Annotated in this window: 52 protein-coding genes and 1 pseudogene; 24 read left to right on the forward strand and 29 right to left on the reverse strand. The window is 61.5% G+C overall.

Annotated features, from left to right (window positions below; translation table 11 throughout):
* From ACXJKO_RS08580 to ACXJKO_RS08615, 8 genes are all read right to left on the reverse strand, one after another.
* Window positions 1-455, reverse strand: a 455-nt coding sequence (locus ACXJKO_RS08580; RefSeq protein WP_457090667.1) for a nitrilase-related carbon-nitrogen hydrolase, incomplete at its 3' end; no start/stop codon positions are given.
* 134 nt (window positions 456-589) lie between these two features.
* Window positions 590-1,501: a LysR family transcriptional regulator gene (locus tag ACXJKO_RS08585; RefSeq protein ID WP_457090668.1), complete on the reverse strand. Its 912-nt coding sequence runs from the start codon at window positions 1,499-1,501 to the stop codon at window positions 590-592.
* Between the two features lie 486 nt (window positions 1,502-1,987).
* A complete protein-coding gene (locus ACXJKO_RS08590; RefSeq protein ID WP_457090714.1) occupies window positions 1,988-2,959 on the reverse strand; it encodes an NAD(P)-dependent oxidoreductase in 972 nt (323 codons plus the stop codon).
* A 9-nt stretch (window positions 2,960-2,968) separates the two neighbouring features.
* Window positions 2,969-3,823: an ureidoglycolate lyase gene (locus tag ACXJKO_RS08595; protein ID WP_457090669.1), complete on the reverse strand. Its 855-nt coding sequence runs from the start codon at window positions 3,821-3,823 to the stop codon at window positions 2,969-2,971.
* A gap of 76 nt (window positions 3,824-3,899) precedes the next feature.
* A complete protein-coding gene (locus tag ACXJKO_RS08600) occupies window positions 3,900-4,604 on the reverse strand; it encodes a GntR family transcriptional regulator (RefSeq protein ID WP_457090670.1) in 705 nt (234 codons plus the stop codon).
* An 81-nt stretch (window positions 4,605-4,685) separates the two neighbouring features.
* Window positions 4,686-5,549: an ABC transporter permease gene (locus tag ACXJKO_RS08605; RefSeq protein ID WP_457090671.1), complete on the reverse strand. Its 864-nt coding sequence runs from the start codon at window positions 5,547-5,549 to the stop codon at window positions 4,686-4,688.
* The gene (locus ACXJKO_RS08610) at window positions 5,546-6,364 is read right to left on the reverse strand and encodes an ABC transporter ATP-binding protein (RefSeq protein ID WP_457090672.1); all 819 of its coding nucleotides are present in this window, start codon (window positions 6,362-6,364) and stop codon (window positions 5,546-5,548) included. Before ACXJKO_RS08610 ends, ACXJKO_RS08605 begins: the two co-directional genes overlap by 4 nt.
* Window positions 6,364-7,380, reverse strand: a complete 1,017-nt coding sequence (locus ACXJKO_RS08615; protein ID WP_457090673.1) for an ABC transporter substrate-binding protein — start codon at window positions 7,378-7,380, stop codon at window positions 6,364-6,366. Before ACXJKO_RS08615 ends, ACXJKO_RS08610 begins: the two co-directional genes overlap by 1 nt.
* Window positions 7,381-7,736: 356 nt before the next feature.
* On the opposite strand from ACXJKO_RS08615, the gene ACXJKO_RS08620 reads away from it, so the two are divergent.
* Complete coding sequence (locus ACXJKO_RS08620) at window positions 7,737-8,438, forward strand: fumarylacetoacetate hydrolase family protein (protein ID WP_457090674.1); 702 nt, start codon at window positions 7,737-7,739, stop codon at window positions 8,436-8,438.
* A gap of 74 nt (window positions 8,439-8,512) precedes the next feature.
* On the opposite strand, the gene ACXJKO_RS08625 is transcribed toward ACXJKO_RS08620, so the two are convergent.
* The 5 genes from ACXJKO_RS08625 to ACXJKO_RS08645 form a co-directional block, all read right to left on the reverse strand.
* Window positions 8,513-9,835, reverse strand: a complete 1,323-nt coding sequence (locus ACXJKO_RS08625; RefSeq protein WP_457090675.1) for an alpha-hydroxy acid oxidase — start codon at window positions 9,833-9,835, stop codon at window positions 8,513-8,515.
* A 193-nt stretch (window positions 9,836-10,028) separates the two neighbouring features.
* On the reverse strand, window positions 10,029-11,537 hold the full coding sequence (locus ACXJKO_RS08630; protein ID WP_457090676.1) for a tripartite tricarboxylate transporter permease: 1,509 nt from the start codon (window positions 11,535-11,537) through the stop codon (window positions 10,029-10,031).
* Window positions 11,537-12,001: a tripartite tricarboxylate transporter TctB family protein gene (locus tag ACXJKO_RS08635; protein ID WP_457090677.1), complete on the reverse strand. Its 465-nt coding sequence runs from the start codon at window positions 11,999-12,001 to the stop codon at window positions 11,537-11,539. The genes ACXJKO_RS08630 and ACXJKO_RS08635 overlap by 1 nt, the downstream gene beginning before the upstream one ends.
* The gene (locus ACXJKO_RS08640) at window positions 12,001-12,960 is read right to left on the reverse strand and encodes a tripartite tricarboxylate transporter substrate binding protein (RefSeq protein WP_457090678.1); all 960 of its coding nucleotides are present in this window, start codon (window positions 12,958-12,960) and stop codon (window positions 12,001-12,003) included. The genes ACXJKO_RS08635 and ACXJKO_RS08640 overlap by 1 nt, the downstream gene beginning before the upstream one ends.
* Window positions 12,961-13,017: 57 nt before the next feature.
* Window positions 13,018-13,767: an IclR family transcriptional regulator gene (locus tag ACXJKO_RS08645; protein WP_457090679.1), complete on the reverse strand. Its 750-nt coding sequence runs from the start codon at window positions 13,765-13,767 to the stop codon at window positions 13,018-13,020.
* A gap of 186 nt (window positions 13,768-13,953) precedes the next feature.
* Between ACXJKO_RS08645 and ACXJKO_RS08650 the strand changes: the two genes are divergently transcribed.
* Together ACXJKO_RS08650 and ACXJKO_RS08655 are read left to right on the forward strand one after the other, a co-directional pair.
* Complete coding sequence (locus tag ACXJKO_RS08650) at window positions 13,954-14,994, forward strand: hydroxyacid dehydrogenase (protein WP_457090680.1); 1,041 nt, start codon at window positions 13,954-13,956, stop codon at window positions 14,992-14,994.
* 85 nt (window positions 14,995-15,079) lie between these two features.
* Entirely contained in the window at window positions 15,080-15,754 is a 675-nt protein-coding gene (locus ACXJKO_RS08655) for an RraA family protein (protein ID WP_457090681.1), read from the forward strand.
* A 96-nt stretch (window positions 15,755-15,850) separates the two neighbouring features.
* Here ACXJKO_RS08655 and ACXJKO_RS08660 read toward each other — a convergent pair.
* Window positions 15,851-16,119 (reverse strand): annotated as a pseudogene (locus ACXJKO_RS08660) (MFS transporter); the annotation flags it as partial.
* Between the two features lie 110 nt (window positions 16,120-16,229).
* On the opposite strand from ACXJKO_RS08660, the gene ACXJKO_RS08665 reads away from it, so the two are divergent.
* Entirely contained in the window at window positions 16,230-16,496 is a 267-nt protein-coding gene (locus ACXJKO_RS08665) for a metal-sensing transcriptional repressor (protein ID WP_457090682.1), read from the forward strand.
* 7 nt (window positions 16,497-16,503) lie between these two features.
* Window positions 16,504-17,616 carry a HoxN/HupN/NixA family nickel/cobalt transporter gene (locus ACXJKO_RS08670; RefSeq protein ID WP_457090683.1) on the forward strand — a complete coding sequence of 371 codons (1,113 nt, stop codon included), beginning with the start codon at window positions 16,504-16,506 and terminating at the stop codon, window positions 17,614-17,616.
* 4 nt (window positions 17,617-17,620) lie between these two features.
* On the opposite strand, the gene ACXJKO_RS08675 is transcribed toward ACXJKO_RS08670, so the two are convergent.
* From ACXJKO_RS08675 to ACXJKO_RS08690, 4 genes are all read right to left on the reverse strand, one after another.
* On the reverse strand, window positions 17,621-18,820 hold the full coding sequence (locus tag ACXJKO_RS08675) for an MFS transporter (protein ID WP_457090715.1): 1,200 nt from the start codon (window positions 18,818-18,820) through the stop codon (window positions 17,621-17,623).
* A 92-nt stretch (window positions 18,821-18,912) separates the two neighbouring features.
* On the reverse strand, window positions 18,913-19,833 hold the full coding sequence (locus tag ACXJKO_RS08680) for a DUF1259 domain-containing protein (protein WP_457090684.1): 921 nt from the start codon (window positions 19,831-19,833) through the stop codon (window positions 18,913-18,915).
* An 85-nt stretch (window positions 19,834-19,918) separates the two neighbouring features.
* Window positions 19,919-20,374: a hypothetical protein gene (locus ACXJKO_RS08685; RefSeq protein WP_457090685.1), complete on the reverse strand. Its 456-nt coding sequence runs from the start codon at window positions 20,372-20,374 to the stop codon at window positions 19,919-19,921.
* Between the two features lie 81 nt (window positions 20,375-20,455).
* Window positions 20,456-21,550: a histidine kinase gene (locus ACXJKO_RS08690; RefSeq protein WP_457090686.1), complete on the reverse strand. Its 1,095-nt coding sequence runs from the start codon at window positions 21,548-21,550 to the stop codon at window positions 20,456-20,458.
* Between the two features lie 434 nt (window positions 21,551-21,984).
* Between ACXJKO_RS08690 and ACXJKO_RS08695 the strand changes: the two genes are divergently transcribed.
* The 8 genes from ACXJKO_RS08695 (at window position 21,985) to ACXJKO_RS08730 (ending at window position 28,089) form a co-directional block, all read left to right on the forward strand.
* The gene (locus ACXJKO_RS08695) at window positions 21,985-22,737 is read left to right on the forward strand and encodes a FadR/GntR family transcriptional regulator (RefSeq protein WP_457090687.1); all 753 of its coding nucleotides are present in this window, start codon (window positions 21,985-21,987) and stop codon (window positions 22,735-22,737) included.
* The gene (locus ACXJKO_RS08700; RefSeq protein WP_457090688.1) at window positions 22,734-23,666 is read left to right on the forward strand and encodes an NAD(P)-dependent oxidoreductase; all 933 of its coding nucleotides are present in this window, start codon (window positions 22,734-22,736) and stop codon (window positions 23,664-23,666) included. Before ACXJKO_RS08695 ends, ACXJKO_RS08700 begins: the two co-directional genes overlap by 4 nt.
* A gap of 16 nt (window positions 23,667-23,682) precedes the next feature.
* Window positions 23,683-24,366, forward strand: coding sequence for an amino acid ABC transporter permease (locus ACXJKO_RS08705; protein WP_457090689.1), 684 nt, complete (start codon window positions 23,683-23,685; stop codon window positions 24,364-24,366).
* Between the two features lie 10 nt (window positions 24,367-24,376).
* On the forward strand, window positions 24,377-25,045 hold the full coding sequence (locus ACXJKO_RS08710; RefSeq protein ID WP_457090690.1) for an amino acid ABC transporter permease: 669 nt from the start codon (window positions 24,377-24,379) through the stop codon (window positions 25,043-25,045).
* Window position 25,046: 1 nt separating this feature from the next.
* Complete coding sequence (locus tag ACXJKO_RS08715; RefSeq protein WP_457090691.1) at window positions 25,047-25,802, forward strand: amino acid ABC transporter ATP-binding protein; 756 nt, start codon at window positions 25,047-25,049, stop codon at window positions 25,800-25,802.
* Window positions 25,803-25,836: 34 nt separating this feature from the next.
* Window positions 25,837-26,628 carry a transporter substrate-binding domain-containing protein gene (locus ACXJKO_RS08720; RefSeq protein ID WP_457090716.1) on the forward strand — a complete coding sequence of 264 codons (792 nt, stop codon included), beginning with the start codon at window positions 25,837-25,839 and terminating at the stop codon, window positions 26,626-26,628.
* Window positions 26,629-26,697: 69 nt separating this feature from the next.
* Window positions 26,698-27,144 (forward strand): ribose 5-phosphate isomerase B, encoded by a 447-nt coding sequence (gene rpiB, locus ACXJKO_RS08725; protein ID WP_457090692.1) that lies wholly within the window; start codon window positions 26,698-26,700, stop codon window positions 27,142-27,144.
* Window positions 27,145-27,174: 30 nt separating this feature from the next.
* Window positions 27,175-28,089, forward strand: coding sequence for a ribokinase (locus tag ACXJKO_RS08730; RefSeq protein ID WP_457090693.1), 915 nt, complete (start codon window positions 27,175-27,177; stop codon window positions 28,087-28,089).
* Between the two features lie 24 nt (window positions 28,090-28,113).
* Here the strand turns inward: ACXJKO_RS08730 and denD are convergent, their stop codons facing one another.
* The 4 genes from denD to ACXJKO_RS08750 form a co-directional block, all read right to left on the reverse strand.
* Window positions 28,114-29,091 carry a D-erythronate dehydrogenase gene (gene denD, locus ACXJKO_RS08735; RefSeq protein WP_457090694.1) on the reverse strand — a complete coding sequence of 326 codons (978 nt, stop codon included), beginning with the start codon at window positions 29,089-29,091 and terminating at the stop codon, window positions 28,114-28,116.
* A 104-nt stretch (window positions 29,092-29,195) separates the two neighbouring features.
* A complete protein-coding gene (locus ACXJKO_RS08740) occupies window positions 29,196-30,206 on the reverse strand; it encodes a TRAP transporter substrate-binding protein (protein ID WP_457090695.1) in 1,011 nt (336 codons plus the stop codon).
* A 38-nt stretch (window positions 30,207-30,244) separates the two neighbouring features.
* Entirely contained in the window at window positions 30,245-31,528 is a 1,284-nt protein-coding gene (locus ACXJKO_RS08745; RefSeq protein WP_457090696.1) for a TRAP transporter large permease subunit, read from the reverse strand.
* Window positions 31,525-32,067: a TRAP transporter small permease gene (locus tag ACXJKO_RS08750; RefSeq protein ID WP_457090697.1), complete on the reverse strand. Its 543-nt coding sequence runs from the start codon at window positions 32,065-32,067 to the stop codon at window positions 31,525-31,527. The genes ACXJKO_RS08745 and ACXJKO_RS08750 overlap by 4 nt, the downstream gene beginning before the upstream one ends.
* A 160-nt stretch (window positions 32,068-32,227) precedes the next feature.
* Between ACXJKO_RS08750 and ACXJKO_RS08755 the strand changes: the two genes are divergently transcribed.
* Together ACXJKO_RS08755 and ACXJKO_RS08760 are read left to right on the forward strand one after the other, a co-directional pair.
* On the forward strand, window positions 32,228-33,427 hold the full coding sequence (locus tag ACXJKO_RS08755) for a mandelate racemase/muconate lactonizing enzyme family protein (protein WP_457090698.1): 1,200 nt from the start codon (window positions 32,228-32,230) through the stop codon (window positions 33,425-33,427).
* A gap of 57 nt (window positions 33,428-33,484) precedes the next feature.
* Window positions 33,485-34,861: an FAD-binding oxidoreductase gene (locus tag ACXJKO_RS08760; RefSeq protein WP_457090699.1), complete on the forward strand. Its 1,377-nt coding sequence runs from the start codon at window positions 33,485-33,487 to the stop codon at window positions 34,859-34,861.
* Window positions 34,862-35,474: 613 nt separating this feature from the next.
* On the opposite strand, the gene ACXJKO_RS08765 is transcribed toward ACXJKO_RS08760, so the two are convergent.
* Window positions 35,475-36,848 carry an aminotransferase-like domain-containing protein gene (locus ACXJKO_RS08765; RefSeq protein WP_457090717.1) on the reverse strand — a complete coding sequence of 458 codons (1,374 nt, stop codon included), beginning with the start codon at window positions 36,846-36,848 and terminating at the stop codon, window positions 35,475-35,477.
* A 208-nt stretch (window positions 36,849-37,056) separates the two neighbouring features.
* Between ACXJKO_RS08765 and ACXJKO_RS08770 the strand changes: the two genes are divergently transcribed.
* From ACXJKO_RS08770 to mnhG, 8 genes are all read left to right on the forward strand, one after another.
* Window positions 37,057-37,488: a DUF983 domain-containing protein gene (locus tag ACXJKO_RS08770; RefSeq protein ID WP_457090700.1), complete on the forward strand. Its 432-nt coding sequence runs from the start codon at window positions 37,057-37,059 to the stop codon at window positions 37,486-37,488.
* A 113-nt stretch (window positions 37,489-37,601) separates the two neighbouring features.
* Complete coding sequence (tehA, locus tag ACXJKO_RS08775) at window positions 37,602-38,582, forward strand: dicarboxylate transporter/tellurite-resistance protein TehA (RefSeq protein WP_457090701.1); 981 nt, start codon at window positions 37,602-37,604, stop codon at window positions 38,580-38,582.
* A gap of 243 nt (window positions 38,583-38,825) precedes the next feature.
* On the forward strand, window positions 38,826-41,762 hold the full coding sequence (locus ACXJKO_RS08780) for a monovalent cation/H+ antiporter subunit A (RefSeq protein WP_457090702.1): 2,937 nt from the start codon (window positions 38,826-38,828) through the stop codon (window positions 41,760-41,762).
* Entirely contained in the window at window positions 41,762-42,106 is a 345-nt protein-coding gene (locus ACXJKO_RS08785; protein ID WP_457090718.1) for a Na+/H+ antiporter subunit C, read from the forward strand. The genes ACXJKO_RS08780 and ACXJKO_RS08785 overlap by 1 nt, the downstream gene beginning before the upstream one ends.
* Window positions 42,103-43,734 carry a monovalent cation/H+ antiporter subunit D gene (locus tag ACXJKO_RS08790; protein WP_457090703.1) on the forward strand — a complete coding sequence of 544 codons (1,632 nt, stop codon included), beginning with the start codon at window positions 42,103-42,105 and terminating at the stop codon, window positions 43,732-43,734. The genes ACXJKO_RS08785 and ACXJKO_RS08790 overlap by 4 nt, the downstream gene beginning before the upstream one ends.
* Window positions 43,731-44,219: a Na+/H+ antiporter subunit E gene (locus tag ACXJKO_RS08795; RefSeq protein WP_457090704.1), complete on the forward strand. Its 489-nt coding sequence runs from the start codon at window positions 43,731-43,733 to the stop codon at window positions 44,217-44,219. The genes ACXJKO_RS08790 and ACXJKO_RS08795 overlap by 4 nt, the downstream gene beginning before the upstream one ends.
* The gene (locus ACXJKO_RS08800) at window positions 44,216-44,497 is read left to right on the forward strand and encodes a K+/H+ antiporter subunit F (RefSeq protein WP_457090705.1); all 282 of its coding nucleotides are present in this window, start codon (window positions 44,216-44,218) and stop codon (window positions 44,495-44,497) included. The genes ACXJKO_RS08795 and ACXJKO_RS08800 overlap by 4 nt, the downstream gene beginning before the upstream one ends.
* Window positions 44,494-44,865 carry a monovalent cation/H(+) antiporter subunit G gene (gene mnhG, locus ACXJKO_RS08805; RefSeq protein ID WP_457090706.1) on the forward strand — a complete coding sequence of 124 codons (372 nt, stop codon included), beginning with the start codon at window positions 44,494-44,496 and terminating at the stop codon, window positions 44,863-44,865. The genes ACXJKO_RS08800 and mnhG overlap by 4 nt, the downstream gene beginning before the upstream one ends.
* 75 nt (window positions 44,866-44,940) lie before the next feature.
* Here the strand turns inward: mnhG and ACXJKO_RS08810 are convergent, their stop codons facing one another.
* From ACXJKO_RS08810 to ACXJKO_RS08835, 6 genes are all read right to left on the reverse strand, one after another.
* On the reverse strand, window positions 44,941-45,795 hold the full coding sequence (locus ACXJKO_RS08810; protein ID WP_457090707.1) for a universal stress protein: 855 nt from the start codon (window positions 45,793-45,795) through the stop codon (window positions 44,941-44,943).
* A 77-nt stretch (window positions 45,796-45,872) separates the two neighbouring features.
* Complete coding sequence (locus ACXJKO_RS08815; RefSeq protein ID WP_457090708.1) at window positions 45,873-46,025, reverse strand: hypothetical protein; 153 nt, start codon at window positions 46,023-46,025, stop codon at window positions 45,873-45,875.
* 167 nt (window positions 46,026-46,192) lie between these two features.
* Window positions 46,193-46,750 (reverse strand): GreA/GreB family elongation factor, encoded by a 558-nt coding sequence (locus tag ACXJKO_RS08820; protein WP_457090709.1) that lies wholly within the window; start codon window positions 46,748-46,750, stop codon window positions 46,193-46,195.
* A 503-nt stretch (window positions 46,751-47,253) separates the two neighbouring features.
* Window positions 47,254-48,705 carry a homospermidine synthase gene (locus ACXJKO_RS08825; protein ID WP_457090710.1) on the reverse strand — a complete coding sequence of 484 codons (1,452 nt, stop codon included), beginning with the start codon at window positions 48,703-48,705 and terminating at the stop codon, window positions 47,254-47,256.
* A 466-nt stretch (window positions 48,706-49,171) separates the two neighbouring features.
* The gene (locus ACXJKO_RS08830) at window positions 49,172-49,975 is read right to left on the reverse strand and encodes a pseudouridine synthase (protein ID WP_457090711.1); all 804 of its coding nucleotides are present in this window, start codon (window positions 49,973-49,975) and stop codon (window positions 49,172-49,174) included.
* A 19-nt stretch (window positions 49,976-49,994) separates the two neighbouring features.
* A complete protein-coding gene (locus ACXJKO_RS08835) occupies window positions 49,995-51,257 on the reverse strand; it encodes a Glu/Leu/Phe/Val family dehydrogenase (protein WP_457090712.1) in 1,263 nt (420 codons plus the stop codon).
* Between the two features lie 44 nt (window positions 51,258-51,301).
* Between ACXJKO_RS08835 and ACXJKO_RS08840 the strand changes: the two genes are divergently transcribed.
* Window positions 51,302-51,544 carry a hypothetical protein gene (locus ACXJKO_RS08840; protein ID WP_457090713.1) on the forward strand — a complete coding sequence of 81 codons (243 nt, stop codon included), beginning with the start codon at window positions 51,302-51,304 and terminating at the stop codon, window positions 51,542-51,544.
* Window positions 51,545-51,844: the final 300 nt, after the last annotated feature.

A 51,844-nucleotide genomic window follows, 5' to 3' on the forward strand; every position in this document is an offset into this window, starting at 1 on the left:
ATGGCACAACCGACGGTGACATCTCCGACCTTGTAGGTCACCACATCCTGGCCGCGGCTGATCGTGTCGGACTCGCGGTAGCTCGTGCCGCCCGGAACATCGACGTCAAACAGGTGAATCTTGCGGTACCGAGCGATCTCATCGCCGTTGGGGCCGAACACAACGGTCGTGTTGTAATGGTTGTTGCCCTCACGCTCGACGACGCTGCCTGCGTGGATGGTCACTCGATGCTTGGCAGCAAGGCCCGACATGAGCTTGTAGGCGTCGCCGTCCGGGAAGAACTCGCCATTGCTATGGATGTTGTCACGCCCCTCGCCAAGATAGGCGTAATATTCGGGAAGAACGATGAGATCGGGCGCCTCTTCGGCTACTGTCTTCTCAATCATCGCGGCGGCAGTTTTTAGGTTCTCCGCCTTGTTGTTCTGGGTATTCATCTGAATTAGACTGACTTTCACGTCACGGCCTCCTTTGAACCTGTGGTCAAATGTGAACGTGTCGTGCGAGCTTGCACAAACGCGAAATACTTTCTCTTCAGCCCAAGTTTTCCTTGTTCGGCATTGCACAATCCGCCTGCCGCATGGCTCGGGACCTACCAGGACGCTCCATCCAACTGGGCGCGCGAGAAGCTATGAGCGACCTCCTGAGCCATCTGCGCCACTACAGCCGAGATTAGATTGTCCGGATGATCGCAATAAACGGCGTGAAAGCTGAGCGGGGGGAAGGCGGGTGTCACGTCGAGCGCCACGAGCGTACCGGCTGCGAGTTGCTCGCGCACGATCACGGTTGGCATAGGTGTCACGCCGATTCCGTCCTGCGCCAGTCGAATGATGGTGGCCAGCGAATTCGAATTGTACGTCGTCGGATCCTCGATGCCGGCGTCCGCAAGCTGCCTCAGGAGCCTGTGTTGAGGCATGCTGTCCTTAGAATAGGCGAGGATCGGGTGGTCGGCGAGTTCCGCGAGGGTCAGCGGCCTGTCAGGCAGCCCTAGCTTCGGGCTTGCGAGCCAAGTGCAGGCGAAGGTGCACAGGTCGAGGTTGATAAGGTCCGGTGCGATCACTGGGCCCATAATCAGCGCGAGGTCGAGACGCCTCTCGGCCACCTCTCGAGCCATGTTGAGGCTCGTGTCGGTGTTGAGGTCCATGGCGATGCCGGGATATCGTGTCCAGATCCGCTCGATGAACTGCGGGAGCCAGGCGTGTGCAATCGAATCGATCGTGCCGATCTTGATCGATCCACGCAGGCTGCTCGGGTCGCTCACGGCTTCCCGGAACTCGTTGGCAACCCGTACCAGTTCCTCAGCCTTCGGAACCGCCTGCTTTCCCAAGCTGGTAAGCCTTATGCAGCGGACATCTCGCTCGAATAATTGAATTCCAAGATCACGTTCCAGAGTTGCAATACGGTTCGAGATCGCCGCTTGTGTCGTGTGAAGTCTCTCGGCTGCTGCGCTGAAGCTTCCCAGCCTAGCGACCCAAAGAAAGGTCTCCACGAAACGCAGGTTCATCCCTAGTATCCTCGCACTGAGCTTTCGATCGAGCTTAAGGTCTCCTTCCTTTGATTACGATGCAAGGCGTCGACGGATTGCCCAAGCCAATCCTCTGACAGAACATAATAACCATTCGATAGGATCTGTACCGCACTGTCAGATTCGGTATGTCCAAATACCTGATAGGGAAAGGTCGCTACGGGCCTACATTGGAGAAAAGTATTCAGCAGTGCTGCTCCTCATATAGTAACGTTGCTCTATATCGCTCTTGCTAGCTTCGATCAGAGTATCAAAGATTTTCGAGCACGGATGCGGGAATGCTTGCACGCAGTCAGAATCTAAATTCCCTTCCCTTCGGGACGTCCGCTATTCCCAACTCAACTCGACATTCGGCTGACATCCGAGAAGTGCCAACTGCTGACGTTTAGACAATGAAGCGAGAGCTAAGGCAGATGGTCATCCAAAGGAGAAGTCAGTAGTTAATCCCTCCCCCGAGGCTCTGTCTTAGGTCCGGCTTGACCAATATCCGGCCAGACTGGTCCCATCGCGAGAGCCCCAACCCTGCTGGCTCGCCTCGTCGTAGACGGAGAGAGTACGTTCGACGACTGGAAGCGAAAGACCGAGCTCACCTCCTTCCGCGATCATGGTTCGCAGATCCTTCCGGAAAGAGTCGACATCGAAGGTTACGGGCTGCGGATCGTCTCCGCGCATGCCCTTCGCGATCATCGCCCCACGTGCCTTGAGAATATTAGCGCCGCCGGACGTATCCGAGAACAGGTCGATAATCTGTTCCGGTTCGATGCCAAGATGGCGGCAGAGCGAATAAGCCTCACCAAGGGCTTGGTAATAGACGACCAGAGGCAGGTTCACGGCAAGCTTCAGGCTCGCCCCAGAGCCGACGGGGCCAGCATGTTCAATGCGACGGCTGAACTGCTCGATGATCGGGCGTGCACGGGCGACATCCTCGGGCGTCCCTCCGACGAGACTGATCAATCGCCCTTCACGGGCCGGACCGGTGGAGCCGCTCACCGGGCACTCCACATACGCTCCACCTTTTGCTCCGACCTGCTCAGCAAGAGCACGCTGCACCTTGGGCTGAACAGTACTCGTGTCAATGAAGAGCTTGCCGTTCAGATCCGTGGTAAGAATCCCCTGATCACCATTGAACACGTTCTCCAAAGCATCCGAATCCAAAACGCAGGTGATGATTGCCTCGGTCTGTTCGACAACGGCGGCTGGAGATTCGCCAAGCACGGCACCAGCCTCGACAAAGCTCTTGGCCTTATCGGGCGTGCGATTCCAGACCACGAGCTCATGCCCGCAACCCTGAAGCCGGGTTGCGAGGGCACCGCCCATACGGCCAAGTCCAATGATCCCAATCTCCATCGACGTCTCCCGATATTCGCGTGCTCTAGTTGACGATCTCTCTTCGGAGAGGCGGCATATCGGAATGTTACCGCCTCCCCTTCCGATGATTAGGAAAGCCTAGCCCTGTCCGTTCCAGCTCTTGGCGAGTTGATCCTGCTCGCCAAGGCCTTCGATCCCTAAGCGGACGCGGTTGCCAGGGCGCAGATAGACCGGCGGTTTCATTCCCATGCCGACGCCGGGTGGCGTGCCGGTCGCGATGACGTCGCCCGGCTGAAGGCTCATGAATTGGCTCAGGTAGCTCACCAGGAACGCAGCCCCATAGACCATCGTCTCCGTGCTGCCGTTCTGATAGCGATTGCCATCCACTTCCAGCCACATGTGGAGGTTTTGGGGATTGGGGATTTCATCCCGTGTGACGAGCCAGGGGCCGATGGGGCCAAAGGTGTCGGCGCTCTTTCCCTTCGTCCACTGGCCCGAGCGTTCGATTTGGAAAGAGCGTTCCGAGACATCGTTGACGACGCAGTAGCCTGCCACATGCTCAAGCGCCTGGGCCTCATCCACGTATTTCGCGGCCTTGCCGATCACGATGCCGAGTTCGACCTCCCAATCGGTCTTTTCGGATCCACGCGGGATCTCGATATCGTCGGTTGGGCCGCAGATAGAGCTGGTCGCTTTCATGAAGACGATGGGTTCGGGCGGTACGGCCATACCGGACTCAGCCGCGTGATCGGAATAGTTGAGACCGATGCAGATGAACTTGCCAACCTGCCCGACGCATGGACCGATGCGCGGATTACCCTCGACGAGCGGCAGCGTAGATGGATCGATGCTGCGCAGTCGCTCAAGCCCCGCAGATGAGAGGGCCTCACCGGCGATATCCGGAACGATGCCGGAGAGATCGCGGATATTGCCATTCTGATCGAGTAGGCCTGGTTTTTCCTGCCCAAGCGGGCCGTAGCGTAGCAGCTTCATGGGATCTCCTTGTTCCTTTGAGCTCGTGAGATTGAGGTGAACTGTCGATCAAACACGGTCGCCTTGAACGCTTTCGTCAGCCGAGTGGCGATTGGTCGAGCTTGACCTTGAGCGAGGGATGAATCTGATCTTCGATATGCCTGAGCGTCGTCTGGTAATGTTCGATGAGCCGCTCGACGGCCAAATCCGTCTTGCGATCGAGCGCGGCTTCCATGAGGCCGCGATGCTCTTCCAGGGTGTTCCGGTAGCGCTTCGATGACGCCACGGAAATGAAGCGGTATCTCTGTGCCTGGTCCATCAGGTCCTTGCAGATCGCGATCAGGATCGAGGAGCCGCAGGATGCGATGAGAGCGAGATGGAAAGCCCGGTGGCGCTCCTCCCAGGCAGGGTTAGTGCTCGTATCCTCCTCAGAGAGTTTCCATGGCGTGCGTGAGAGATGATGGAAGCATACGACGATGCGCTCCTCCCAGGCCTGGTCGCCATTCTTGATCGACTCTTCGAGCGCCTTTCCTTCCAGCCAGCACCGGGTCTTCACTAGCTCGCGCCAGCCCTCGATGCTGACAGGCGGTACGAAGAAGCCACGCTGATCCTTTCGCTCGACCAGTCCTTCGGAAGAGAGACGGTTGAGGGCCTCTCTGACCGGGTTGAGGCCGGCCCCGTACCGTTCAGATATGAAATCGATCAGGAGCTTCTGTCCTGGCCGCAATTCACCATTCAGAATGTCCTGGCGAAGTCTCTCATAGACCGAGGTTGCCGCAGTTATCTTTTCGATTTTGTTCATGACGCAGCCCGCGCGAGGTTTGGTTCGGAGCGGAATGTCCCGGCGGAGGATGAAGGTCAACCGCCGGGACATCGAGCTCACCTATTGCGCAAGAGTCTCCTCTGTAACGCTCTCCTTGTGCCAGAAGACGAACCGACGCTGGGCCCAGGCCACAATCCAGAATGTCGCCAGCCCGAGCAGGCTCAGGTAGATGATCAGCGAGAATACGCGCGGGGTGTTGAGCTGGGCAGCCGCTACGCGGATCAACTCGCCGAAGCCCTTGCCGCCGCCCAGGAACTCGCCCACCACAGCGCCGACGACGACCAGCACCGCAGCGTTCTTCAGGCCCGAGAAGAAGTGAGGCATGCCAATGGGAAGCTTCAGCTGCACCAAGGTCTGCCAGCGACTTGCCCCCATTGTCTTGAACAGCATGCGGGCATTGTGGTCGGCTGCGTGAAGGCCCGCCGCCGTTCCGACGATGACCGGAAAGAAGGCGATGAAGGCTGCAAGCGCCACCTTGGATCCGATGCCGAAGCCCAGCCACGATACGAAAAGAGGCGCAAATGCCACCTTCGGCATCGTGTTGATGGCCACGAGGTACGGCATGACTGCCTTCTCGCCGAAAGCGGTCTCGCCCACAAGGACACCGAGTCCGAAGCCGAGTACGACAGCAATCACAAAGCCGAGGAGAACCTCCTGTGTCGTGATCCAAAGGGCCATAAGCATGTAGTCGCCCGTCAGCAGATTCTTGCCGACCACGAAGAGATCTTCGATGGTCTCGATCGGTGACGGAAGAATGATGGGCGAGATCAGTTCAATCAGATAGACGAACTGCCACACGATCAGGAAGCCGATCAGCAGAGCGACCATCGATACCCAGCGAGGAATCCGGTCTATCCAGGAGACGCGCTCTGCCCATACGGTCTGTTCGGGAATTGGGGCAGTAAAGGCTTGTGCGTGGGTCATTGAAACGCTCCATTGTCGAGATGACTGCGGATGCGGTGAACAAGCGCCCCAAAGCGCGGATCGGTCATCATGTCCAGGGTTCTCGGTCTGGGCAGGTCGACCGTAATGGTTTCGACGAAGCGTCCTGGTCGCGATGACATCACGTACACCACGTCGGAAAGGATCACAGCTTCAGGAATAGAGTGAGTCACGAGGAAGGATGTCGCGTTGCGCTCCAGGCAGATCCTCTGCAGCTCCATGTTCATGAAGTCACGGCTCAGTTCGTCGAGCGCACTGAACGGCTCATCTAGCAGCAGGACCGCAGGCTCCGTGATCAGCATTCGGCAGATCGCCGCGCGCTGCGCCATGCCGCCGGAAAGCTCGCTCGGGTACACGTTCTCAAAACCTTTCAGACCGACGAGATCGAGGAGTTGGTGCGCCTGATCGTGCTTGGCCCGAGCCGCCGCCTTGCCGTCGCGAATCTCGATCGGGAGCACGATGTTCTCGATGGTGGTCCGCCAGGGAAACAGGGTAGCTTGCTGGAACATCATACCGATGTCCCGGCGCGGCCCCATGACCGGCTTGCCTTGAAGAACGACGCTGCCTGACGACGGAGGCTGCAAACCTGCCATGATCTTGAGCAGGGTGGATTTCCCGCACCCGCTCGGTCCGATGATCGATGAGAAGGTGCCCTCCCGCAGCACCAGATCCACCTTGTCGAGAGCCTGCACATTGCGCTTGGCGAAAGTCTTGCTGACGCCTCGCAGTTCATACACCGGTCGGCCCATGAGGCCGACCGGAGCAACAGCTTGTCCAGCCATCGAAACAAGCGTCATTACTTCCCGCCCTTGTTCCAGGAATCCACGAACTGGTTTGTGTAGGCGGCCTTCAGATCCGGAAGTGGGGTCTTCAGAACTCCCGACGCTACGGCACTCTTGTGCCAGAGCTCCCAGTGTTCCGGCGGCTGGTAACCCCAGCCCTTCGACTTGTCGAACGGCGTGATCCGCTCCTTCACCTGCTCGAACAAGGCAGCCGACAGCTTGGTGTCCTCACCCTCCTGCGGGTTTCCGGCCTTCGTGTGCTGCAGAACTTTTTGCTTATTCTCCGGCTTGAGTCCGAACTCCGTTGCCTGAACGAGAATGCGGCCGAACTTCTCGACAGCCTGAGGATTCTGGTCGATGAAGGACTTCATCGCTGCATAGCCGTTGCCGAAGTAGCTCAGGTACTGTTCCGGCGTGATCTCCCGCAGGTCGATCCCTCGCGTTTCCATGATGGCTGCATCGCTGACAGCTGCCGCATAGGCTTTGATGTCGCCGCGCAGGAAAGCCGCTGCTGCAAGGCCGCCATCACCAACCGGTAGAAACGTGAAGTCCTTGCCTTCGCTCATCTTCAGATCCGTGAGGATCGCGCGGGTGAAGCCGACTTCTGCGCCATCGGCTGTGCCGACGCCAATAACAGCCCCTTTCAGCTCAGCCGGAGACTTGATTGCCGACTTCTCGGGAACGACAACGCCGAAAACCGATTTCGCAAAGTGATTGTAGATGAAGACGACATCAACGCCGCGTGCACGTGCGGCAAGAACCGGAGCGGGGCCGGGCTGCCCGATCTGTGCCTGGCCAGCGGACATGGCCTGAAGGACCTGCGAAGAGCCGTCTACGGCTTCAACCTTCACATCGAGACCTTCTTTCTCGAACATCTTCTCGCCGATCGCCACATAGAGCGGGAAGTTGTTTACGGCCGATGGATTCGGAAGAACCACGGTTATCTTCGTGGGCGCAGTCTGAGCGCCAGCGACGCTCATCGCCCAAGGGGCCAAGGCAAGCGTTATAGCCAATCCAAGAGTCTTACTCATCTTCATCGACGTTTCCTCTCCTGCATTCTGCGCTCATTGGCGCTGCCGCTTTTTCGACGCGGCAACCAATGATGTATGCAGCAACCAGAGATGTCAAAAAATGTATGATCTTTTATTCGAGAAGATGGCCATCTATATTCTTGAGTTATTCTGCAAAGCACAATTTATCTTAAAAATACCAATAAAATTATTGTGCACTGCAGTAATAATGCCTAATAATACAAGTTACTAGGTGACATTACTATACGAAAGAACAACTCGCTTCTGACCCAAAAAATACATTTTATGCTGTCCAGCTGAAAAATCGGTGACGCATCCGGCGCTCGGATGCGGGTGCATTTTTTAGGAGAACAGCGATGGACGGAAGTTCTTATGTGATAGCGMCCCCTGCTCGCGCTTTTCTGCCAGTAGCCGGAACCAGCCAGACGTTCCCGGTTCGGCGGATCTACTGCGTCGGCAGGAACTACGTCGCCCACGTCCGCGAGATGGGTGGCGACGAGTCCCGGGATCCACCTATCTTTTTCCAGAAGCCAGCCGACAGTATCGTCCAGGACGGAAGCTCAATCCCCTATCCACCCATGACGAGCAATTACCACTACGAACTCGAATTGGTCGTCGCGATCAAAGAAGGTGGGCGAGATATTCCGGTCGCAGACGCGCTCGAACATATCTACGGCTATGGCATCGGCCTCGATATGACCCGTCGCGATCTTCAGATGGATCTCGGCAAGAGCGGCCTGCCCTGGGAGGCCGGCAAGGCTTTCGATCAGTCATGCCCCTGCGGGCCTATTCATCCGGTCGAGCAGGTTGGGCACATTTCGGAAGGCTCCATCCGCCTCACCGTCGATGGTGAAGTGAAGCAGGACTCGGACCTGGGACTGATGATCTGGAAGGTGCCGGAAATTATCGCGAACCTGTCCAAGTACTTTACGCTGCAGCCTGGCGACATCATCCTGACCGGAACCCCTGCGGGCGTCGGAGCGGTGTTGCCGAGAAACGAACTCGTCGGCACGATCGACAAGCTTGGAGCCCTCAAAGTGCAGATCAGCGGCTCATAGAGCTTTTCAGCGAAAACAGCATGTAAGAGTTGGACGCACGGACTTCCGGCTTGCCGGCACTCCATACGCAGCCTTCAAGTCCAGCTCCCATTCACGCTATTGAGCTTAAGCAGTCGATCACGGTGCATTTCCCCGAGGGAGTTGATCCCGAGAAGACCCATGTTTCGACTGATCTCAGTTGAAAGGATATTGATGGCGTGGCTGACACCAGCCTCGCCCCCAATGGCCGCCGCATAAATGAATGGACGACCGACGAAGACAAACGTAGCCCCGAGGGCGATTGCCTTCAGCACGTCGGAGCCTCGACGAACGCCGCCGTCCATCATGATAGGCATTGCTGATCCAAGGGCATCTGCGATAGCCGGCAGGACGCGGAGAGGCGAGACTGTTCCATCGAGCTGCCGGCCGCCGTGGTTCGAAACGATAATGCCGTCAACGCCACTATCCCGGGCGATGCAGGCATCCTCCTTGGACATGATGCCCTTGACGATCAAGCGCCCCTTCCACCGTTCCCGGATCATTTCCAGATGCCGCCAGTTCAGGTGATCCTTCGCGCCGAAATCCCGCATCACGCTCTTGGCCAGGATCGGAGCTCCGCGTGTCGCGTAGGAATTCTCGAAATGAGGCATACCGTGTTTCAGCAGCGTTCGGAAAAACGTATTCAACGTCCAATTCGGTCGCATCATCCCATCCCAGGCCAAGCGCAGACTGGGTCGCAGTGGCGTGGAAAAGCCGCTTCGAATGTTGTTCTCGCGATTAGCCAGAACTGCCGTGTCAACGGTGAGCACGAGCGTCTCGAAACCTGCTCTCTCCACTCGCTCCAGCAATCCAAGAATCCGGTCTGGTTCTCCCGGCAGGTAAGCCTGGAACCAAGCCATGGGATTTGCCTTGGCGACTTCTTCGAGCCGTATCAGGGAAGAGCCGCTCATCACCATAGGGATGTTTGCTTGCCCGGCCGCTCGCGCCAGCACCAGATCGCCGCGATAGGCTGACAGTGCACTGATACCCATAGGGGCAATCCCGAACGGTGCCGGGTACGTGCGGCCGAACAGTTCGACCTTCTGCGTTCGCTTGGATACATCAACGAGCACCCGTGGGACGAAGCCCAACTCCTCAAAGGTCGACCGGTTGTCGCGCAACGAGGCATTCGTTTCTGCGGCTCCTGAGACATATCCGAAGATCGGTCGCGGTAAGTGGCGCCGTGCCGCAGTCTCGAAATCATCGAGCGCCAGGATTCGGCGAAGACGTCGCGGGAGAGCGGCGGGGGGTTTTCGCACGATGCCTTGCACAGGTGTGGATTCCAAGTCCGTGGTGGAGCGCTCCATGCCGCGCGGCAAGTCAGAAATACCCATGGCAGTTTCTCTCCGATAACGCTGCACGGACGCCATGCCGTCCATTCTGCATCCCTACACCCACCTCATCCCGGATACCTCAAAGGCTCAGGGCACGCGCGGCGCCATTGCGCGATAGATACAGACCATGCTGCAAGGTTCAGGGAGCTCAAGACTTGTCCCGGCGGGGCTACGGATCCAACCGCAGATCGCCTCGCCGGGACAAGGTCTCGAACCGAACACTTTTCACCTGAGTGTGTCAGACTTCCTCTTCGACGAAAGCTTCCTCACGAGACTTACGGATGGCTGGCACCAGCAGCAGGACGAACAGAGCCGCGGAGGCGATTAGGAGAGCAAGGCTGATCGGACGCTCGATGAAGACGCTCGGGCTTCCCTGCGAGATCAGCATGGCACGCCGCAGGTTCGTCTCCAGCAATGGCCCAAGGACGAATCCTAGCAACAGCGGGCCGGGCTCGCATTTCGCCTTCCGGAAGAGATAACCGAGGAAGCCGAAGCCGACTGCGAGTGCGACATCGAAGGCCCGGTTGCTGACGCTGTAGACGCCGACGCAGCAGAACAGGAGGATCGCCGGGTACAGGAGACGGTACGGCACCGTCAGGAGCTTGACCCACAGGCCGATCAACGGAAGGTTGATGATCAGGAGCATGAGGTTGCCGATCCACATGCTGGCGATCAGCCCCCAGAAAAGATCCGGCTGGTTGTGCATGACGGACGGGCCAGGCGTAATGCCATGGATCGTCATGGCGCCTAGCAGCATGGCCATCACCGCATTCGAGGGAATCCCGAGCGTCAGCAACGGAATGAACGACGACTGGGCACCGGCATTGTTGGCCGCCTCGGGCCCCGCCACTCCTTGGATCGCCCCTTTGCCGAATTGTTGCGGCTGACGCGAAACCTTCTTCTCGAGGGTGTAGGCGCTGAACGCACTCAGCGTCGCACCACCACCGGGAAGAATTCCCAGGAAGGTCCCGAGAGCTGTTCCACGAAGGACCGCAGGCCACGCTTGGCGAAAGTCCTCGCGGGTCGGCCATAGACGAGTGATCTTGGTCGCGATCAGACCCCGTGAATCCGGATTTTCGAGATTGACGATGATCTCGGCGATGCCGAAGAGCCCAACGGCGATGACGACGAACTCGATGCCGTCGAAAAGCTCCACCGCCCCGAAGGTAAGGCGCTCGGACCCGCTATTCACGTCGGTCCCGACCCAGCCAAGAAGAAGGCCGATACCGATCATGCCGATGGCCTTGATCACCGAGCCGCTGGCCAGAACCGTCGCGCACAGCAATCCGAAAATCGTCAGCGAGAAATATTCCGCCGGTCCGAACGAGAGCGCGAAGCCTGCAAGCGTTGGCCCCGCAACGGCCAGCCCGATGGTTGCAACCGTCCCGGCAAAGAACGATCCCAGTGCCGCGATGGCCAGGGCTGCACCTGCCCTGCCCTGCTTGGCCATCTGGTAGCCGTCGAGGGCTGTTACGACCGAGGAGGCCTCGCCAGGTAGGTTCACCAAGATGGCGGTCGTCGATCCTCCGTATTGCGCGCCATAGAAAATGCCGGCGAGCATAATCAGCGCCGCCAGCGGCGGCAGGAAGAATGTGATTGGCAGAAGGATCGCCAGGGTTGCGGTCGGGCCGATGCCCGGGAGCACGCCGATGAGCGTGCCCAGCAGGGCGCCAATGAGACAAAACAGAAGATTGGTCGGGGTGACAGCCGTGCTGAACCCGAGAATGAGCGAGTCAAATAATTCCATCAGAATGGCCCCAACTGCATCTGGACACCAAGCCCAACGATGAAAACGAGGATGCCGAAGATCGTCAGCACCACGATGGAGGCGGCAATCTCGCGGAGACGCGTCTCGGGATCGGCTAGGCTGCCGATACCGATGAGCCATGCGGCCGCGATGATGAAGCCTAAGGATCCCGCTGCGTAGGCAAAGCCCCCTACTGCGATCAGAATGATCAAGAGCGGGCGCAGACGAACGACACCGAGAGGTTCGCTGGAGCGCATAAGACCCATGATTGTCACCGCGAGGCCGATCAGCAGGATCAGGCCTGAGACGATCAGCGGAAGGTAACCAGGACCCATCATGGCGGCATTGCCCATCCTCAGGTCGCGCCCGGCCCAAAGGCCGAGCGCTCCGATGAAGATGAAAATCAAACCAGCAAGAAGATCAGGATGATTACCCTTCCGCCCGAGTTCCGAGCGGTTGGCCATTATTGCACCCAGGGTGTCTTGTTCCAGATGTCCTGGAAGGCTTGCAGGCGCTTCGGCATCTGCTGCTCCCACTCTTCACCCGACAGATAGGCGAGCGGAAGGGCAAGCTGCTTGGCCTGCTTCTGGAACTCAGGATCGTCGACGACCTTCTTCACCGCATCCGAAAACTTGGTGCGAATGTCGGCGGGCACATCCCGACGTGCGRCAAGACCACGCTCCGAGCTCATGAGCACCTCTAAGCCCTGCTCCTTAGCCGTCGGGACGTCCGGCGCCTCGGGAGACCGCTTGTCGCCGAAATGTACGATGGGACGGACGCTGCTAGTGTCGCCGCTTGCGAATTCGCTGACGTTCAGCCCACCGACCGTGATGTGCCCTCCAAGAAGAGCCGTTCTCGTTTCGCCGGCTCCCGGGAATGGAACGTGGGTCAGGGACACGTCCGCTGCGGATTCGAGCAGGATCATCGCAAGATGATCGTCGGTTCCGACGCCGGAGCTGCCGACCGACACGGATTTCGGGTTTGCCTTGGCCTGGGCAACGAGATCCTTGAGCGATTTGACCGGGGAATCGGCTTTCACGACGAAGGCGGTCGGGTCGTCGACGATGCGCGCCACGGCCTGGATGCTCTTCGGATCGTACCGCAGCTTGCGCTGTACCTGCATGGACAGGTAGCCGGGCGTATTGATGAACGAGAAAGTGTAGCCGTCCGGCTTGGCTTGGGAGAGATACGTATAGGCGATCTCGCCGGAAGCGCCGGGCTTATTGACGATTACGATCTTCGCACCGAGCTCCTTCTCCAGGTATGGCTGCATCGCGCGTGCCATGACGTCGGTGCTGCCGCCCGGGGCAAACGCCACGACGATTTCAATGGGACGGTCTTTGGGCCACTCGGCATGAGCGGCACCGGCAGTGGCGCTTACGGCCAACGCACCGATGCAAAGTGTTTTCAGAATCTTCAACACAGTTTCCTCTCCTTTATAAATTACTATTGATCAGGCTTATCCGCCTCAGACTCATGCCTATGTKCGCAGTCTGAGCGTCGAATTCTGGTTCTCGGTCTTTCCACCGAGCTGTCGTGTGAGTTCGTTGGCTAGGGACTTCAGCGGCTCTAGATGGCGTGCAAGAGCGGCTTCGTTGAACCGGTTCGTCGGGCCTGTAACAGCGAGAACCCCAGCGAGCTGTTGGCCAAATCTGAACACCGGGCAGGCGATGCTCCCAACCTGCGGATCGCGTTCGCCAAACGTCGCGTAGAAGAAGTCTCGGCGGATCTGATCGTAGACTTCTCCGGACTCACCACTAAAGGCGAGGAGCACACGCCCCGGCGCGCCGCGGTCGAGGGGCAGCAGATCGCCGGTCCGCGCATGGTGGCCGATGGATTGTGGCGAATCCACGCGGAATAAACAGACGCGCATGTCGCMTTCGCGAACATAGAATGCTGCGCTTTCCCCGGTTTCCTGAGCTAGGCGACGCAGCGCCGGCTGCACATAATCCTCAATTCGGAAACCGGCTTGGTAGAGCATTCCCAGTCGGGCGAGCTTCGGTCCGAGGCGCCAGCTCGCATCGTCGTTGCGTACGAGGTAGCCGGCCCGAGCAAGAGATTTCGTGAAACGGAGAACAGTCGGCTTTGACAGGCCGACCCGCCGCGCCAGCTCCGCCAGACTCAAGGATTGATCATTGGCAGTGAAGGCATCGAGCACGGACAAGGCGCGCTCGACTGCGATCACCCCGCCTTCTTCCCGCGCTTCGATATCTAAAGCCTGTCTTGGCATGACCGTTTCACTCTGCGTAACGCCATTTCTCACTATGAAATACCGTGGAAATGTGCTTCTGTCAAAGCGCGCCGTCAAGCAAGAAAATTTCGTGAAGCGGCATTCTTTAGTCGATCAAGAATTTTGAGGGCATGGATCCCGCGTTGCAGGACGGTCGGGGCACACGCCGCGAAATGGGAGAAGAAAGTGCTGGGAAATCAGCCTGAGGAAGCTGCGCCGTTTGTTCCGGCGCAATCAGTCCAAAGCCGGGCCGTGCTCGTCAYGGGTTCCGCCCTCGCAGGAGAAGCCGTTGCCGCCCTGGAGGCGCATCACCTTCAGCCTTATTACTGCCCGCCATATGCCTCGTCGGACGACATTGCGAAGCTCGCGGCCGATCTTCAGATCGAGGGGCTGATCGTTCGGCAGGGACAGGTGAGCGAGAGCGTCATTGCCGCTTCGCCGCGTCTCAAGGTCATCGCCAAGCACGGCACTGGCGTCGACAACATCGACCTCGAGGCCGCCGCACGGCGTGGCATCCCTGTTCTTCGGGCCCTCGGCGCCAATGCCCGCTCAGTAGCGGAGCATACGATAGCCCTGGTGATTACCATGATGAAGGACATCGTGCCGCTGGACCGCGCGGTCAAAGGCGGCGAATGGCCCAAGGCGAGCTACGTTGGACGTGATCTCGCGGGCGCCAAGGTGGGACTGGTGGGCTTCGGCGCCATTGGGCAGGAGGTCGCAACGCTCGCACGGGGACTGGGGATGTCCGTCACAGTCTTTGATCCATACACGACCGAACTGCCGCAAGAGGTCAGCCGTGAAACCGACCTCGATACACTTCTGGCGACGTCTGACATCGTCAGCCTGCACTGCCCCCTGACGAATGAGACCCGTCATCTCATCAATGCGGAACGCCTCGCACGCATGAAGCCGACATCCTTTGTCGTGAACACGGCACGTGGCGGCATCATCGACGAGGCGGCACTGGTTGAAGCCTTGCGCAATGGCACGATTGCGGGAGCTGGCCTCGACAGCTTCGCCGAGGAGCCGCCGCCGAAGGACAGTCCGCTGTGGTCGCTCCCAAACATCATTGTGACTCCGCACACGGGGGGAGCCGCAAAGGGCGCTATGCGCGCCATGGCGGAAACGGCCGCACGCCACGTCATCAGCGTCCTGGATGGCGATGGGCCCGACCTCAGGAGCGTTGCCAACCCGACTTTTCAGACCGCGGCATCTGCTGCGCGTTAGCCGAGCCGACACGACGTGGTTCGGTCAGACCGATCTTCGCGTCCTGTTCGAAATCACCCATCATCGTGAAAAGGGAACGTTTAGAGTGACCATCGGATTCAGAGTTCTACCCCGCCAGCGGAAGGTCGCCGCGGATGTCATTCAGCAGTTTCGGGAATTGCCTGTCGCCAATGTAAGCGATGTCATGTCACGCCTGACGGCTGCAGGCTCGCGGCTGCGCCCGCTCCATGCCGGCGGTATTCTCGCGGGCCCCGCGTTGACCGTGAAGACCCGCCCAGGCGACAACCTCATGGTCCACAAAGCCCTCCAAATCGCGGAGCCAGGTGACGTCATCGTGGTCGATGCCGGAGGCGACCTGACCAACGCCATCATCGGCGAACTCATGCTCGCCCACGCCGAGAAGATTGGCCTCGCGGGAATTGTGATCAATGGTGCAATACGCGATTACGGCTACATCCGCTCCCACCATTTTCCTGTTTTCGCAGCGGGCGTAACGCACCGCGGCCCCTACAAGGACGGCCCGGGCGAGATCAATGTGCCGATCGCCATCGACGGAATGGTCGTTGAACCCGGCGACCTAATCCTCGGCGACGACGATGGCCTACTCTGCGTGCCCTTTGGTGACACAGCAACAATCTATGCCGACGCCAAGGCAAAGCAGGCGGCCGAGTCCAAGATCATGGCGGCGACACAGGAGGGCAACGTTTCTAAGCCTTGGGTAGACGAGGCCTTGAAGCGGTTGGGCTGTGAAGGAATATAGCCCCCGATTTTCAAGCGGCCGGCTATTTCAAGCCGACCGCTTTTTAGATAGCGAACCCAATCTTCCAAACTCTATTTTCATGACCTTGAGCCGCAGCAGCGCGACGGCCGCCCGGACTAGGTCCATCACCACCAGGAAGGCCCGGCGGGGAAGCTGGTTGGCGAAGGCGCCAACTATGGGCGCCACCCCGACGTAGGTGATCATCTTGATGGCGAGCGCAGTGCCGCGGACCATCTCGGCATCCGCGCCGGCGAACTCAAAGGCTAGCAGGCTAGGTGCGACGGTCAGCAGCCCGTGCCGGCAAGCGCGATCACCTGGGCGGCGAACAGGTAGCGGTAGGTGCGGTTGGCGAGAACGTCGAGTATGGGTGATCCCTGATCGGATTGGAGCGCACGAAGCAGCGCTGGGGATAACCCTCGACGCCAGTCCAGCCACAAGGCTTGCTCTATCCCCTCCAGGGGGACAGGATATCCGGATGATCCATGCAAGCCACCCCGACATCATCGCCCGCCTCAAGCGGGCCCACGGCCACCTCGCATCCGTCATCCAGATGATTGAGACGGGCCGCCCCTGCGTCGACCTCGCCCAGCAGCTCCATGCGGTTGAGAAGGCAATCTCCAACGCCAAGCGCGAGCTGATCCAGGACCACATCGACCACTGCCTGGAGGATGCCACCGGCCAGAATGGCCGTGGGGCCAAGGCGGCGCTCACCGAGTTCAAGACGCTGACCAAGTACCTTTGAGATCCCGATGCCCGACATTGCCCAAATCCTTCAGTCCGGCGGCAAYGGCTGGATCTACCTTCCCTTCGCCGTCCTGCTCGGTGCCCTGCACGGACTGGAACCCGGCCATTCCAAGACCATGATGGCCGCCTACATCGTGGCGATCCGCGGCACCATCGGACAGGCAGTCTTGCTCGGCGTCTGCGCTGCCCTCTCGCACTCGCTGATCGTCTGGATCGTGGCCATGGTCGGCCTGTCGCTCGGCCGCGAGATCCTGACCACCCACTTCGAGGCTTGGCTGCTGATCGCCTCGGGCGTAATCATCCTCGGCATCGCCGGCTGGATGCTCTGGCGCACGGGCCAGAGCCTGGGCTGGTTCCGCCGTCGCCATCATGGGCACCAGGACCACGACGATCACCGTCACCATGATGAGATCCGCACTATCGACACGGGTCATGGGGTCGTTGAGCTCTCGATCTTCGAGGATGGCGTGCCGCCCCGCTGGCGCCTGCGCACGGTCAGCGGAAACGTGTGGAGGGCCGAGGACGTGCTCGTCGCGACCGAACGCGGCGAAGGCTCGGGTGAGCAGTTCCGGTTCGTCGAGCGGGACGGATACATCGAATCCGCAGGTGAGATCCCGGAGCCGCATGAGTTCACTGCCCATGTGCGGCTGTCACACGGGGATCATGCCCACACCTACAAGGTCACCTTCGCGGAGCACGACCATGACCACCTTGACGGGGATGCGCATGAGCGCGAACACGCCGAGCAGATCGCGCGCCATCTCGCGGCCAACGACGGCAATGTCACCACGGGCCAAATCGCTCTCTTCGGCATCACCGGCGGCCTGATCCCTTGTCCAGCCTCGATCACGGTGCTGCTGATCTGCCTCCAACTTGGACAGTTTACGCTCGGCGCCGCGACGGTCGCCGCCTTCAGCCTCGGGCTCGCGATCACCATGGTGTCCATCGGTGTCGCTGCCGCCTGGGGCGTGCATCACGCCTCCAAGCGCATCAACCTTTCCGACCGCCTGCTCAGGCGCCTGCCCTTGGCTTCGTCCGGCCTCGTCGCAGTCCTTGGGGTGATCATGCTGGTGCAGGGCTTTGTCGACCTCACGGCGCCCGCGACGGCCCTGACGTAGGACATCAGCGTTCCTCTGGTGGCTTGATGCTGGAGAACTGTCGCAATAGCGTCAAGTCATACGCCGCCTTTAAGGTGCCCGCGAGGACGAGCGGCCAGCCGAAGGGCGACACGGTCAGCAGCCATCCGGACAGCAGCGGCGCGACGGCCGAGGCCAGGCTCCGCGGCACGGCGGTCATGCTTGCCGCCGCAGGTCGCTCCTCCGGCCGGACCACGGCCATGACATAGGAGGAGCGGGTCGGCACGTCCATCTGGGACAGCAGGCTCCGCAGGATCAGGAGCACAAACGCGATCCAGATGGTCGGGGCGAAGGCGGTCAGGATCAAGAAGACGCTCGACGGCAGGTGCGTGAACACCATGGTGTTGATCAAACCGAACCGCTTTGCGAGTGGCACCGCCGCGAAGTACGAAACGGCGGAACACAGGCTGGTGACAAAGAAGATTGTCCCGATGGTGGCGACGCCGATGCCGAACCGCTCGCCGAGCCAGATGGTGAGCAACGCATTGATGACTAGTCCACCGCCGAAGGCGTCGACCGAGAACAGGGCCGCCAGCCGGTAGACGATCCCGCGCGATGGCCCAAGCGGTGCCGGCGGGTTATCGATCCCCGCCTCAACCTGAGGCGAAAGGTGACGATAGAGCAGGAACGTGAGGAGCCCCAGGAGGCCGTAGAGTCCGAAGAGAACCGCCGACGTCGTCTCAGGCGCGGCAACCGGCGCCAGCCAATCGATCACGCCGACCGAGAGAGCTCCGAGGGCACCGAAGAAGGCGCTGACGAAGCTGTAGCGGGCGAACGCCGCCGTCCGGTCCTGATCGGCAACGACGTGGGAGATGACGGTGTGCTCCAGGGGAAGGAAGACGCTCACGTCGCCGCCGGAAGGGTTGAGCGTGCCGACGAAGGCTACAACCAGCAGCGGCCAGAAGGTTTCGATCCCGGCGAATCCCAATCCGGTTGCCACCATCAGGAGAGCTGCGGCCAGCAGGGCCGGACCCCTCAAGATCCGGTAGGCGACCAGCCCGAGCGCGAGCGTCAGCAGGGCGGAACCCAGCAATGATACGGTCGAGATCAGCCCCACGCCGAAGGCATCGTAGCCCAGCCTGGACAGGTGCACGGGCAGCAGGATCGCCACGTAGCCGTCGCCGAAGGCACGCAGGGACCGCGCCCAGAGAACACGCGTGACGTCGGGCGGCAGGCTCTTGCCCAGGGCAAGTCCAAGCCCCCCTTGAACAGAAGTCTTCTCCCAGCCCGGGATCGCCTCCTGCCGCCCTCCCCTGGCTTCGGCTCTCGATGCGATAGTCAACTCTTGTCCACCTTCACCTTATCGATAGCAGCGCGCAGCCCCTTGGCCAGCCTCTGGGCATCGTCATTGGCCCAGAAGTGCATGAAGAACAGGCGCGGCTCGTCATTGAGCATGTGGTTATGGACTGCTGTGACCTCGATCCCGTTTGATTGGAGGGCCTTGATGACCGGGTTCACCTCATCTGCCGTGAGCACGAAGTCGCCGGTGATCGCCGCCTTGCCGGAGCCGGTCGGCTGGAAGTTGATGGCGATGGCCGACCCCATGGCATCGGGCACCTCCATGCCGCTATCCTTGACCGGTTCCGCCCGGGGCACGCTTACCTGATAGACACCGCCGCTCACCTTACCCTTGCGCCCGAGCACCTGATCGATGGCGTCCATGTCGAGGTCGAGTTTCTGGTCGGTGGACGCGGTCGTCGTCGCCTGTGTCGCGGCCTGAGGTGACACGGCGGCCGTCTCGGCTCCGAACGGCGTCTTGCTCGCGCCGAGGGCCTCTCGCAGCGTCGTGGCGAGCTTTGAGGGCTCCCCATGCCCGTGGACATGCATGTACATCGTGGCGGGCGAGGCGCGCATGAGGTGGTTGTGAAGGGCCGTAATCTCCACCCCGCCTTGCTCCAGACGGGATAGGACTGGATTGATCTCCTCTTGCGTCAGGACAAGGTCGCCCATGACCATGACTTCGTTGCCCATGGGCTTGAAGGCAAGCCACGAGCCGAGGGCCAGGGCCGGCCTGATCGCCACTCCGTCGAGCGTGACCTCCAGATCGGTCCGGGGCAGACCCACGCGATACACGCCTCCCGGCATTTCGGTGCCAGGCCTGCCAAGTCCACTGGCGATCTGCTGCTGCCAGCCGTCGGCGCCTAGGGCGGACGTACCAAGAACAAGACCAAGAACTGCAACGCTGGTCAGGATCCGCATCGTGCTCTCCCTGTATCGCCCCCGTTTGGCCGCTCATGGATTGTCGATGACGTGGCGGGCTCCCATGGCCGTGCCCGCAGCTTGATCAGGCGATCGCTCCCAGAAGGTAGAGAAGGATTCCTGCCGCCGAGTAAGCGGCCAGCGTCGGGATCATGCCGACCTTGAACCGGAACATAGCGATCATCGCCACCGCTGAGAGCAGCAGCGCCCATGGGTCGACACTGGCAAGCGCGGGCGCGTCGAAGGACAGGCCGAAGCTCCGGACGGGCCACGTCTCGCGGAACACGGTGTGGATCGCGAACCAGACGGCGACGCCCTGGCTGAGCTTGAGACCTTTCTGGCAGATGACGATGGTCGAACGACCCGTGAGCTCCTTGGCCCATTCGGGGTCTCTGGACCACGGGCGGCGGATCGATCCAGGGATCAGGCGCGGGTCGGCGGCGAAGTCCTCGTCGGTCTGGACGTCGATGAGGACCGGACACTTGGGCGTGCCGACTGGGCGGGCAAATTTGTCGATGGAGATGGCATTGATTGACGGCATGATGACGCGTCCTCGCTGAAGGTGAGCTGGACGCGATTCTTAGGCATGGCGCCTCGTGAGGGGATCGCAGCCCCCATAGGTTCAATAGATGCCCGCCGAAGGCGCATTGTCAACAGGACCGCCCTGCGTTCCGCGACGTTGGTCAGGGCGGGCTTCTGTGTCCTCGACGCCAAGCGGCAGGGTGGCCACGACCATCGTTCCGCGGGCACCACTCAGGAGTCTCAGGGCACCGCCGAACCGCACCATGCGGGTCCGCATGCCGAGGACTCCGACCCCGAGCAGCGCACCATCGCCGGCCGACTTCCGCACGCCGCGCGACAGGCCGCAGCCATCGTCGAGAACCCTCAGCTTCATGGTGCCTGCCCCGAGGCGCAGATCGATCGTGACGTGAGAGGCGGCGGCGTGCCGATATGCGTTGGCCAGAGCCTCCTGGATGACCCGCAGCAGCGAACGCTGGACATCGAAAGAGAGGCCATCGGCCATCTCCGCCACGTGGACGAATGTCTCCAGACCCGTGCGGCGCGAGAACCCCACCGCGAAGTCCCGCACGGTTCCAACAAAGCCGCCATGCTCCAGGCCCGGTGGGTGCAGCAGGTAGCTGAAGGCGCGGACCTCGCGGGCGGCTTCCTCAGCTGAATGAGCTGCCTCGTCGAGCACCTTCCGCCCTTCCGGGACGACGAACTGCTTGAGCCGCATCAGGTGGAGGCCGACGGCCACGAGATGCTGGGCCGTAGAGTCGTGCAGTTCCTCGGCGATCCGCTGGCGCTCCTCCTCCTGGAGGCTCAGGAGGCGTCTGGCGAGTTCGTCCAGAGCCGCCGTGGCGGCACGACGCTCTGTCACGTCGGTGAAGAACACGCTCAGGCCATCCGGCGAGGGGCAGACGTGGAGATCGAGAAAGTGGCCCATCCGCAGGCCGGACATCACCTCGCGCCTGATGCGCCGACGCTGCTCCATGCCCTCGCGGATGACGCGGCTGCACTCAGCGTCGGGATCGCACAGATCCCAGAGGCACGCGTCGAGAATCCTTTCCGGATCGCTCCCGACCCAACCCACCGCCGCCTCATTGAGATCGGTGATGCGGTATGCCCGATTCAGCGTGACGTAGCAGTCGCTGACACTGGCCAGGACGGATCTGAGCCGCCCATTGGCTTCCTCGACCGCTGCCAACGACGCCATCGGGCGGCTGCGTGAACCACGCCACAGCCCGTCCTCCGATGCGTTCCGAGGCGAGGTCAAGTCTGCGATGGCTCAGCTCCAGAACGTGAGAACAACCGAATGACGGAGACTTGCCGCCCTTCCGTCGATCATGTGTGGCAAGGTGCGGTGCTCGGCATCCGATCACCCCGGCAGTCTATCATGGATTAATGACGCTGGGACGTAACCAACCGCCGCTTGGGTATGGCGGACAGGCTGAGGATGCGAGCCGAGTTGTCGTGCAGAAGCAGCGCGCGAATGAGCTCCAGCGCCTCCGCACTGTGCTCGACATCTCCCAGAAGCGTCTCAAGCCCTGCGGCTTCAAAGAGTCCTCACTGCCACCAAGTTTGATGGAGACGTGCTTCCGCTTGACTGGATAACCGTGGTATGTATTTTGGTCTGACCAAGGTAAAACGATGACCGCTGATCTTGAAATCACGCGGCTTAGGGAGAATGGCGGCAAAGGGTTCGAGAAGGTTTTTGCCTTCTTGCGCGAGCGCTTGCTCGCAGGCTCATTGCGTCCGGGCGACCGGCTTATCCCTGAACGCGATCTCGCTACGCAGCTCGGCGTGAGCCGGCCGATTCTGCGTGAGGCATTACGTGCTCTGACAGTTCTCGGGGTCGTAGAGATACGTGACCGGGTCGGCACGATCGTGCGCCGTCCTGATCTCTCGGTGCTCAATGATTTTTTCACATTTGCCTTCGCGCAACAGTCCGAGATCATCGACGACGTGATGCAGGCACGCATCGCCATCGAGTGCCAAGCCGTCCGACTTGCCGCGGAGCGGGCGACCGTCTCCGATTTTGAGAAACTTCAGCTCGCGCTTACGCGGATTGCCGAAACAATCGACGATGCCGAAGCCGGCAGTGCTGCAGACTTCGAATTCCACCGAGCCGTCGTCACGGCGGGAAAATCCGAGACGCTCATCGTCCTTCACGACTCCATGTCGGGGATCTTGATGCAATCCCATCGGGGACGGCGAGAACTCCTTCAAGTCTTTGATACGATGAAGACATACCTGATCGAGGACCATCGGCGCATCTTCGACGCCGTCGTAGGTCGCGATCCGGATCACGCGGAAAAGGTCATGCGCGATCATTTCGCAATCGGCGACGATTTCCGTCGTCGTGCAGCAATCGGTGAACCCGGATCCCGGAGCGCCCTATGACAACCCCGCAAGAAAGAGACGGCATGATGGAGCGAAGCAGCCATATGGGAACAGTCGGTTTTGCAGGCTTGGGAACGATGGGGCGTGAAATGGCCATCAACCTGCTTAAGGCAGGTTATGCTGTCCGTGCCTACGACGTCCGTAAGGAAGCTGTAGCGGATCTCCTCTCCCATGGTGCTACAGGAGCCGAAAGCCCGGCGGACGCCGCGCTAAACGCGGACATCGTCATTTCCATGCTCCCTGACACGCCGCAGGTCGAAGAGATCGTCTATGGCGAAGGCGGGCTTCTGAGCTCGCCTCCGCGGGGCCGGCTCGTCGTCGACATGAGCACGATCTCGCCCGTCGCCGTCCGGCGCATGCATGCAGATCTTGCAGAAGCAGGCGTGGCGTTCCTCGACGCGCCAGTGTCCGGTGGCCCTGTCGGCGCCAAGAATGCGTCGCTGTCGATCATGGTCGGCGGTGACAAAGATGCCTTCCTGCGCGCCGAACCGTATTTCCGCGCCATGGGCACGACGATCACGCATGTGGGCGAGACCGGGGCCGGGCAGACGGTCAAGCTCTGCAACCAACTCGTCTGCGCCATCAACCTGCAGGCCATCTGCGAAGCGCTTGCACTTGGCCGCGCCTCCGGCGTGGATCTCGATCAACTCCGCAACGTGCTCATGGGCGGTTCGGCCGCATCCTGGATGCTCGACAAGCTGGGTCAGGCGATGATCGTCGGCGATGCTTCCGCCGGCTTCCGCATCGACCTGATGCTCAAGGATCTGCGGCTCGTGCAGGAGCAGGCGCTCTCGCTTTCCGTCCCTCTGCCGGGAACGGCGCTCGTCACCAGCCAGTATGTCGAGGCGCGCGCGCATGGCGAGGGCACGAACGGCAATCAGGCTCTTTTCCGGGTCTATGACCGGATGACCAATCAAACGGCTGCTTAACGAGGAACGGATAGGGATGAACCTCAATCTGGACTTCGTCAGCATACTGGAGCGATGGCCGACCTTCCTTGATGGGGCGGTGCTCACCCTTCAACTTGCCTTTATCGCGACCGTGCTGGGCACGGTCATCGGTGTTCTTGGCGCCATTGGAAGACGCAGCCCCAACCCAATGATTTCGCGGATCTGCGGCATCTATGTCGAGGCGATCCGCAACACACCGCTGCTGGTCCAGATCTTCCTCGTCTATTTCGGCCTTGCCAGCCTGGGGCTGAAATTCTCCGCGTTCGTCGTCGCGGCCGCGGCTCTCACGATCAATGTCGGCGCATACACGACAGAGATCATTCGCGCAGGCTTCGACTCGATTCCGCGCGGGCAGATCGAGGCGGCTGAGGGTTTGGCGCTGTCCCGCGCTCAAATCTATTGGCACGTGGTCATGTGGCCGGCGATCGAGAAGGTCTACCCGGCATTGACCAGCCAGTTCGTGCTGCTGATGCTCGCCTCGTCGGTGACATCCCAGATCTCGGCGGAGGAGCTGACGGCGGTTGCGAACTACGTGCAATCAGACACATACCGCGCCTTCGAGACCTACATCCTGGTCGCCATCGTCTACATCGTCCTGTCGCTGATCATGCGCGCCGGCTTCTGGCTCCTCGGTCTCGTCATCTTCCCGCGTCGCCGACGCCTCGGCACCCCTTTGTGAGGAGTAAAAGATGGGCGGTTCCCTGAATGCCAATCACCTCATGTTCCTGGGCTATGGAGCGCTTTGGACCATCGGTCTATCGCTTATAGGCCTCCTCGGCGGCGGTATCGCGGGCTTCGTCATCGCCCTCTGCCGCATCTCGCCGAACCGAGTCGTGCGGCTTCTCAGCGCCGGCTATGTCCAGCTCATCCAGGGCACGCCGCTTCTGGTCATCATGTTCCTGACCTATTTCGGACTGCCGACGCTCGGCCTGACCGTTTCCCCCCTGACCGCAGCGGGCGCTTCGCTCACGATCTATGTCGGCGCTTATCTCGGCGAGATCTGGCGTGGCAGCATCGAGTCCGTTCCGAAGCAGCAATGGGAAGCAGCGGAAGGGCTTGCTCTCAGCCGCTCTCAGCGAATGATGAAGGTTATCCTGCCGCAGGCGACCCGTATCGCAACGCCTCCGACGGTAGGTTTCATCGTGCAGATCATCAAGAACACCTCGTTGGCGTCGGTGGTCGGCTTCGTGGAGCTCGCGCGATCGGGCCAGATCATCAACAACTCCCTGTTCGAGCCCTTCCTGATCTACAGCATCATCGCCGTGATCTATTTCGCTCTCTGCTATCCGATCTCGCGCATCAGCCGCCGCCTGGAAATGCGCAGCGGCCCTGCCCGCCTCTCACTCGGGACTGCCTGACATGAACAAGACTTCGAACGCAGCAACCCGCTCGCCGGTCGTTTCCCTCAGGAACGTGTACAAGAGCTTCGGAACGCTCAAAGTGCTCGACGGCGTCAGTTTCGAGGTCGATCGGGGTGAGGTTCTCGCCCTCATCGGCCGCAGCGGCTCGGGCAAGAGCACCGCGCTGCGTTGCATCGACCGTTTCGAGACGATCGACAGCGGCGAGATCGTCGTGTGCAATCATCGGGTCAGCGATCCGAAGCTCGATCTGAGAGCTCTGCGTCAGGACGTCGGCATCGTCTTTCAAAGCTACAACCTGTTTCCTCATCTGACCATTGAGGAGAACATCATTCTCGCTCCCTGTTCCGTGAAGGGACTTTCGAAAGCCCAGGCGAAGGAAGAGGCGCGGCGGGTTCTTGCCCAGGTCGGCCTGGAAGACAAACTCCATCAATATCCTGAACAGCTCTCCGGCGGCCAGCAGCAGCGCGCGGCGATTGCCCGCTCGCTCGCCATGCAGCCGAAAGTGATGCTGTTCGATGAAGTGACCTCCGCCCTCGATCCGGAACTGACCGGTGAGGTTCTGAAGGTCATCGAGGCGCTCGCTGCGGACGGCATGACCATGGTGATGGTCACGCACGAGATGGGATTTGCCAGAGGAATCGCCAACCGGGTGGTGTTTATGCATCGCGGTAAAGTCCACGAGACCGGACCTGCCAAGATCCTGACCTCGCCTGCAACTCCGGAGCTGGCCCAGTTCGTTGGTACAGGGCTCTAAACCACAACTAAGACCTAGGGAGACAACAACAATGATGAAGCGCCCTCTTTCTGCTGCCGCATTCGCAATGACCTGCATGGTGGCACTCGGCACCACTGCAGCCCATGCCGACCTTCTCGACGACGTCATGAAAGCGAAGAAGATCCGCATCGCTACCGACATGGCGATTCCGCCGTCCGGCATGATGGATTCGAACCTCAAGCCGACGGGATCGGACGTGGAGACCGCTCAGCTTCTGGCGAAGGACCTGGGGCTCGAGCTCGAATTCGTGCAGACCACAGGTGCGACCCGCATTCCGAACATCCAGACCAACAAGGCGGACATCATCATCTCGACGCTGTCGGTCACGCCGGAGCGCGCCAAGGTGATCGACTTCACCAAGGCTTACGCAGCCTTGCAGTCCGTCGTCGGGTGCCTGAAGACCACTGAAGTGAAGGGCTGGGAGGACCTGAAGGGCAAGACCATTGCCGTCTCCCGCGGCACGACGCAGGACACCGAACTGTCGAACATGAAGGATCGGAACCTCACTCTCGCCCGCTTCGATGACGACGCCACGATGGTGACGGCCGCGGTCTCTGGACAGGCGGACTGCGTTGCGACTTCGGCAACGATTGCGAACCAGATCGGCGTGAAGAACCCGGCCCGCACATTCGAGCCGAAGGTTCTCATTCGCACCTTCGATCTTGCCATCGGTGTCCGCAAGGGCGAGCCGCGCCTGGTCGAGAAGCTGAATGAATGGATTTCGACCAACTTGAAGAACGGCAAGCTGAACGAAATCTACAAGAAGTTCCATGGCAGCGAGCTCCCGCAGGAAATGCGAAGCTGAGCCTGGAAGAATTCGAGTGGTGCCTCCGGCACCACTCGGCCTGCAATCCCAAAGAAAAAGGTTTTTCCAATGCGCGTCGTAATCGGATCGGATCACGCCGGATGGCCCCTCAAGAATGCGGTGGCCGAACACGTACGTTCACTCGGACATGAGGTCGTGGATGTCGGATCCTTCGACGACAAGCCCGTCGATTTCCCGGACATCGCCCGCGCCCTGACCCAGAAGGTCAAGTCCGGCGAGGCGGAGCGCGGCATCATGGTCTGCGGCACTGGCGTCGGCGCGTCGATCGCCGCCAACAAGGTCAAGGGCATTCGTGCCGCCGTCTGTCATGACATCCACTCGGCGCACCAATCGGTCGAGCATGACGACGTCAATGTGATGTGCATCGGCGCCAAGATCGTCGGCTCCTGGCTCGCGCAAGATCTTGTCTCGTCCTACCTGTCGGCTGAATTCTCCACCGATGAGGACTGCCGCCGGCGCGTGGAAATGCTTCACGCCATGGATGCCGAAGGCTGAACTCGACCTGGAAAAGGGAGCGCGCGTGACATGATCCTCGTTTTTGGCTCGATCAACATCGATCTTGTCGCCCGTGTGACCTCGATTCCGCGTCCGGGTGAGACCGTCCTCTCGCCGGGTTACGAGACTTTGTTCGGCGGGAAAGGCGCGAACCAGGCGATTGCCGCAGCACGAACATCGCTGCCGCATCGGGTGGCGATCGCATCCTGCGTCGGAGACGATGCCTTTGGCCGATCTGCGCGCGACAATCTCATTCGCAACGGCGTCATGGCCGATCTCGTCGCCAACAGCACCGAACCGACCGGATGCGCTTTCATCACCGTCGATGAGCGCGGAGAGAATGCGATCACCGTCGCCAGCGGGGCAAACGGCTCGCTGACGGAGGATCCGGCTCTCGGTTTCAAGGTGGACGCCTCAACGGTTGCGGTCTTCCAAATGGAAATTCCCTTCCATGCGTCCCTCCGTGTCGCACACCGCGTGCGGGCGGCGGGCGGTCGCGTTATTTGGAACCTTGCACCGGCTCCGCCGGAGTTTCCGGCAACAGATCTCTCAGATCTCATCGCCGAAACCGACATCTTCGTCGTCAACGAGCACGAAGCCGTTGCCGCAGCGGGAATCCTCGGCCGCGAGACCGACGACTTCAAGGCCGCGGGAGCTTATCTATCGGACCGCGGATGCATTTGCGTCGTCACGGCAGGCGCGCAAGGAGCTTTTGCGTTTCACCCCGACGGACGCAGCGAGAAGGTCGAAGCGAAGCCGATCCGCCCTGTCGACACGACCGGAGCTGGCGACACCTTCGTCGGCATCCTGGCCAACGGACTCGATGAGGCCCTGCCCTTCACGAAGGCTCTCGAACGGGCCTGCCGCGGGGCATCGCTGGCCTGCATGGCCCATGGCGCTCAGGCCGGCATGCCCACCCGCGAGCAAATGGCCCAAGCAAGCTAAAGCATCGAATCGAACTAGGGTTGCCTATGCGACCTTGCCGCCGAGTTCGTCCTCGATATGCTGGCGGATGATTTCGTCGAAGCTCTTTTCCGCCCGGAAGCCAAGGCTCTCAGCTCGGCTGGCATCGAAGCGGCGTGCCCATCCCGACACCATACGCATGATATCCGGATCGGGCTCGCGGCGGATTCTTGAGACCACCTGCTCTCCTGCAATGCGCCTGAGGGCGTCGATCTGCTCCGCCACAGTCACCGATACGCTCGGCATCGTCAGATTGCGCCTGGGACCGATCTTCGCCGTATCGATGGTCGCCGCATGCATGAGAAAGCCGACGGCGGAGCGCGGTGAAGCATGGGCGTGGCGCACATCCTCCGGCACTGGCAGCACGGCCTCTTTCCCGCTCAGCGGCTCGCGGATGATGCTGGAGAAAAAGCCTGAGGCTGCCTTGTTGGGCTTGCCAGGCCGCACACAGATCGTAGGCAGGCGAATGCCGATCCCATCGAAAAAGCCGCGCCTCGTGTAGTCGGCCAGCAGCAGTTCCCCGATCGCCTTCTGTGTACCGTAGCTCGTGAGCGGCGTGAGGAAGAATTCATCGCCGATGGCATCCGGGAACGGCGCGCCGAAGACGGCGATGGACGAGGCAAACACCACGCGTGGACGATAGCCGTCGCCCACATGCCGGATGGCGTCGAAGAGGAACCGGGTTCCGTCGAGATTGATGCGGTAACCTTTCTCCAGATCGGCTTCGGCCTCGCCGGACACGATGGCCGCAAGATGAAAGATCATGTCGGGGCGGCTCGCCACGAGCTTCTCCGCCTCACCGGCTCGAGAAAAATCGGAGGTGAGCGCTGCGATTTCGAAAGAAGCCTGCGGCACCTCGGGCTCGACGACATCATGCAGGATCAGGCGGGTGATCCCCTGCCCGTTCAGCTGCCGCTCTTGGACAAGCCGTTCGGTGAGCTTGCGGCCGACCATTCCGGCCGCTCCGAGAATGAGAATCTGCATCGGTTGAAAATCTTTGCTCGAAAATGCCGCCGCTTCAGGAGCGGCTTACGCCGCCCGGATTGTCGTCATTCCGGGCGGCGCAGTGGGGATCAGGACAGGATGCGTTACTTCTTGCGCATCTTGTCGAGTTCGGCCTGCATCATCTTCACCGTATCGGGCCCGATGGTAGCCGCGTGCTTTTCCCAGACCGGCTTGGCCTGCTCGCGCATGCGGTTCGCTTCCTGCTCGTTCAGTTCGTTGACCACGACGCCCGAGCCTTTGATCTTCGCCAGGGAAGCCTGGCCCAGCTCGCGGGAAGCCTTGCGCTGCTCGTCACGGGCGGAGGCGGCGCAGTCGCGCAGGGCCGTCTGCTCATCCTTCGACAGACCGTCCCAGAGCTTTTTGGAGTAGAGAACCAGGAACGGCGTATAGGCGTGGCGGGTGATCGACAGGTACTTCTGCACCTCGTAGAACTTCGACGTATCGATGGTCACGAAGGGGTTTTCCTGGCCGTCGATAGCCTTGGTTTCGAGCGCCGTGAACACCTCGCCGAAGGCCATCGGCACTGCGTTGGCGCCCATGTTCTTGAACGTGTCGAGGAACACGTTGTTCTGCATGACGCGTACCTTCAGGCCCTTGAAGTCCTCCCACTTGTCCACCGGACGGCGGGAGTTCGTGAGATTGCGGAAGCCGTTCTCCCAATAGGCCAAATTGACGAGGCCGACCGTTTCGAGCTTCGTATCGATATGCTTTCCGAAGTCGCCGTCGAGGATGGTGTCGGCCTCCTTCTCGTTGGCGAAAAGAAACGGCAGGTCGAAGACGCCGAGTTCCGGCAGAATACCGATGAGCGGCGAACTCGACGTAACGACCATCTCCTGCGTGCCCGAGCGCAGAGCCTGGGTTGCCTGAAGGTCGCCGCCAAGGGCGTTGCCCCAGAAGCCCTGGACCTTGATCTTGCCGCCCGATTTCTCGGTGAGGCAGGCCTTAAACTTCTCGACGCCCTTCCCGTTCGGGTGATCCTCGTTGACGCCGTTGGACAGGCGGATATTGCGTTCCGTGAACTGCGCGGCCGCCGGCAAGGCCGACAGAAGCGTGACGGCGACGCCTGCTGCGAGTGCAAATTTCAAAGACTTCATGGTTGTTTCCTCTCTTTTGGTTTTTTCTTTCCATCTGCTCACCGTCCCCTGAGCCATGACAGAGGCACCATCACGAGGTCGGGGAAGACGATAAGCAGAACGAGCACGATAAGCTGCGCGATCAGGAAGGGATTGACGCCCTTGATCACGGCTCCCATCGGTACGCGGGCGACGCCGCTCACCACGTTGAGCACAATGCCCACCGGTGGCGTGATCAGGCCGATTGCGTTGTTGATGATGAACAGAACACCGAAATAAACTGGATCGATGCCCGCCTGTTTCACGATGGGCATGAGGACTGGCGTCAGGATCAGCACCGTCGGCGAGAAATCCAGCGCCGTGCCGACGATCACCACCAGGAACATCAGGGCGAACATGAGCAAGATCCTGTTGCCCATAAGCGGCTCGATGAAGCTGCTGATCTCCGCAGGAATGTTCGCCTGGGTGATGAGCCATGCGGAGACCAGCGCCGCGGCCACGAGGAACATCACGACAGCGGTCGTCTTCGCGGCCGTCAGAAAGACGCCGTAGAGCATGGACACCTTCAGCTCGCGATAAACGAACATGCCGATGAGGAGCGCATAGACCGCCGCGAGCACCGCCGCTTCCGTAGGCGTGACGATGCCCCACTTGATGCCGCCCAAGATCATTACCGGCATCAGAAGAGCGAAGAAGCCGTCGACGAAGGCTTTCCCACGTTCCCGCATGGTCGTGCGAGGCGTGGTCTTCAGCTTGTCCCTTCGGCTGACGATCCACCACGCGACGACGAGCGCGAGACCCATCATGATTCCTGGAGCGACGCCCGCTAGGAACAGCTGGGAAATCGACACATTGGCCGCAACGCCGAAGATGATGAAACCGATGGAAGGCGGAATGACCGGGGCGATGATGCCGCCAGCTGCGATCAGGCCAGCCGAACGCGGGATGTTGTAGCCGGCATCGCGCATCATCGGAATGAGGATCGCCGCGAGCGCCGCCGTATCCGCCGCGGCGGAGCCTGACAGGGCGGCAAGGATCAAAGCTGCGACGATGGTCACATAACCCAGCCCGCCATGGATGTGCCCCAGGCAGGCAAGAGCGAAAGCGACGATGCGCTTCGACAACCCGCCGACATTCATCAGCTCGCCGGCCAGCAGGAAAAACGGCACTGCCAGGAGCTGGAAGTTGTCCGCGCCGATGATCATGTTTTGCGCCACGATCTGGCTGTCGAAGTTGCCGAGCCAGAGCATGAGCGCGAGCGCGCAGACGATGAGCGCAAAGGCAATTGGCATGCCCAGCGCCATGGCTCCCAGAAGGGAAGAGAGAAAAACGACGATTGTCACTCGAGTCTCTCCCTCAAGGCGTGGGCTTCATCGTCGCTGTAGTCGCCGGCGAAGGCCCGAACTTCATGCTCGCTGATGCGCCCTGTCAGCACCCTTAAGATCCTGTAGGCGGCCATCAGGCCCAAGCCGATGCTCGTGAAATAGCCGACGCCGTAGACCCAGAGCATCGAGATCTCGGTGATGGGGGCGTAGTTTGAGGCGTTGACCTCGGCCTGCAGCCACGTTCCCCAGAAGAAAACGGCGCAGCAGATGATGATGAAAATATCCGACAGGATCATGCAGACCTTGCGGCCATTGTCACCAAATCTGGAAACAAGGGATTCGACACCCAGATGGGCGTTCTCGCGCCCCACTACGACGGCGCCGATGAAGGTCAGCCAGACGAAGAAGATGCGGGATAGCTCCTCGGATATATCGATACCGGTGTCGAAGAGGTAGCGCAGCACGACATTGCCGAAGACCATGACAACCATACCGGCCAGCAGAAGGACCATCAGGCCTTCCAGCCCCCTGAAGAAGACGGCATTGATCTTGCTCACAGCTCCTCCCGCCTTAGCTTCTTGGTTTTGTATTATTCTGTTCGACCGGAAGGATTATTCAAGTCGAATGGGAACGAAGCTGGATCAGCTTATGGTATGATCCTCTCTAACATCACAACGTTGCAATTTACTGGCAAATACATGCATTCGAGGGCGTCCAATGAAGATCACCCGCATCGAAACGATCCGCCTTCAGGAATTCGCGAACATCATCTGGGTGAGGCTTCATACGGATGAAGGGATCATCGGGCTCGGTGAGACCTTCATGGGAGCGGCAGCTGTCGAGGCCTATATCCACGAAACGGTGGCGCCGAAGTTGATAGGACGCGATCCGCTCCAGATCGAAGGGATCAACCGCGATCTGCAGAACTATCTCGGCTGGCGCTCGGCGGGCGTGGAAACCCGCGGCAACTCTGCCGTCGATATCGCCCTGTGGGACATCTTCGGCAAGGCGCACGGCAAGCCCATCTGCGACATGCTGGGCGGACGCTCCCGCGACAGCATCCGGGTCTACAACACCTGCGCCGGGTACCGCTATATCCGCGACAGCCGTGCGCAGAAGGTAGCGAATTGGGGCGTCGGGGAAGTCGAGGGCGATTACGAGGACCTCGACGCTTTTCTGAACCACGCCGACGATCTGGCCCACTCACTCCTCGAGCAAGGCATCACCGGCATGAAGATCTGGCCCTTCGATGTCGCCGCCGAGCGCAGCAACGGCTACGACATTTCAGCGGACGAATTGCGCACCGCGCTCGAACCCTTCGCCAAGATCCGCAAGGCCGTCGGCGACAAGATGGATATCATGGTGGAGTTCCATTCCCTGTGGAGCCTGCCGATGGCCAAGAAGCTCGCCGGAGCCTTGGAGCAATTCGACACCTATTGGCACGAGGATCCCTTCCGCCTCGACAACATCGGCGACCTGAAGGAATACGCACAGCACTCGAAGGCGTGGGTCTGCGCCTCTGAGACCCTGTCCTATACACATGCCTTCCGGGAATATCTCGAAACCGGCGTCGCGGGCGTTGCCATGCTCGATCTGTCCTGGTGCGGAGGCTTGACGGAAGCGCGCAAGATCGCGGCTCTTGCCGAAGCATGGCACGTGCCCGTCGCTCCGCATGACTGCACCGGTCCCGTGGTTTATGCGGCCTCCTGCCATTTCTCGCTGCATGTCCGCAACGCGCTGATCCAGGAAAGCGTGCGCGCCTTTTATACGGGCTGGTACAAGGAGCTGGTGACGGAACTGCCGATTGTCGCGAAAGGAGAAGTCACGGTAAACATGAAGCCGGGCCTGGGGCTGGAACTCCTGCCCGATCTCTGGAAGCGCCCGGATGTCATCGTCCGTACCACCGATGTCACCTGATAGTGTTGATCTCGTTTTATGTCCACGCCATTTTCAGTTTCACAGAACGTGACTTCCATGAGCAATGTCATTGACGCCCTTGTTGCAGCCCTCGGACCTCTGGTTCGCGTCGGGTCCGACATCCCTCCCCGCAACCACGCCGATGCAAGCGGCCTGCAGCCGACCGCTCCTCAGGCCTTGATCCTTCCGCAAACGACGGAGGATGTCGCGACGGCGCTGCGCATCTGCCATGAGCATCGCCAGCCGGTCGTGACCCAGGGCGGATTGACGGGGCTTGCCGGCGGCGCGCATCCGCAAGCCGGTGAAATTGCCCTGTCCCTCGAACGCATGAACGGCATCGAGGAAATCGATGCGGCCAGCGCCACGCTCACGGCACTTGCGGGCACGCCACTCGCCGTGGTGCAGCAGGCTGCCGAGGATGAAGGCTTTCTCTGTGGGATCGATCTTGGCGCCCGCGGCACCTGCACGATCGGCGGCAACATCGCCACCAATGCCGGCGGCAACCAGGTGCTGCGCTACGGCATGGCTCGGCGCAACACATTGGGCCTGGAAGCTGTGCTTGCGGATGGCACGGTCATCCGCTCGCTCAACAAAATGCTCAAGAACAACGCTGGATATGATTGGACGCAGCTCTTCATCGGCAGCGAGGGAACCCTTGGCGTCATCACGCGGGTCGTAATCGGCCTCCATCCGAAACCGCAGGCGGTGCAGACAGCTCTGTGCGCCGTGAGCAGCTTCGAGCAGGCGCTTGCGGTGTTGCGTGGTTTCCAGAGGGCACATCCCGGCCGCTTGCTTGTCTTTGAGGCCATGTGGCGAGAGTTCATGACGGTCGCAACACGGATCTGCGGCCTTTCGCCTGCCTTCGAGGAAGAGCATGACCTGACGCTCCTGATTGAAGCGGACATGGGCGAAGAGCCTGCAGGAAGCGAAGCCTTCTCCGCACTCCTCAGCGATTTCTACGAAGAAGGCCTCATCAAGGATGCAGTGGTTGCTCAGTCGCAGGCCGACCGAAACCGCTTCTGGGCCTATCGGGAAACACCTTACGAGTATGGCCGCTTCCTGCCGGAAGAAATCCGTTTCGACGTCAGCGTTCCCCTCGACCGCATGACCGAGGCCGTGGAGCATCTGCGCCAGGAACTGCCCAAGCAATATCCCGATGCGGTCTGGGTGATTTTCGGCCATGTGGCCGACAGCAACATCCACATCAACGTGGCCATCAAGGACATGACGAGCGACACCAAAAAGGGCGTTCAAAATCTTGTCTACGAGATGGTATCCAGACTCGGCGGATCGGTTTCCGCCGAGCATGGGATCGGACGCATCAAGCGACCCTACCTCAATTTAAGCCGCAATGAACCGGAACTCGCATTGATGCTCAAGATGAAGCAAACCTTGGATCCGGAGGGCATCCTGAACCCAGGACGTGTGCTTTGAGCATTGCAAGATTCTAGGCAGATAGCGATTAAGCCACTCGAGAGCAGAGAACACCCATATCTGTGACCGGAAGATGCGCTCCGATCCTTTGCTCCTCGACCAGCCTGTCTACCATTCGCGCAATCTCGATCGTGACTGCCATTAAAGCCCTCCATACTGGACGCGCGCACGGATTGGCGAGTGTGCGATGTCGCACTCAAGCCGTTGAACGAAGAACCTTGACCGTCTGCCTTTGGTGCGCAAAGCTGCATGAGTTCCTACTGGGGCCCGTGTCTAGAATCCCGTCAACGAGCATGTCCGAGCAACGATGCTTAAGGATATTCCGTGGGACGATTAGGACCTTGGTACCGACAAGAGCACACAATGACTCTGCATCAGCACATACAGAAGCACTGGAAAACTGCAGCTATCCTCATTGTGGCTGGTATCCTCGCTTACAGCATCTCTTACTTCTGGTGATGTGGCATCTCCGTCTCGATCAATAGGCTGAAGATACGGGGCCTGACCTGATGTGGCTGAGTCCCTCGGAAAAACGGAAGCGAGCTCGTTTTCGCCTCACCCCATTTCCGCTCATCCTGACCCAAGATGCGACGGTGCCCGCACTTCATGGACGTCACACGATTGAGGACAGGGCACTTGGGCCGTGCGACAGGACCGTCGCCAGCAGGCTGAGTCCCCGTTCCAGCACTGGCTGGTTCTGCGCCGCGCCAAGGGAGACGCGAATGGCATCCGGTGCAGGCCCGACTGCGAAGGCCTCACTCGGCACCAAGGCAAGACCCGACTGCCGCGCATAAAGATTGAGGTCGGCCCGACGCCAGCGCTCCGGCAGGGTCAGCCATAGATGATGTCCTTCCGGGTGCGCCTGGAACTCGTGCGCTTGCAGTGCCCGACGTGCGATGGATTGCCGGGCGGCGCTCTCCTCGCGGATCGCCGACGTGATGGCGTCCAGTGTGGAATCCAGAATCCATTTCGAGGCCAGCGCCGCCATGAGGGGCGGCATCATCAGGGACATGGCACGGATCTCCGCCGCAAGGCKCAGGGTGTCCGCTAGCGTCGGCGTAACGACGTAGGCCGTGCGCAGGGCGGGCGTCACGCACTTGGACAGGGTGGCGATGTGCCAGGTGAGATCGGGCGCGATCGCCGTGATCGGTGCCGGAGCCTGTCGGGGCAGCGCCCCGTAAGCGTCATCCTCGATGATCGCGATGCCGTAGCGGCGCGCCACCTCGGCGAGAACTTCGCGTCGCTTGTCGGACATGGTCGCGGTCGTCGGATTGTGAATGGTCGGAACGCAGTAGACCGCCTTTGGCTTCTCGCGCCCACACGCCTCCTCGAGCGCGGCCGGGTCAATCCCTTCGCCATCCAGAGCCACCGGAACCAGCCGCACCCTGAGCTGCTCGGCAATCGCCCTTAGGCCCGGGTAAGTGAGATCAGGCACGCAGATGGCATCACCCGGCCCTGCCAGCACCCGCACGACGGCATAGAGCGCCGTCTGGGCCCCACCGGTCACCACAACGCGGTCGACCGGAACCGGCCCCAAGCGCGCGCCGAGCCACTGGGCGGCCGCAATGCGGTCCGGCCTCGCGCCGACGCTCTCCTGGTAATGCAGATGCATGAGCCCGTGCGGTGACGAGAGAACACCTGCGATCCCCTCCTGAATACGCTCACGCAGCTTAGCCGCCGGCGGCTGCGGGGGCATGTTCATGCTCAGGTCGATTACCGGCAAGCCGGCAGACATGGGATTGCCGTGCACCGGCACCTGTCCGCGCACATAGCTGCCCCGCCCCGTATTCGCCTCGATCAGTCCCATCCGGCGCGCCTCGTTGAAGGCACGGGTGACGGTCGTGAGGTCGATCCCCAGCTCCTTGGCGAGCTGCCGCTGCGGCGGCAGGCGATGCCCCGGCTTGAGCCGGCCGGACTGCACGTCGGCGAGCAAAGCCTCGGCGATGGCCAGGTACTTGGGCCCGCCCCCGTTCTTGAACTGCGGCATCCAGGACAACACGTTTCCTTGACCTCTTTGTCTGGCGAATGTATGGTTCAACCGCTACCTACATGAGATGGAGCAACGTCTCTGCATAAGCAGATATGCTAGACATTTTACTCTACTGATTAGTAAAGGCTATTATAATTTGTATGGATCGTCAATCCATACATGGACAATGCCCGGGCGTCCGGGTGGCAGACCAGAAGGATCCGACATGACCATGAATCCCTCGGCGAAGGAGGCCATCCTCAAGCATGGCCTGACGTGCCGGTGCCCCCGTTGCGGCAAGGGCCGTCTGTTCAACGGCTTCCTGACCCTTGCGCCTCGCTGCGAGGCATGCGGCCTCGACTTCTCATTCGCCGATCCGGCGGACGGTCCGGCCTTCTTCATCATGATCATCATGGGCATTCCGGCAGCGGCGTTCGGCTTGTGGGTCGAGACAACCTGGGAGCCATCTTTCTGGGTGCACATGCTCACGTCCTTGCCGTTCTTGCTCCTGATCTGCATCCCGCCGATCCGCCCCACCAAGGGCATGTTGGTCGCAAGCCAATACTTTCATAAGGCAGAGGAAGGCCGCTTCGCCGTCCCGCAACAGGCGGCAAGGAACAGACCGCCCTCCTCCGATACGATGAATTCCCGCGGCTAAACCGTCAGTCCCTGCACTGATTTTTCATATGAGATGTCCTCGACAGACGTCGACACGACAGGCGCCATCAATCATGTCATTAGAGATTTGTCTGATCTGACGCCATGCAGGACATGACACAAAGCAACCGCGCGCGCTCAACGCGTCTCCTGTCACTACCCATTGTCCCAGCGACCTTCTTTGGAATGGTCCTCGGCCTGGGCGGGCTCGGTAACGGATGGCGCGCCGCAGCCCGGGTGTGGAGCGCTCCCACATTCATCGGCGAGGCCTTGTCTCTAGCCGCCGCCCTCGTCTGGCTGGTCTGGCTGGTAATGTACGTCCTGAAATGGGCGACCTCGCGCGAGGAGGCTCTCGCCGAACTCAGGCATCCGATCCAGGCTTTCTTCATCGCGCTGGTGCCCGTGGCGACTCTCATAGCCAGCATCGCGGTCGCCCCATACCTGCCTGCAACCGCCTGGACGATGTTCGTGTTCGGCGTCGCAAGCCAAGTCGTGTTCAGCGCCTGGGTCGTCGGTGAGTTGTGGCAGGGCGGACGCCACACGGACGCGACCACCCCGACCCTGTATATGCCCACAGTCGGCGGATGCTTCGTCAGTGCGATCGCGTGCGGCTCCTTCGGCTACCCGGAAGCCGGATTGCTCTTCTTCGGCGCAGGCTTCCTGTCGATGGTCGTGCTGGAATCGATCGTGCTCCACCGCCTGATGACGCATACGCTGCCCGTAGCCCTGCGCGCCACAATGGGCCTGCACCTTGCGACCCCTGCCGTCGGATCGGTTGCGTACCTCGCGGTGACCGACGGGCGTCCGGACCGCTTCGTCCAAATGCTGTTCGGGTATGCGCTGCTCCAGGCCCTCGTCATGCTGCGCCTCGTGCCCTGGCTCCGGCAGCAGCCGTTCTCGCCCGCGGCGTGGGCCTACACCTTCGGCGTCTCCGCCCTGCCGCTCGCAGCCCTGCGCTTTGTCGAGCGAGGACAGACCGGACCGATTTCCATCCTGGCCATTCCGCTCTTCATCGGTGCAAACTTAGTGATCGGCTGGATCGCGCTGCGGACGCTGCGGCTCGCACTCGCGGGAAAGCTTCTGCCCCCATCCTAGAGCAAACGCCGGTCCTATCCTCGGATGGTCTCAGCGTGCGTCCATCATCCGGCGGTGTCCTGGCTTTTCCTCCTCGAGAAATCTGTAACGCGGCATCGCCTGCCACCCTGCAGGCAAAAGAGACCTGCGATGTTTTACCGGAACTGCCGTTGCTTCGGGTATCCCCGTCGACCATATTGGGCGGCATAGCCCCCAACTGGAGTTTCATCCGCGCTCCCCACCCGGAAGGAGATAGCTCAAACCATGTCCAGTGGCATGTCCCTCCTGGCCATCGTCGCCCTTCCCTTCCTCGGGAGCCTCGTCGCCGCCGTCCTGCGCCAGGATGCTAGGAATGGCGCCGCCGTCCTGGCCGGTATCACGGCCCTCTGCTGCGCCGTCCTGACGGCCCTCCAATATCCAGCCATTCACCATGGCGGCGTTCTGCGCGTCAGTATGGAGTGGCTGCCGTCCCTCGGCCTTGATTTCACCTTGCGCATGGACGGCTTGACCTGGCTGTTCACCATGCTGGTCACGGGGATCGGTTTCCTGGTGGTGCTCTACGCGCGCTACTACATGTCGCCCGCCGATCCGGTGCCGCGTTTCTTCGCGTTCCTGCTCGCCTTCATGGGCGCAATGCTGGGAATCGTTTTGTCCGGCAACCTGATCCAGTTGGTCTTCTTCTGGGAGTTGACCAGCTTGTTCTCGTTCCTGCTCATCGGGTACTGGCACCACAACGCCAGCGCGCGGGACGGCGCCCGCATGGCGCTCACAGTCACGGCCACAGGCGGGCTATGCCTGCTTGCCGGTTTCCTGCTGATTGGGCACATCGTCGGCAGCTACGACGTGGGCGAGGTGCTCGCCTCCGGAGATCGCATCCGCAACAGCAATCTCTACCTGCCGGCCCTGATCCTGGTCTTGCTGGGGGCCCTGACCAAAAGCGCCCAGTTCCCATTCCACTTCTGGCTCCCGCACGCCATGGCGGCACCCACGCCGGTGTCGGCCTATCTCCACTCGGCCACGATGGTGAAGGCCGGCGTATTCCTGCTCACTCTGCTCTGGCCCGTACTGTCCGGCACGGAAGCCTGGTTTTACATCGTGGTGTCGGCCGGCCTCTGCACACTGGTTCTCGGAGCCTATGCAGCCATCTTCCAGCAGGACCTCAAAGGTCTGCTGGCCTACTCCACCATCAGCCACCTGGGCCTCATCACGCTCCTGCTTGGGCTCAGCAGCCCGCTCGCCACCGTCGCGGCGATCTTCCACACCATCAACCATGCCACCTTCAAGGCGTCGCTGTTCATGGCGGCCGGCATCATCGACCACGAGTCCGGCACCCGCGACATCCGGCGCCTGAGCGGCCTGTTCCGGTTCATGCCGATCACCGCCACCCTGGCGATGGTCGCAGCGGCCGCCATGGCCGGGGTGCCCCTGCTCAATGGCTTCCTCTCCAAGGAGATGTTCTTTGCCGAAGCGGCGGCGTTTCATGTCGACTCGGTTCTCGACCACTCCCTGCCGTACTTCGCCATGCTGGCGAGCGCTTTCAGTGTGGCCTACTCCCTGCGCTTCATCCATGGCGTGTTCTTCGGACCGCCCCCAACCAATCTGCCGCGCACGCCGCATGAGCCCCCGCACTGGATGCGGTTCCCCATCGAGGTCCTGGTTCTGGTGTGCCTGCTCGTCGGCATTCTTCCAGCGATAACCATAAAGCCTTTCCTCGCCACGGCGGTACGCTCGGTCCTGGGGCCCGATACTCCATCCTACAGTCTGGCCGTGTGGCACGGCTTCAACGAGATCCTGCTCATGAGCATGATCGCCCTGGGCGGCGGCATCATCCTGTACTGGCTGTTGCAGCGGCATCTCGCCAAGGGCATCGACGGTCCTCCCATCGTGCGTCGCCTCAAGGGCCAGCGCATCTTCGAGCGCGTGCTCGTCACCCTGTCATGGAAATGGGCGCGCTCCCTGGAGCGCCTGTTCGGCACCCAGCGCCTTCAGCCGCAACTTCGACTGCTCGTGGCCTTCGCGGTGCTCGCGGCGCTCTGGCCGCTCTATCGGCAAGGTCTTGAGGCGGGCTCCCGGCCAGCCACAGGATTCGACCCCGCCTTCCTCCTGCTCTGGATCGTCGGCAGCCTGTGCGCCATCGGCGCGGCCTACCAGGCCAAGTATCACCGGCTAGCGGCCATGAGTCTGCTGGGCGGGGCCGGGCTCGTCACCTGCATCACCTTCGTCTGGTTCTCGGCACCCGACCTCGCCATCACCCAGCTTCTGGTCGAGATCGTCACGACAGTGCTGATCCTTCTCGGCCTGCGCTGGCTGCCGAAGCGGTTCGAGGTTGCGGGAGAAGGCCTGTCCGCCGGATTCCAGGCAAGGGTGCGCCGGGGGCGGGACTTGGCCCTCGCCGTCGCGGCCGGCGCGGGCATGGCGCTGATCGTCTACGCCATGCTCACGCGGCCGCTCCCCGACACCATCTCGCGCTACTTCGTCGAGAACGCCTATGCGGAGGGCGGCGGCCGCAACGTCGTGAACGTCATCCTGGTCGATTTCCGCGCCTTCGACACATTCGCCGAGATCGTGGTACTCGCCGTCGTGGCAATCACGGTCTTCTCGCTCCTGCGCCGTTTTCGCCCTGCAGCGGAAAGTGTGGGCGCGCCCGAGCAGCAAAAGGTGCAGGATGCCCATGACAGGGCCAGCCCAGGCCGTGCCGTTGGCGATACCTTGGCCGGCTACCTCGCGATCCCAGGGCTGATCATGCAGTGGCTGTTCCCGGTAATCATCGTGGTGGCCATCCACCTCTTCCTGCGCGGGCACGATCTCCCGGGTGGAGGCTTCGCGGCAGGGGTCACGATGTCGATTGCTCTGATCCTGCAATACATGGCGGGCGGAACACGCTGGATCGAGGCGCGGCTGAAGATCCTTCCCTTCATCTGGACGGGCCTCGGCCTGCTCTGCGCGGCATTCACCGGAATGGGGGCCTGGCTGTTCGGCTACCCGTTCCTGACTTCCTACTTCCAGTATCTGGAGCTGCTTGGCATCGGCAAGGTGCCCGCCGCCACCGCCTTGCTGTTCGATCTGGGGGTCTTCGCGGTCGTGGTGGGTTCCACGGTGCTCATTCTGATCGCCCTGGCGCACCAATCAGTCCGAACCCCGCGGGCCGCGCGCCCGCTTATGCCTGCCCCACCTCCCGCCACGACAAAGGAGAATGCATGATGGAACTCATTCTCGCGCTCGCGGTCGGCGTCCTGACCGCCTCGGGAGTGTGGCTCCTGCTGCGGCCCCGCACCTTCCAGGTCATCATCGGCCTGTCCCTGCTCTCTTATGCAGTCAACCTATTCATCTTCGGCATGGGCCGACTCCGGGTCGGGGCGCCGCCGGTCCTGGAGGACACAACGACTGTCGACCCGACGCTCTACGCCGATCCGCTGCCGCAGGCGCTGGTCCTCACCGCCATCGTCATCAGCTTCGCTATGACGGCCCTGTTCCTTGTCGTCCTGCTGGCCTCGCGCGGCCTCACGGGCACCGACCACGTGGATGGCCGGGAGGACGCACAATGACGGGCCTACCCGATCACCTGATCATTGTGCCGATCCTACTGCCGCTGGTCTCCGGGGCCGTGATGCTGCTTCTCGATGAGCGCCATCGCATTCTCAAGGGCGCGATCGGGGTCGCGACTACAGTTGCCTTGCTGATCGTCTCCATCATCCTGCTGCGCCAAGCCGACCTGCCCCCGGTTGGGCCAGACGGATCGGCTATGACGGTTTATCAACCAGGCAATTGGCCGGCCCCCTTCGGCATCGTGCTCGTGTTGGATCGGCTCTCGGCTCTGATGTTGGTGCTGACAAGCGTGCTCGGCCTTGCCTCGCTGCTGTTTTCGCTCGCCCGCTGGCATCGCGCGGGGCCGCGGTTCCACACGATCTTTCAGCTTCAGCTCATGGGGCTCAACGGCGCCTTCCTGACCGGAGACCTTTTCAACCTCTTCGTGTTCTTCGAGGTGTTGCTCGCCGCCTCGTACGGCCTCGTCCTGCACGGGGCCGGGATCGTCCGGGTCAGGGCGGGTCTTGCCTACATCGCCATCAACCTCACGGCGTCCTTTCTCTTCCTGATCGGTGCCAGTTTGGCCTACGGCGTCACCGGTACGCTCAACATGGCGGACCTCGCCAAGCGCATTCCCGACCTCGCCCCTGGCGATGCCGCGCTCATGGCGACCGCGGCGGCGGTGCTCGGCGCCACCTTCCTGATGAAGGCGGGGGCGTGGCCGCTCAACTTCTGGCTTCCGACAACCTATGCGGCTTCCTCCGCACCTGCGGCCGCGATGTTCGCAATCATGAGCAAGCTCGGCATCTACGTGATCCTGCGCCTCTGGACGCTGGTATTCGGCCCGGAGGCGGGTCCGCTTGCCGGATTCGGCGGTCAATGGCTGCTCGTCGGTGGCATGCTGACGATCGTGTTCGGCACGGTCGGCGTTCTGGCCTCACAGACCCTGTCCCGCCTCGCCGGGTGCAGCGTCCTCATTTCGTCGGGAACGCTGATCGCCGCCATCGGCACCGGAGACGGGGCGGTCATCGGCGCCACGTTGTTTTATCTGGTCAGCTCCACCTTGGGGATCGCCGCCCTCTTCCTGCTCGTCGAACTGGTCGAGCGCATCCGCGACCCCGGTGCTGACGTCCTGGCCGTCACGATGGAGGCCTATGGTGAAGGCGGCGAAGAGGGCTTGGCCGACGAGATCGGCATCGCCATTCCGGCGACGATCGCCATCCTCGGCGGAAGTTTCATCGCTTGCGCCCTGCTCCTGGCAGGCCTGCCGCCCTTCTCGGGATTCATCGCCAAATTCGCCCTGATGGCAACGATGCTGAAAACGGACGGCGCCACTGTTCAGGCTTCGACCTGGGCAATGATCGGCCTCCTGACGGTGTCGGGGCTTGCAACGCTGATTGCCATGACGCGGTCCGGCATCAGCTCCTTCTGGGCCCGCATGGACGACAGCGTTCCCCGGGTGCGGATCATCGAGATGGCCCCGGTGCTCGCCCTCCTGCTGCTCACCCTAGGCCTCACCATCGGCGGCGGGCCGGCGATGCGTTACATGGAAGCGACGACACAGGCCCTACAGGCTCCGCAAGGCTACGTCACGGGCGTGCTGTCGGCGGAGCGGGTCGGATCGGTCCAGGGACGAGGCACCCCATGAACTGGCTCCTCCCTTACCCCCTGCTCTCAGCCGCCCTGCTCGCCATCTGGTTACTGTTGAATCAGAGCATCTCGGCCGGTCAAGTCGTCCTGGGAAGTATCCTTGCCGTGCTGGCGTCATGGGCAATGGCGTCCCTGCGGCCCGAGAAGGCCAGAATCCGCCGCCCGGGAGCGGCCTTGCGGCTTGCGGGCTTGGTTCTAGCCGACATCCTGCGCTCCAACCTAGCCGTCGGGCGGATCATCGTCAGCTCCCGCGAGCCTGGGGTGAGCGCGGGCTTCATGACAATCCCGCTCGACATGCGCAGCCGCCATGGGCTTGCAGTGCTGTCCATCATCATTACGTCGACCCCGGGTACGATCTGGGTGGACTATGACGCCACCAAGGGAACCCTGCTGCTGCACGTGCTGGACCTCGTCGACGAGAACGTGTGGATCCGCACCATAAAGAACCGTTACGAGCGGCTGCTGATGGAGATCTTCGAATGAGCCATCTCATCCTGACATGGGTCATCACTGTCGCCCAAGTCCTGCTGGGGCTCGCCATGTGCTGCACAACCTACCGCATCATCACCGGTCCGCGCGCCCAGGACCGGATCCTCGGGTTGGACTTCCTCTACGCGAATGCCATGCTGATGCTGGTCACCTTCGGCATCCGCACCGGCAGTACCCTGTACTTCGAGGCTGCGCTCATCATCGGCCTTCTCGGGTTCGTCTCGACCGTGGCGCTCGCCAAGTTCCTCATGCGCGGAGAGGTGATCGAATGAACGCAGCAGGTAACCTGCCGGCCTGGGCCGCGCTGCTGACCGCCCTTCTCGTGCTGGTCGGCTCAGTCTTCACCCTGATCGGATCGCTCGGGCTGCTGCGGCTAGGCTCCTTCTATGCGCGCGTCCATGCGCCCACGCTCGGCACGACCTTGGGGATGGCAAGCATCCTGGCCGGATCAGCCCTGTTCTTCAGCGTGACCGGGGCGCGGCCGATCGTGCACGAGATTTTGATTGGTGTGTTCGTCACCGTGACCACGCCGGTGACCTTGATGCTACTCGTCCRGGCAGCGCTCTACCGCGACCGCTCGGAGGGCAGCAGGGACGTTCCGGCAGCGGAGGCGGAGGAGGACCTTATCCCTCGGGGATGAAACCGGACAGGAAGGAGCATCGGCATGAACGATCCGGCCGGGCATCCGAAGTCGCATCCCGGGCGAGCCGTCACCTCATCGGGTTGGCGGAACGGCGAGGATGTCGACGTCGAGGGACCGCAGGACCTCCTCGGTCACGCTTCCCAGGAGCGCTTTGACGATGCCTGTGCGGCCGTGGGTTCCCATGATCAGGACGTCCGGGCTCGATTGCTCCACGACCTTGGATATCACCTCGAACGGGGCGCCCTCATCCACGCGCATCGACTGCCCGTAACCATCGAGCCCGTTCGCCTCCAGGAACGCGATCAGCTCCTTGGTGGCCCGCAGACCCTCATCGGCCACGTATCCGTCAATGGTCTCCCGGCTCAGTCCGGCATAGAACATCTGTCCTTTCGCCAGCGGCAGGAAGGCATGGACGAGCGCAAGCCGGGCACCGCCGGACAACCCCAGCGCCATGCCGGTCCTGATGGCGTTCACGGACGGTTCGGACAGGTCGACCGGGGCCAGGGCCGTCCGGTAGGGCTGCTCCACCTCCCTGTTCACCATCAGGACTGGGACCGGACCCGTGCGGATCACGCGCTCGATGGTCGTTCCGACGAGGATATCGCGCAGGAGCTGCTTGCGGTGGGCTCCCATGACGATGAGATCCGCCGCCGTCGACGAGGCGGCGCGCAGGATGCCGTCGAAAGGGTCGCCCGCGACGACGAGAGCCCGCGACGGGAGCCCGCGCAATTCGRCCAACGCACCGATTTGCTCGCCGAGGATCCGCTGAGCCTCGCGGCTTTCGAGCGCGACCAGGTCCGACGGCTGGTCGTCGTCCACGACGTGCACGAGGGTGAGCTCGGCGCCGCTGTCTCGTGCCAGTAGACCAGCCCTCCGCACGGCCCGCTGCGAGCGGGTCGAGAAGTCCGTCGCCGCTAGTATGTGCATGGGTTCGTCTCCTGTGGTTTCGGGGGCGGAGTTTCGTGTATGTCCGTCGCAGGCTAGCAGCTGCAGGCGAGCCGCCGCTACCCGATCTGGTCAATCACGAGCTTTCGGATTTCCTCGCGAGTCAGCGGGTTGGGTTGCGGGGCCCACGCCCGAACCACGCCTTCCCTTGCCTCGCGTGGCTGGCGATCGCGCGACTTTCCGGTGGCTGCGATTTTGTTTTCGGCTTTCATGCCTCTTCTCCTTAGCTGCTTGGGAGCTTGCTACTGCGGTATGTTGTGTTTCTGGGTTCAGGCGCTGATGCCGGCCATGCGCTCGGGCTGGAAACGCACCCGTTGCACCGTCACCTTGCGCCGTCCGCCCGTTGGCCCCTGCCATTCCATCGACTTGGTTACTGGCGTCAGGACCGTCCGCAGACGATGATCGAAACCGGATCGCTGGCCGGGAAGGTCTCCATCAGGGCATCGTCAAGACGACGGTCGAGATCGTCCCGCGAGTTGTTGTCCCCGTTGCCCGATCGATGGGGCGCACCACGAGCAGGGTCAGCTTCATCCGGCAGAAGCCTGAAACGGACATCCTCCACAACGACCTCTTGCACCGGTCCGTCCCGGCTCGTTCGGAAAGGCATACGGTCACCTACGCGAAGTCCGAGCAGAGCGATTCCCAAGGGCGTCAGCACGGACAATTCCGCGCCCGGCCAGAGCAGGTCCTCCGGATAGACCAGGACATGCGCCCTCGCCTTTCCACCGCCGTCGAGGCGGTACGTAACCTTCGCGTTGGTCGAAACCACGTCCTCAGGCAACGCGTGGGGATGGCAGAGCGACGCCCGCTGCAGCTCCGATAGCAAGAACTCGCGATGCGGCCTGTGCCGCTTTCCCTCCATGGCCGCGACGGACATGAGGCGGTTGTAGTCGTGCGTCGTGACGGTGACTGGCGGCAAGTTGATGGTTCCGATCATGGGAATCCTCCTTTGCGTCGCCAACCTGGGCTTGCGGACGCGCCGTGAGGCAAACGCCCGCATTCACCCGGGATCGGGCTTGCTGAATTCGACTTTGCAAGATGTGTCATGACCCCGGACGACGGCGGCGCGAGGCGCCAGCCTGAGTCCGGGGCTCAGCGGCCTGCGAGAAGGCGGACCCCACGGAGGACGAGGATATGATGCGAAGTAATCATGACAATACATACGTAAGCATCAAAAGTTTATATTCAAGTACTTCGGCAAATGTAAAATATCAGAAGCCTTGATCACACCTGACAGACGGGTATTCGAAGGTCGTCGTCTAACAACCATCATGGTTTCAAATGCGTATTTAAGGTATTGTGCCACATCGCATGGGAATTGGTATTGTTACTCCACACTGCCGGCCGGGAACTCAGGGCGTCCCGCCGGCAGCTTCAATATCAGCATGACCCGGCAGATGGCTGTGCCAGGCCATGCTGATATTCTGATGTGAGGCGCCGTTAGGAGACGAGGACGTTCCGGAACTGCCATGGGTCGGAGGCGTCGATGTCCTCCTGGAAGAAGCCGGGGCGGTTGGTGAGCGGGGTCCAGTCCGTATAGACGCCGACAACCGATCCCAGATAAGGCGTCTGCACCTCGAGGCAGCGACGGAAATCGATGTCGTCGGCTTCAACGATGCCGGCATCCGGGTTCTCCAGCGCCCAGACCATGCCGGCGAGCACCGCGGAGGTCACCTGAAGTCCGGTGGCGTTGTGGTATGGCGCGAGCTTGCGTGCCTCCTCGATGGAGAGCTGCGAGCCGTACCAGTAGGCATTCCTGTCATGGCCGTAGAGCAGGACGCCGAGCTCGTCGATGCCGTCCCGAATCTCGTTCTCCGTCAGGATGTGGTGCTTCTCCTGCGCCTGTCCGGCATTGCCGAACATCTCGTGCATCGAAAGCACGGCATCGTTCGCCGGATGATAGGCGTAGTGGCAAGTCGGGCGATAGGCGAGCTTGTCGCCGTCGCCCACGGTGAAGTAATCGGCGATCGAGATCGCCTCATTGTGCGTGACCAGGAAGCCGTATTGCGGGCCGGGCGTGGGGCACCATGAACGAACACGCGTATTCGCGCCGGGCTGGAGCAGGTAGATCGCGGCACCGCAGCCCCTGTCATGCGTGCGGCCGTTTTCCGGCATCCACTTCTCGTGCGTACCCCAGCCGAGCTCCGCCGGCTGCAAACCTTCCGATACGAAGCCTTCCACGGACCATGTGTTTACGAACACTCCCATAGGCTTGGGGTGTTCGGCCCGCTGCGTGTCGCGCTCGGCAATGTGGATGCCCTTCACGCCAGCGCGCTGCATGAGCTCTGCCCATTCCTCGCGGGACTTCGGCTCCTGGTGATCGAGGCCGATGTCCTTGGCGACATTGAGGAGAGCCTGCTTCACGAGCCAGGACACCATGCCGGGATTGGCGCCGCAGCAGTTCACCGCTGTGGGGCCGCCCGGCGATTTGCGGCGGGCCTCGAGGATGATCTCGCGCAGAGCGTAGTTGGTGCGCGCCTCGGGGCCGGCGCTCTTGTCGAAGTAGAAGCCGGCCCAGGGCTCGGCCACGGTATCGATGTAGAGCGCTCCGATCTCTCGGCAGAGTTCCATGATGTCGCGAGAAGAGGTATCCACCGACACGTTCACGCAGAAGCCCTGCCCGCCGCCTTCCGTGAGCAGCGGCGTAAGAATCTCACGGTAGTTATCCGGCGTCAGGGCTTTGTTGATGAGCGGCATTCCACGCACGTCGAGCATGCCGCGGTCCTTGTCGCTGGGATCGATGACCGTGAAGCGGTCCTTGTCGAACTCGAAATGCCGCTCGATCAGGGGCAGCATGCCTTTGCCGATTGATCCGAAGCCGATCATCACGATCGGGCCGGTGATGCGGCCATGGATGGGCGAGTGGTCATTCTTCATTTCGGTTCTGTTCATGATGGTTCCCTTGGCCACGTGAGAGGTGGCGAAAAGGTATCAGCGGGGATGGCCACAACAGTGGGCATCAGCGGATGGATTTGTCTGGAGGTGACCCATTCGCGCGCGCCCGACAGCCGGATTGAAGCTGGTCGGTCTACACCGATGCAACCTCGAATCCCTAGATCGGCAACTCGCCCGCTCGATCCCATCACGACGCAAGCTTGGTTGCGGACAGGACTGGTGGGGGTGCCGGTTGGCTCAAAGCACGATCAAGCGCCACTGCAAACCGGACGCCGGGCGATCAATGCTGTTGGATGGGGTGCGCAGGCGCCTTTGGTCCCCGAGCTCGGGTGCGTGTTGAGCTCGGGGTTAATTTCCCGCGATCAGATTCCCTGCTCGGTGCAGGCCACGACGGAATGGTACGAAGCTCGGCATGATGGATGGTTCATGCTGAACTTTGGCCCTTATGTCAAATGGCCGGGATTCAGCGCTGAGCACTGAGCGCACCCGGGACAGCGCGGACCGGAACATCCAGCATCGCCTTCTCGGCCGGCGTGAGTGGCCGGACCGCTCCCCGCGGTAGATCACCCAATCGCAATCCACCAACCTCGACGCGCACGAGGCGGAGCACCTCCGCCCCGACTGCACCGAGCAGGCGACGGATCTGGCGGTTTCGGCCCTCGCTCAGTACCACTTCGAGCCATGCATTTCGCGCACCGGCACGGAGCAGGCTGGCTGACCTTGCGACCATGCGCTCGCCATCGAGCACCATGCCCGCCTGAAGGCGCTCCAGCATTGCCTCATCCGGCATGCGGTCGATTTGTACGTGATAGACCTTCTCGACATTCGATGCAGGGTCCAGCACACGCTGTGCCCAGCGCGTGTCGTTGGTCATGAGCAACAGGCCTTCGCTCGCCTTGTCGAGACGGCCCACGGGCGCAACGAACGGGAGATCGAACCCCTCCAGGCAATCATAGACCGTCGCCCGCTCGTGCGGATCGTCGCGGGTCGTAACGAGGCCACGCGGCTTGTTGAGCATCAGGTATACTTTGCGCTCGGGCACGACCGTCTCGCCGTCGACGATGATGCGAGCGCGGCCGGGGTCGACCCGAACCATCGTGTTGCGGACAACCCGGCCGTCGACGCGTACGCGTCCTTCCATGATCAGGGCTTCGGCTTGAGTACGGGAGCAGAATCCGAGTTTCGACAGGGCGCGCGGGAGACTGACCGTAGCGCTGTTTTGACGCTGCGGTCCGCCCGCGCCCCGTGATCGGGGCGGTGGTTTCATGATGGTGTCGTTCCGGGCGTCAGGTCGCGAAGAACTGCTGCGTGCCGTGCGCCTCGATGGCACCCGCAAGCCGCGAGAGCGCGTGCACGTAGGCGGCGCTGCGCAGGATGATGCCTTTATCCTGGGCGAGTGCCCAGATGGCATCCCCTTCCCGTTCCATCATCGTCTGCAGCTGCGCATGCACGTCCTCGACGGGCCAATAGTAGCCCTGTCGGTTCTGCACCCACTCGAAGTACGACACCGTGACGCCACCCGCGTTCGCCAGGATGTCCGGCAGAACGACGATGTTCTTGGTGGCCAGGATTTCGTCAGCCTCTGGCGTGACAGGACCGTTGGCGAGTTCGAGGATGACCCGGGCCWTCACGCCGGTGGCGTTGCCCTCATGGATCATGTCCTCCAGGGCGGCGGGCACGAGCAGATCGCAATCGACACAGACGAGTTCATCGGCAGGAAGAGCTGAGATGCCATCAGCCCCGGCAAGTCTCGTGACGCTCCCTTGCTCCTTGGTTGCGAGCAGCTTGCCGACATCGAGGCCCGTCGGGCAGTAGATCGCCCCCTTCGAGTCGGAGACCGCCACGATGCTGTATCCGTCTGCTCCAAGCAGCCGCGCTATATGCTGACCGGCATTGCCAAAGCCCTGGATCGCAACCCGTGCCCCCGGCTCCAATCCGAGTTGCCGTGCCAGCCGTCGGACGAGATAGTAGCCGCCACGGGCGGTCGCGTCGTTACGCCCGAGCGAGCCGCCAAGAGCGATAGGTTTGCCGGTGATCACCGCCGGTGTCGCCTCTCCCACGATGGAGGCGTACTCGTCGGCCATCCAGCCCATAATCATCGAGTTGGTGTAAACGTCGGGTGCCGGAATGTCCCGGTCGGGCCCGATGATCTTGGCAAATGCCTGGACGTAGGCGCGCGAGAGGCGCTCCAGCTCGGCTTTCGACAGGGTGTGGGGATCGACCTGTACGGCGCCCTTGCCGCCGCCATAGGGCAGGTTCATCACCGCACACTTGAAGGTCATCCAGAAGGCGAGCGTCTCCACCTCCTCCATGGTCGAGTCCGGATGGAAGCGGATGCCGCCTTTGGTCGGTCCACGCGTATCGTCATAACGGCAGCGCCATGCCATGAAGGATTTGCGCGAGCCGTCGTCCATGCGGATCATCAGGCGGACCTTCGTGGTCTCACGCGGGTACTTCAACTTTTCGAGAACGTCCGCGTCGAGGTCGAGGTGCCGGGCGGCTTCGTCGAGGCGTGTCAGGGCCTGGTCCAGCATGGAGGCTGCATGCAATTGATCTCACTCCCGTGTGTTGGTGCGATGCGCGAAGGTTGTCGGTGAGCAGCCTTAATGGCCGCTTCTGTTCCGCAGCGCAATATCCCGACGAGGACTGCGTCGATCCGGAACAGGCTGCATCCTGCCACTATCCTCGCGGAGTTCGTATCCCTTCACGTGAACGCCTGCGCCGCCCGCAAGCTTGCATTCCCGGGCAACATGGCTATCTTGTAGATGTCATGAACACATTCGTGAAAAACCTTCGCTTCTTTGCGCACGCGGGCTGCCTCAAAGCAGGCAAGTAAGCCCCGAGATCCGGCTGGACCGCTTTGGTCGCCGGCGCTCGGGGACATGAAGTCTATCTCCATCCATCGTCGAGCCGTTGCATGCGCCAGTTCGCGCATGTCAGGACGTCATGTCTGGTCTTCCTTCGGACGCGCAGGCGCGCTCCTGCAGGAGGACCGTTCCCAAGGAGATGTTCATGGACGCGCAGCACCATCTTCCGCCGATCACCATAGCGACTTGCGACTACAACCGCCTGTTGTTCATGGCCATCATCCGACACGGGAACAGTCCTTGCACGACCGATTTCCTCCTTGCGGAAC

This window comes from Microvirga sp. P5_D2 (assembly GCF_054049475.1).

Bases quoted from the DNA above. Each gene is read 5' to 3' on its own strand.
- ACXJKO_RS08715 (WP_457090691.1), top strand. From the start codon at position 25,047: ATGAACAAGACTTCGAACGCAGCAACCCGCTCGCCGGTCGTTTCCCTC.
- ACXJKO_RS08610 (WP_457090672.1), bottom strand. From the start codon at position 6,364: ATGACGCTTGTTTCGATGGCTGGACAAGCTGTTGCTCCGGTCGGCCTC.
- ACXJKO_RS08635 (WP_457090677.1), bottom strand. From the start codon at position 12,001: ATGGCCAACCGCTCGGAACTCGGGCGGAAGGGTAATCATCCTGATCTT.
- denD (WP_457090694.1), bottom strand. From the start codon at position 29,091: ATGCAGATTCTCATTCTCGGAGCGGCCGGAATGGTCGGCCGCAAGCTC.
- ACXJKO_RS08630 (WP_457090676.1), bottom strand. From the start codon at position 11,537: ATGGAATTATTTGACTCGCTCATTCTCGGGTTCAGCACGGCTGTCACC.
- ACXJKO_RS08680 (WP_457090684.1), bottom strand. From the start codon at position 19,833: ATGCGGATCCTGACCAGCGTTGCAGTTCTTGGTCTTGTTCTTGGTACG.
- ACXJKO_RS08705 (WP_457090689.1), top strand. From the start codon at position 23,683: ATGAACCTCAATCTGGACTTCGTCAGCATACTGGAGCGATGGCCGACC.
- ACXJKO_RS08800 (WP_457090705.1), top strand. From the start codon at position 44,216: ATGAGCCATCTCATCCTGACATGGGTCATCACTGTCGCCCAAGTCCTG.
- ACXJKO_RS08585 (WP_457090668.1), bottom strand. From the start codon at position 1,501: ATGAACCTGCGTTTCGTGGAGACCTTTCTTTGGGTCGCTAGGCTGGGA.
- ACXJKO_RS08780 (WP_457090702.1), top strand. From the start codon at position 38,826: ATGTCCAGTGGCATGTCCCTCCTGGCCATCGTCGCCCTTCCCTTCCTC.
- ACXJKO_RS08770 (WP_457090700.1), top strand. From the start codon at position 37,057: ATGACCATGAATCCCTCGGCGAAGGAGGCCATCCTCAAGCATGGCCTG.
- ACXJKO_RS08755 (WP_457090698.1), top strand. From the start codon at position 32,228: ATGAAGATCACCCGCATCGAAACGATCCGCCTTCAGGAATTCGCGAAC.
- ACXJKO_RS08825 (WP_457090710.1), bottom strand. From the start codon at position 48,705: ATGAACAGAACCGAAATGAAGAATGACCACTCGCCCATCCATGGCCGC.
- ACXJKO_RS08795 (WP_457090704.1), top strand. From the start codon at position 43,731: ATGAACTGGCTCCTCCCTTACCCCCTGCTCTCAGCCGCCCTGCTCGCC.
- ACXJKO_RS08720 (WP_457090716.1), top strand. From the start codon at position 25,837: ATGAAGCGCCCTCTTTCTGCTGCCGCATTCGCAATGACCTGCATGGTG.
- rpiB (WP_457090692.1), top strand. From the start codon at position 26,698: ATGCGCGTCGTAATCGGATCGGATCACGCCGGATGGCCCCTCAAGAAT.
- ACXJKO_RS08830 (WP_457090711.1), bottom strand. From the start codon at position 49,975: ATGAAACCACCGCCCCGATCACGGGGCGCGGGCGGACCGCAGCGTCAA.
- ACXJKO_RS08700 (WP_457090688.1), top strand. From the start codon at position 22,734: ATGACAACCCCGCAAGAAAGAGACGGCATGATGGAGCGAAGCAGCCAT.
- ACXJKO_RS08710 (WP_457090690.1), top strand. From the start codon at position 24,377: ATGGGCGGTTCCCTGAATGCCAATCACCTCATGTTCCTGGGCTATGGA.
- ACXJKO_RS08790 (WP_457090703.1), top strand. From the start codon at position 42,103: ATGACGGGCCTACCCGATCACCTGATCATTGTGCCGATCCTACTGCCG.
- ACXJKO_RS08815 (WP_457090708.1), bottom strand. From the start codon at position 46,025: ATGAAAGCCGAAAACAAAATCGCAGCCACCGGAAAGTCGCGCGATCGC.
- tehA (WP_457090701.1), top strand. From the start codon at position 37,602: ATGACACAAAGCAACCGCGCGCGCTCAACGCGTCTCCTGTCACTACCC.
- ACXJKO_RS08690 (WP_457090686.1), bottom strand. From the start codon at position 21,550: ATGGCGTCGTTGGCAGCGGTCGAGGAAGCCAATGGGCGGCTCAGATCC.
- ACXJKO_RS08625 (WP_457090675.1), bottom strand. From the start codon at position 9,835: ATGGACGGCATGGCGTCCGTGCAGCGTTATCGGAGAGAAACTGCCATG.
- ACXJKO_RS08595 (WP_457090669.1), bottom strand. From the start codon at position 3,823: ATGAAGCTGCTACGCTACGGCCCGCTTGGGCAGGAAAAACCAGGCCTA.
- ACXJKO_RS08760 (WP_457090699.1), top strand. From the start codon at position 33,485: ATGAGCAATGTCATTGACGCCCTTGTTGCAGCCCTCGGACCTCTGGTT.
- ACXJKO_RS08785 (WP_457090718.1), top strand. From the start codon at position 41,762: ATGGAACTCATTCTCGCGCTCGCGGTCGGCGTCCTGACCGCCTCGGGA.
- ACXJKO_RS08820 (WP_457090709.1), bottom strand. From the start codon at position 46,750: ATGATCGGAACCATCAACTTGCCGCCAGTCACCGTCACGACGCACGAC.
- ACXJKO_RS08695 (WP_457090687.1), top strand. From the start codon at position 21,985: ATGACCGCTGATCTTGAAATCACGCGGCTTAGGGAGAATGGCGGCAAA.
- ACXJKO_RS08615 (WP_457090673.1), bottom strand. From the start codon at position 7,380: ATGAGTAAGACTCTTGGATTGGCTATAACGCTTGCCTTGGCCCCTTGG.
- ACXJKO_RS08665 (WP_457090682.1), top strand. From the start codon at position 16,230: ATGATCCATGCAAGCCACCCCGACATCATCGCCCGCCTCAAGCGGGCC.
- ACXJKO_RS08730 (WP_457090693.1), top strand. From the start codon at position 27,175: ATGATCCTCGTTTTTGGCTCGATCAACATCGATCTTGTCGCCCGTGTG.
- ACXJKO_RS08740 (WP_457090695.1), bottom strand. From the start codon at position 30,206: ATGAAGTCTTTGAAATTTGCACTCGCAGCAGGCGTCGCCGTCACGCTT.
- ACXJKO_RS08600 (WP_457090670.1), bottom strand. From the start codon at position 4,604: ATGAACAAAATCGAAAAGATAACTGCGGCAACCTCGGTCTATGAGAGA.
- ACXJKO_RS08685 (WP_457090685.1), bottom strand. From the start codon at position 20,374: ATGCCGTCAATCAATGCCATCTCCATCGACAAATTTGCCCGCCCAGTC.
- ACXJKO_RS08605 (WP_457090671.1), bottom strand. From the start codon at position 5,549: ATGACCCACGCACAAGCCTTTACTGCCCCAATTCCCGAACAGACCGTA.